General features: G+C 35.4%; 56 protein-coding genes, 9 tRNA genes, 2 rRNA genes and 3 riboswitches (2 of these 70 running past the window's edge). Of the genes, 46 read left to right on the plus strand and 21 right to left on the minus strand.

The features are described from left to right. The 18 genes from M1D73_RS00885 to glmS form a co-directional block, all read left to right on the plus strand. A 23S ribosomal RNA gene (locus M1D73_RS00885) occupies nucleotides 1-200 on the plus strand; it begins 2,722 nt to the left of the window's first position. 91 nt (nucleotides 201-291) lie between these two features. Continuing rightward, a 5S ribosomal RNA gene (rrf, locus tag M1D73_RS00890) occupies nucleotides 292-407 on the plus strand. Nucleotides 408-416: 9 nt separating this feature from the next. Then, nucleotides 417-491 (plus strand) — tRNA-Asn (locus tag M1D73_RS00895). A 4-nt stretch (nucleotides 492-495) separates the two neighbouring features. After that, a tRNA-Thr gene (locus tag M1D73_RS00900) sits at nucleotides 496-568 on the plus strand. Between the two features lie 24 nt (nucleotides 569-592). Further along, a tRNA-Glu gene (locus tag M1D73_RS00905) sits at nucleotides 593-667 on the plus strand. A 5-nt stretch (nucleotides 668-672) separates the two neighbouring features. Further along, nucleotides 673-748 (plus strand) — tRNA-Val (locus M1D73_RS00910). A 17-nt stretch (nucleotides 749-765) separates the two neighbouring features. Beyond that, nucleotides 766-849 (plus strand) — tRNA-Tyr (locus M1D73_RS00915). 65 nt (nucleotides 850-914) lie between these two features. Further along, nucleotides 915-989, plus strand: a tRNA-Gln gene (locus M1D73_RS00920). Nucleotides 990-994: 5 nt separating this feature from the next. After that, a tRNA-Lys gene (locus M1D73_RS00925) sits at nucleotides 995-1,067 on the plus strand. Between the two features lie 8 nt (nucleotides 1,068-1,075). After that, nucleotides 1,076-1,147 (plus strand) — tRNA-Gly (locus M1D73_RS00930). Nucleotides 1,148-1,157: 10 nt separating this feature from the next. Continuing rightward, a tRNA-Ala gene (locus M1D73_RS00935) sits at nucleotides 1,158-1,230 on the plus strand. A gap of 117 nt (nucleotides 1,231-1,347) precedes the next feature. Then, nucleotides 1,348-2,493 carry a glycerate kinase gene (locus tag M1D73_RS00940; protein ID WP_000864411.1) on the plus strand — a complete coding sequence of 382 codons (1,146 nt, stop codon included), beginning with the start codon at nucleotides 1,348-1,350 and terminating at the stop codon, nucleotides 2,491-2,493. Between the two features lie 210 nt (nucleotides 2,494-2,703). After that, entirely contained in the window at nucleotides 2,704-3,597 is an 894-nt protein-coding gene (rocF, locus tag M1D73_RS00945; protein ID WP_000711563.1) for an arginase, read from the plus strand. A gap of 248 nt (nucleotides 3,598-3,845) precedes the next feature. Further along, a complete protein-coding gene (gene cdaA, locus M1D73_RS00950; RefSeq protein ID WP_001115697.1) occupies nucleotides 3,846-4,667 on the plus strand; it encodes a diadenylate cyclase CdaA in 822 nt (273 codons plus the stop codon). After that, on the plus strand, nucleotides 4,660-6,141 hold the full coding sequence (locus tag M1D73_RS00955) for a CdaR family protein (RefSeq protein WP_000359601.1): 1,482 nt from the start codon (nucleotides 4,660-4,662) through the stop codon (nucleotides 6,139-6,141). Before cdaA ends, M1D73_RS00955 begins: the two co-directional genes overlap by 8 nt. Beyond that, entirely contained in the window at nucleotides 6,134-7,480 is a 1,347-nt protein-coding gene (gene glmM, locus M1D73_RS00960) for a phosphoglucosamine mutase (protein ID WP_000521476.1), read from the plus strand. Before M1D73_RS00955 ends, glmM begins: the two co-directional genes overlap by 8 nt. A 288-nt stretch (nucleotides 7,481-7,768) precedes the next feature. Then, complete coding sequence (locus M1D73_RS00965; protein WP_001206405.1) at nucleotides 7,769-7,954, plus strand: hypothetical protein; 186 nt, start codon at nucleotides 7,769-7,771, stop codon at nucleotides 7,952-7,954. Between the two features lie 12 nt (nucleotides 7,955-7,966). Continuing rightward, the gene (gene glmS, locus M1D73_RS00970) at nucleotides 7,967-9,769 is read left to right on the plus strand and encodes a glutamine--fructose-6-phosphate transaminase (isomerizing) (protein WP_000334163.1); all 1,803 of its coding nucleotides are present in this window, start codon (nucleotides 7,967-7,969) and stop codon (nucleotides 9,767-9,769) included. A gap of 97 nt (nucleotides 9,770-9,866) precedes the next feature. Here glmS and M1D73_RS00975 read toward each other — a convergent pair whose 3' ends face one another. Further along, the gene (locus tag M1D73_RS00975; protein WP_079998760.1) at nucleotides 9,867-10,994 is read right to left on the minus strand and encodes a DUF3994 domain-containing protein; all 1,128 of its coding nucleotides are present in this window, start codon (nucleotides 10,992-10,994) and stop codon (nucleotides 9,867-9,869) included. Nucleotides 10,995-11,581: 587 nt separating this feature from the next. Between M1D73_RS00975 and M1D73_RS00980 the strand changes: the two genes are divergently transcribed. Next, a complete protein-coding gene (locus M1D73_RS00980; RefSeq protein WP_121868636.1) occupies nucleotides 11,582-13,546 on the plus strand; it encodes a S9 family peptidase in 1,965 nt (654 codons plus the stop codon). A gap of 107 nt (nucleotides 13,547-13,653) precedes the next feature. Next, a complete protein-coding gene (locus M1D73_RS00985) occupies nucleotides 13,654-14,220 on the plus strand; it encodes a DUF4256 domain-containing protein (RefSeq protein WP_000147392.1) in 567 nt (188 codons plus the stop codon). Nucleotides 14,221-14,292: 72 nt separating this feature from the next. On the opposite strand, the gene M1D73_RS00990 is transcribed toward M1D73_RS00985, so the two are convergent. Continuing rightward, a complete protein-coding gene (locus M1D73_RS00990; RefSeq protein ID WP_000236367.1) occupies nucleotides 14,293-14,799 on the minus strand; it encodes a DoxX family membrane protein in 507 nt (168 codons plus the stop codon). A gap of 392 nt (nucleotides 14,800-15,191) precedes the next feature. Here M1D73_RS00990 and M1D73_RS00995 point away from each other — a divergent pair, with 392 nt between their 5' ends. Then, nucleotides 15,192-15,968: an SDR family oxidoreductase gene (locus tag M1D73_RS00995; RefSeq protein ID WP_033665755.1), complete on the plus strand. Its 777-nt coding sequence runs from the start codon at nucleotides 15,192-15,194 to the stop codon at nucleotides 15,966-15,968. Nucleotides 15,969-16,006: 38 nt separating this feature from the next. Here M1D73_RS00995 and M1D73_RS01000 read toward each other — a convergent pair whose 3' ends face one another. From M1D73_RS01000 to M1D73_RS01015, 4 genes are all read right to left on the minus strand, one after another. Continuing rightward, the gene (locus tag M1D73_RS01000; protein ID WP_000527136.1) at nucleotides 16,007-16,675 is read right to left on the minus strand and encodes a methionine ABC transporter permease; all 669 of its coding nucleotides are present in this window, start codon (nucleotides 16,673-16,675) and stop codon (nucleotides 16,007-16,009) included. Further along, a complete protein-coding gene (locus M1D73_RS01005) occupies nucleotides 16,650-17,690 on the minus strand; it encodes a methionine ABC transporter ATP-binding protein (RefSeq protein ID WP_000571311.1) in 1,041 nt (346 codons plus the stop codon). The genes M1D73_RS01000 and M1D73_RS01005 overlap by 26 nt, the downstream gene beginning before the upstream one ends. Nucleotides 17,691-17,702: 12 nt before the next feature. Beyond that, the gene (locus M1D73_RS01010; protein ID WP_000756994.1) at nucleotides 17,703-18,515 is read right to left on the minus strand and encodes a MetQ/NlpA family ABC transporter substrate-binding protein; all 813 of its coding nucleotides are present in this window, start codon (nucleotides 18,513-18,515) and stop codon (nucleotides 17,703-17,705) included. 86 nt (nucleotides 18,516-18,601) lie between these two features. Continuing rightward, nucleotides 18,602-18,716: riboswitch (SAM riboswitch) on the minus strand. An 80-nt stretch (nucleotides 18,717-18,796) separates the two neighbouring features. Then, the gene (locus M1D73_RS01015; protein ID WP_000643882.1) at nucleotides 18,797-19,705 is read right to left on the minus strand and encodes an NAD(P)-dependent alcohol dehydrogenase; all 909 of its coding nucleotides are present in this window, start codon (nucleotides 19,703-19,705) and stop codon (nucleotides 18,797-18,799) included. 145 nt (nucleotides 19,706-19,850) lie between these two features. On the opposite strand from M1D73_RS01015, the gene M1D73_RS01020 reads away from it, so the two are divergent. The 5 genes from M1D73_RS01020 (at nucleotide 19,851) to M1D73_RS01040 (ending at nucleotide 25,867) form a co-directional block, all read left to right on the plus strand. After that, on the plus strand, nucleotides 19,851-20,615 hold the full coding sequence (locus M1D73_RS01020; protein WP_000720094.1) for a DUF6612 family protein: 765 nt from the start codon (nucleotides 19,851-19,853) through the stop codon (nucleotides 20,613-20,615). 111 nt (nucleotides 20,616-20,726) lie between these two features. Continuing rightward, nucleotides 20,727-22,163: an FAD-binding oxidoreductase gene (locus M1D73_RS01025; RefSeq protein ID WP_000715435.1), complete on the plus strand. Its 1,437-nt coding sequence runs from the start codon at nucleotides 20,727-20,729 to the stop codon at nucleotides 22,161-22,163. Beyond that, entirely contained in the window at nucleotides 22,160-22,693 is a 534-nt protein-coding gene (locus M1D73_RS01030) for an MFS transporter (RefSeq protein WP_000222361.1), read from the plus strand. Before M1D73_RS01025 ends, M1D73_RS01030 begins: the two co-directional genes overlap by 4 nt. A 78-nt stretch (nucleotides 22,694-22,771) precedes the next feature. Beyond that, a complete protein-coding gene (locus M1D73_RS01035; RefSeq protein WP_000674047.1) occupies nucleotides 22,772-24,490 on the plus strand; it encodes a DUF3981 domain-containing protein in 1,719 nt (572 codons plus the stop codon). A gap of 117 nt (nucleotides 24,491-24,607) precedes the next feature. Next, nucleotides 24,608-25,867, plus strand: coding sequence for a multidrug effflux MFS transporter (locus tag M1D73_RS01040; protein WP_224200803.1), 1,260 nt, complete (start codon nucleotides 24,608-24,610; stop codon nucleotides 25,865-25,867). 33 nt (nucleotides 25,868-25,900) lie between these two features. On the opposite strand, the gene M1D73_RS01045 is transcribed toward M1D73_RS01040, so the two are convergent. Continuing rightward, the gene (locus M1D73_RS01045) at nucleotides 25,901-26,347 is read right to left on the minus strand and encodes a hypothetical protein (RefSeq protein WP_000282860.1); all 447 of its coding nucleotides are present in this window, start codon (nucleotides 26,345-26,347) and stop codon (nucleotides 25,901-25,903) included. 273 nt (nucleotides 26,348-26,620) lie between these two features. Between M1D73_RS01045 and M1D73_RS01050 the strand changes: the two genes are divergently transcribed. Beyond that, on the plus strand, nucleotides 26,621-27,124 hold the full coding sequence (locus M1D73_RS01050) for a hypothetical protein (RefSeq protein WP_000756525.1): 504 nt from the start codon (nucleotides 26,621-26,623) through the stop codon (nucleotides 27,122-27,124). A gap of 16 nt (nucleotides 27,125-27,140) precedes the next feature. Here M1D73_RS01050 and M1D73_RS01055 read toward each other — a convergent pair whose 3' ends face one another. Further along, nucleotides 27,141-27,356: a DUF3951 domain-containing protein gene (locus tag M1D73_RS01055; RefSeq protein ID WP_000371388.1), complete on the minus strand. Its 216-nt coding sequence runs from the start codon at nucleotides 27,354-27,356 to the stop codon at nucleotides 27,141-27,143. Nucleotides 27,357-27,523: 167 nt separating this feature from the next. After that, nucleotides 27,524-27,629: riboswitch (SAM riboswitch) on the plus strand. Nucleotides 27,630-27,765: 136 nt separating this feature from the next. Between M1D73_RS01055 and M1D73_RS01060 the strand changes: the two genes are divergently transcribed. The 5 genes from M1D73_RS01060 to M1D73_RS01080 are packed head-to-tail and all read left to right on the plus strand — an operon-like array spanning nucleotide 27,766 to nucleotide 33,065. Then, the gene (locus tag M1D73_RS01060; protein WP_000289336.1) at nucleotides 27,766-28,683 is read left to right on the plus strand and encodes an ABC transporter permease; all 918 of its coding nucleotides are present in this window, start codon (nucleotides 27,766-27,768) and stop codon (nucleotides 28,681-28,683) included. Nucleotides 28,684-28,699: 16 nt separating this feature from the next. Continuing rightward, nucleotides 28,700-29,704 (plus strand): ABC transporter permease, encoded by a 1,005-nt coding sequence (locus M1D73_RS01065; protein WP_121868637.1) that lies wholly within the window; start codon nucleotides 28,700-28,702, stop codon nucleotides 29,702-29,704. After that, nucleotides 29,661-30,671, plus strand: a complete 1,011-nt coding sequence (locus tag M1D73_RS01070; protein ID WP_121868638.1) for an ABC transporter ATP-binding protein — start codon at nucleotides 29,661-29,663, stop codon at nucleotides 30,669-30,671. The genes M1D73_RS01065 and M1D73_RS01070 overlap by 44 nt, the downstream gene beginning before the upstream one ends. Continuing rightward, nucleotides 30,668-31,441 carry an ABC transporter ATP-binding protein gene (locus M1D73_RS01075; RefSeq protein WP_121868639.1) on the plus strand — a complete coding sequence of 258 codons (774 nt, stop codon included), beginning with the start codon at nucleotides 30,668-30,670 and terminating at the stop codon, nucleotides 31,439-31,441. Before M1D73_RS01070 ends, M1D73_RS01075 begins: the two co-directional genes overlap by 4 nt. Nucleotides 31,442-31,454: 13 nt before the next feature. Further along, the gene (locus M1D73_RS01080) at nucleotides 31,455-33,065 is read left to right on the plus strand and encodes a peptide ABC transporter substrate-binding protein (RefSeq protein WP_481157984.1); all 1,611 of its coding nucleotides are present in this window, start codon (nucleotides 31,455-31,457) and stop codon (nucleotides 33,063-33,065) included. A gap of 16 nt (nucleotides 33,066-33,081) precedes the next feature. On the opposite strand, the gene M1D73_RS01085 is transcribed toward M1D73_RS01080, so the two are convergent. Further along, nucleotides 33,082-33,549 carry a YusW family protein gene (locus M1D73_RS01085; protein ID WP_001221552.1) on the minus strand — a complete coding sequence of 156 codons (468 nt, stop codon included), beginning with the start codon at nucleotides 33,547-33,549 and terminating at the stop codon, nucleotides 33,082-33,084. 173 nt (nucleotides 33,550-33,722) lie between these two features. On the opposite strand from M1D73_RS01085, the gene M1D73_RS01090 reads away from it, so the two are divergent. The 3 genes from M1D73_RS01090 to M1D73_RS01100 are packed head-to-tail and all read left to right on the plus strand — an operon-like array spanning nucleotide 33,723 to nucleotide 35,106. After that, the gene (locus M1D73_RS01090) at nucleotides 33,723-34,622 is read left to right on the plus strand and encodes a helix-turn-helix transcriptional regulator (RefSeq protein WP_000544202.1); all 900 of its coding nucleotides are present in this window, start codon (nucleotides 33,723-33,725) and stop codon (nucleotides 34,620-34,622) included. Between the two features lie 17 nt (nucleotides 34,623-34,639). Beyond that, nucleotides 34,640-34,831 (plus strand): hypothetical protein, encoded by a 192-nt coding sequence (locus M1D73_RS01095; RefSeq protein WP_000922547.1) that lies wholly within the window; start codon nucleotides 34,640-34,642, stop codon nucleotides 34,829-34,831. Beyond that, nucleotides 34,828-35,106: a hypothetical protein gene (locus M1D73_RS01100; RefSeq protein ID WP_000156944.1), complete on the plus strand. Its 279-nt coding sequence runs from the start codon at nucleotides 34,828-34,830 to the stop codon at nucleotides 35,104-35,106. The genes M1D73_RS01095 and M1D73_RS01100 overlap by 4 nt, the downstream gene beginning before the upstream one ends. Before the next feature lie 44 nt (nucleotides 35,107-35,150). On the opposite strand, the gene M1D73_RS01105 is transcribed toward M1D73_RS01100, so the two are convergent. The 4 genes from M1D73_RS01105 to proC form a co-directional block, all read right to left on the minus strand. Then, nucleotides 35,151-36,791: a peptide ABC transporter substrate-binding protein gene (locus tag M1D73_RS01105; RefSeq protein ID WP_121868640.1), complete on the minus strand. Its 1,641-nt coding sequence runs from the start codon at nucleotides 36,789-36,791 to the stop codon at nucleotides 35,151-35,153. 405 nt (nucleotides 36,792-37,196) lie between these two features. Further along, nucleotides 37,197-38,837: a peptide ABC transporter substrate-binding protein gene (locus tag M1D73_RS01110; protein ID WP_000726480.1), complete on the minus strand. Its 1,641-nt coding sequence runs from the start codon at nucleotides 38,835-38,837 to the stop codon at nucleotides 37,197-37,199. Nucleotides 38,838-38,969: 132 nt separating this feature from the next. Beyond that, nucleotides 38,970-39,074, minus strand: a riboswitch (SAM riboswitch). A gap of 152 nt (nucleotides 39,075-39,226) precedes the next feature. Then, nucleotides 39,227-40,060, minus strand: a complete 834-nt coding sequence (locus M1D73_RS01115) for an aldo/keto reductase (RefSeq protein ID WP_000604203.1) — start codon at nucleotides 40,058-40,060, stop codon at nucleotides 39,227-39,229. Nucleotide 40,061: 1 nt separating this feature from the next. Continuing rightward, nucleotides 40,062-40,865 (minus strand): pyrroline-5-carboxylate reductase, encoded by an 804-nt coding sequence (gene proC, locus M1D73_RS01120; protein WP_000956253.1) that lies wholly within the window; start codon nucleotides 40,863-40,865, stop codon nucleotides 40,062-40,064. Nucleotides 40,866-41,051: 186 nt separating this feature from the next. Here proC and pnuC point away from each other — a divergent pair, with 186 nt between their 5' ends. Next, nucleotides 41,052-41,702 carry a nicotinamide riboside transporter PnuC gene (gene pnuC, locus M1D73_RS01125; protein WP_033696507.1) on the plus strand — a complete coding sequence of 217 codons (651 nt, stop codon included), beginning with the start codon at nucleotides 41,052-41,054 and terminating at the stop codon, nucleotides 41,700-41,702. A 67-nt stretch (nucleotides 41,703-41,769) separates the two neighbouring features. Here the strand turns inward: pnuC and M1D73_RS01130 are convergent, their stop codons facing one another. From M1D73_RS01130 to modA, 3 genes are all read right to left on the minus strand, one after another. Continuing rightward, nucleotides 41,770-42,621 (minus strand): GRP family sugar transporter, encoded by an 852-nt coding sequence (locus M1D73_RS01130; RefSeq protein WP_000353544.1) that lies wholly within the window; start codon nucleotides 42,619-42,621, stop codon nucleotides 41,770-41,772. 300 nt (nucleotides 42,622-42,921) lie between these two features. Then, complete coding sequence (modB, locus tag M1D73_RS01135) at nucleotides 42,922-43,596, minus strand: molybdate ABC transporter permease subunit (protein WP_000020526.1); 675 nt, start codon at nucleotides 43,594-43,596, stop codon at nucleotides 42,922-42,924. Nucleotides 43,597-43,601: 5 nt separating this feature from the next. Continuing rightward, complete coding sequence (gene modA / locus M1D73_RS01140; protein WP_001031841.1) at nucleotides 43,602-44,408, minus strand: molybdate ABC transporter substrate-binding protein; 807 nt, start codon at nucleotides 44,406-44,408, stop codon at nucleotides 43,602-43,604. 160 nt (nucleotides 44,409-44,568) lie between these two features. On the opposite strand from modA, the gene M1D73_RS01145 reads away from it, so the two are divergent. After that, entirely contained in the window at nucleotides 44,569-45,489 is a 921-nt protein-coding gene (locus M1D73_RS01145; RefSeq protein WP_002180310.1) for a substrate-binding domain-containing protein, read from the plus strand. 218 nt (nucleotides 45,490-45,707) lie between these two features. Here M1D73_RS01145 and M1D73_RS01150 read toward each other — a convergent pair whose 3' ends face one another. Together M1D73_RS01150 and M1D73_RS01155 are read right to left on the minus strand one after the other, a co-directional pair. Next, nucleotides 45,708-45,809, minus strand: coding sequence for a DUF3948 family protein (locus M1D73_RS01150; RefSeq protein WP_001060017.1), 102 nt, complete (start codon nucleotides 45,807-45,809; stop codon nucleotides 45,708-45,710). Nucleotides 45,810-46,063: 254 nt separating this feature from the next. After that, nucleotides 46,064-46,930: a LysR family transcriptional regulator gene (locus tag M1D73_RS01155; RefSeq protein WP_000423031.1), complete on the minus strand. Its 867-nt coding sequence runs from the start codon at nucleotides 46,928-46,930 to the stop codon at nucleotides 46,064-46,066. Nucleotides 46,931-47,057: 127 nt separating this feature from the next. On the opposite strand from M1D73_RS01155, the gene M1D73_RS01160 reads away from it, so the two are divergent. Together M1D73_RS01160 and M1D73_RS01165 are read left to right on the plus strand one after the other, a co-directional pair. Continuing rightward, nucleotides 47,058-48,026 carry a DMT family transporter gene (locus M1D73_RS01160; RefSeq protein WP_002182372.1) on the plus strand — a complete coding sequence of 323 codons (969 nt, stop codon included), beginning with the start codon at nucleotides 47,058-47,060 and terminating at the stop codon, nucleotides 48,024-48,026. Between the two features lie 21 nt (nucleotides 48,027-48,047). Then, nucleotides 48,048-48,188: a YrzO family protein gene (locus tag M1D73_RS01165; protein WP_000894065.1), complete on the plus strand. Its 141-nt coding sequence runs from the start codon at nucleotides 48,048-48,050 to the stop codon at nucleotides 48,186-48,188. A gap of 60 nt (nucleotides 48,189-48,248) precedes the next feature. Here M1D73_RS01165 and M1D73_RS01170 read toward each other — a convergent pair whose 3' ends face one another. Continuing rightward, nucleotides 48,249-48,344 (minus strand): DUF3948 family protein, encoded by a 96-nt coding sequence (locus tag M1D73_RS01170; RefSeq protein ID WP_001060007.1) that lies wholly within the window; start codon nucleotides 48,342-48,344, stop codon nucleotides 48,249-48,251. A 337-nt stretch (nucleotides 48,345-48,681) separates the two neighbouring features. On the opposite strand from M1D73_RS01170, the gene M1D73_RS01175 reads away from it, so the two are divergent. Next, on the plus strand, nucleotides 48,682-49,287 hold the full coding sequence (locus M1D73_RS01175; RefSeq protein ID WP_000277778.1) for a lysophospholipid acyltransferase family protein: 606 nt from the start codon (nucleotides 48,682-48,684) through the stop codon (nucleotides 49,285-49,287). Nucleotides 49,288-49,359: 72 nt separating this feature from the next. Here the strand turns inward: M1D73_RS01175 and M1D73_RS01180 are convergent, their stop codons facing one another. Beyond that, entirely contained in the window at nucleotides 49,360-49,455 is a 96-nt protein-coding gene (locus M1D73_RS01180; protein ID WP_001059999.1) for a DUF3948 family protein, read from the minus strand. A gap of 305 nt (nucleotides 49,456-49,760) precedes the next feature. On the opposite strand from M1D73_RS01180, the gene M1D73_RS01185 reads away from it, so the two are divergent. The 5 genes from M1D73_RS01185 (at nucleotide 49,761) to M1D73_RS01205 (ending at nucleotide 54,181) form a co-directional block, all read left to right on the plus strand. Further along, nucleotides 49,761-50,738, plus strand: coding sequence for a LacI family DNA-binding transcriptional regulator (locus tag M1D73_RS01185; RefSeq protein WP_001273903.1), 978 nt, complete (start codon nucleotides 49,761-49,763; stop codon nucleotides 50,736-50,738). Between the two features lie 161 nt (nucleotides 50,739-50,899). Beyond that, on the plus strand, nucleotides 50,900-51,229 hold the full coding sequence (locus M1D73_RS01190; RefSeq protein ID WP_001004246.1) for a PH domain-containing protein: 330 nt from the start codon (nucleotides 50,900-50,902) through the stop codon (nucleotides 51,227-51,229). Between the two features lie 118 nt (nucleotides 51,230-51,347). Beyond that, nucleotides 51,348-52,184: a YitT family protein gene (locus M1D73_RS01195; protein ID WP_000248045.1), complete on the plus strand. Its 837-nt coding sequence runs from the start codon at nucleotides 51,348-51,350 to the stop codon at nucleotides 52,182-52,184. A gap of 138 nt (nucleotides 52,185-52,322) precedes the next feature. Further along, on the plus strand, nucleotides 52,323-52,679 hold the full coding sequence (locus tag M1D73_RS01200) for a YxeA family protein (RefSeq protein WP_000728416.1): 357 nt from the start codon (nucleotides 52,323-52,325) through the stop codon (nucleotides 52,677-52,679). A 737-nt stretch (nucleotides 52,680-53,416) separates the two neighbouring features. Beyond that, nucleotides 53,417-54,181 (plus strand): TatD family hydrolase, encoded by a 765-nt coding sequence (locus M1D73_RS01205; protein ID WP_000454736.1) that lies wholly within the window; start codon nucleotides 53,417-53,419, stop codon nucleotides 54,179-54,181. A 116-nt stretch (nucleotides 54,182-54,297) separates the two neighbouring features. Here the strand turns inward: M1D73_RS01205 and M1D73_RS01210 are convergent, their stop codons facing one another. Further along, complete coding sequence (locus M1D73_RS01210; protein ID WP_000710598.1) at nucleotides 54,298-55,947, minus strand: DUF2334 domain-containing protein; 1,650 nt, start codon at nucleotides 55,945-55,947, stop codon at nucleotides 54,298-54,300. Nucleotides 55,948-56,186: 239 nt separating this feature from the next. Here M1D73_RS01210 and M1D73_RS01215 point away from each other — a divergent pair, with 239 nt between their 5' ends. Then, on the plus strand, nucleotides 56,187-56,592 hold the 5' portion of the coding sequence (locus M1D73_RS01215; RefSeq protein ID WP_000713249.1) for a transglycosylase SLT domain-containing protein. It continues 128 nt past the right edge of the window; 406 of the gene's 534 nt are visible here — the first part of the coding sequence; its start codon is at nucleotides 56,187-56,189; the stop codon falls past the right edge of the window.

A 56,592-nucleotide genomic window follows, 5' to 3' on the forward strand; every position in this document is an offset into this window, starting at 1 on the left:
CTGCCAAGGGCATAGCTGGGTAGCTATGTGCGGAAGGGATAAGTGCTGAAAGCATCTAAGCATGAAGCCCCCCTCAAGATGAGATTTCCCATAGCGTAAGCTAGTAAGATCCCTGAAAGATGATCAGGTTGATAGGTTCGAGGTGGAAGCATGGTGACATGTGGAGCTGACGAATACTAATAGATTGAGGACTTAACCATATAATATGTAGCAAATGTTATCTAGTTTTGAAGGAATATATATTAAAATTTCTTCTTGACATTTCGAAAGAAATGTTTATAATGATAAAAGTCTGGTAATGATGGCAGAGAGGTCACACCCGTTCCCATACCGAACACGGAAGTTAAGCTCTCTAGCGCCGATGGTAGTTGGGACCTTGTCCCTGTGAGAGTAGGACGTTGCCAGGCTAATATTATTCCGCAGTAGCTCAGTGGTAGAGCTATCGGCTGTTAACCGATCGGTCGTAGGTTCGAGTCCTACCTGCGGAGCCATTATGCTTCCATAGCTCAGCTGGTAGAGCACTTCCATGGTAAGGAAGAGGTCACCGGTTCAAGCCCGGTTGGAAGCTTGGGAATAGGTTTAAAACTTTTTTGGCCCGTTGGTCAAGTGGTTAAGACACCGCCCTTTCACGGCGGTAACACGGGTTCGAATCCCGTACGGGTCACCACTTTTGGAGGATTAGCTCAGCTGGGAGAGCACCTGCCTTACAAGCAGGGGGTCGGCGGTTCGATCCCGTCATCCTCCACCATATATATTTAAAATGTCGGAGGGGTAGCGAAGTGGCTAAACGCGGCGGACTGTAAATCCGCTCCTTCGGGTTCGGCAGTTCGAATCTGCCCCCCTCCACCATTTTCTTTAAAATAACCTGAGAGGGTTTATTTTTTTGAAAAGATAACCATACTAGTAAATATTAATGGGCTATAGCCAAGCGGTAAGGCAACGGACTTTGACTCCGTCATGCGCTGGTTCGAATCCAGCTAGCCCAGCCATTTACGAGCCATTAGCTCAGTTGGTAGAGCATCTGACTTTTAATCAGAGGGTCGAAGGTTCGAGTCCTTCATGGCTCATCATTTTTGCGGAAGTAGTTCAGTGGTAGAATACAACCTTGCCAAGGTTGGGGTCGCGGGTTCGAATCCCGTCTTCCGCTTAATTAATAAGGGGCCTTAGCTCAGCTGGGAGAGCGCCTGCCTTGCACGCAGGAGGTCAGCGGTTCGATCCCGCTAGGCTCCATCTAAATAAAAAAGCTTACATCATACGATGTAAGCTTTTTTTGTGTTTAAAAAGACAACTTTTATACTTGTCGTTTAAAATGAAGAAAACGTAAAAATAAGGGATGGGGAGATAATTGTGAAAGTTATTATTGCATCTGATTCATATAAAGAAAGCCTAAAAGCTATAGAAGTATGTGGAGCTATTGAAAGAGGTTTTAGAGCAATTTTTCCTAATGCAGAGTATGTGAAAATACCAATTGGAGATGGAGGAGAAGGGACGGTTGAATCACTTGTTGATGCTACAGGGGGGAGAATTATATCAATTAGTGTGACAGGACCGCTTAGAGAAGGTATACAAGCTTTTTATGGCATTTCTAAAGATAAAAAGACAGCGTTTATTGAAATGGCAGCAGCATCAGGATTACAGCACGTTCCAGTTGAAAAGCGCAACCCACTTATTACAACGACAAAAGGAACAGGAGAACTTATATTACATGCGCTAGATCAAGGAGTGGAGTACATAATTTTAGGACTTGGAGGAAGTGCTACAAATGATGGCGGGGCAGGTATGTTAGCGGCTTTAGGAGTAAGGTTTATAAATGGTAAGGGTGAAGTAATAGATCCATCTGGAGGCACATTACACTCGATTGTTACTATTGATTTTTCACGAATGGACCCACGCTTAAAGGGGGTAAAGATAGAAGCGGCATGTGATGTGGATAATCCATTAGTCGGAATGCAGGGAGCATCTTTCGTATTTGGGAGACAAAAGGGTGCAAATATAGAGATGATGAAAGAGCTAGATGAGAATTTACAACATTATGCGAATATGCTTAAACGATATGTATCTTTTGATGTATCTGAAATACCTGGTGCAGGGGCAGCGGGAGGAATGGGAGCGGCTGTTATTTCAGTGTTAAAGGGAGACTTGCGTAGGGGCATTGAAATTGTATTAGATTATACAAATTTCGATAAACATATAGAAGATGCACATCTTATTATAACTGGTGAAGGTAGAATAGATAAACAAACTGCATATGGAAAGGCTCCTGTGGGTGTTGCGGGGCGTGCAAAACGTTTTTCTGTGCCTGTAATTGCTATTGGAGGGTCTGTATCATCTGATTATTCAGCTGTGTACGAGAAAGGAATAGATGCGGTATTTAGTATCACAACGAAACCGATGACACTAGAAGAAGCATATAAAGTAGCAGAAGAAAATATTGAAATGACAACGAAGAATATTGCAACAGTATGGAAAATAGCATCAGAAAAACACTTCTAAATATAGGAGTGTTTTATTATTATTATTTAATAATAGTGATTGCGATTGTTTCATTAAGTTAACTTTATACATAGAATAGTCTTAAAATTTGGTTTTCAACGTGAATATAAGTGAATAAATTGTATATCCATACAGAAAAATGTCGAGTTGAGTCAGACTATATAAAAGATTTAAAATATTTAGTGAAGGCATAAAAGGGGGATACTATCTATGAAAAAAGAAATCTCAGTTATTGGAGTTCCAATGGATTTAGGACAGATGCGTCGTGGAGTTGATATGGGACCGAGCGCGATCCGTTATGCAGGGGTAATTGAAAGAATTGAAGAAATTGGATATGACGTTAAAGATATGGGAGATATATGTATAGAGAGAGAAAAAGAGATAGATGAAAATACAAAATTAAGAAACCTTACACAAGTTGCAACTGTATGTAATGAATTAGCAAGTAAGGTGGATCATATTATAGAAGAAGGTCGTTTTCCACTTGTATTAGGTGGTGACCATAGTATTGCTATCGGTACATTAGCTGGTGTAGCAAAACATTATAAAAACTTAGGCGTTATTTGGTATGATGCACACGGTGATTTAAATACAGAGGAAACTTCACCATCTGGAAATATTCATGGTATGTCACTTGCAGCAAGTTTAGGTTATGGACATTCTTCACTTGTAGATTTATACGGAGCATATCCAAAGGTGAAAAAAGAGAATGTCGTAATTATCGGTGCGCGTGCATTGGATGAAGGAGAAAAAGATTTCATTCGCAATGAAGGTATTAAAGTGTTCTCAATGCATGAAATTGATCGTATGGGGATGACGGCTGTGATGGAAGAAACAATCGCATATTTATCTCATACCGATGGTGTACACTTATCATTAGATTTAGATGGTCTTGATCCTCATGATGCACCAGGTGTTGGAACGCCTGTAATTGGCGGTCTATCTTATCGTGAAAGTCATTTGGCGATGGAAATGTTAGCAGAAGCTGATATTATCACATCTGCTGAATTTGTTGAGGTAAATACGATTTTAGATGAGAGAAATAGAACGGCAACAACAGCAGTTGCTTTAATGGGTTCTTTATTCGGTGAAAAACTAAAATAAATGTAAGAAAAGCAACTGAGAAGTTGCTTTTTTTATTTGAAAATAAGCGTATAATAATGATTTATATTATACTGTACAATAAAAATGTTTGACATCTTACCAATTTGAGCTAAAGGGGGTTGTTTGTAATTGTCGTTTGTTTCATGTATGGTATAATTAACTAGTTGTTGGAAATACATACAGATAGAGCATAAAACAATATTTCAATATATGGATAGAATTGCTCGTAAGTAGGAGGAAGGGATAGCATGCCTTTTGAAGATACGACCATTTTGAAATATCTTAGTACGGCATTAGATATTGCCATTGTATGGTTTATTATATATAAGCTAATTCTTATAATCCGAGGGACGAAAGCTGTTCAACTTTTAAAAGGGATTACAGTTATTATCGTAGTTAAGATGATCAGTATTTTCCTTGAATTGCGTACGCTATCTTGGCTAACTGAACAAGTATTAACGTGGGGATTTTTAGCCGTTATTATTATCTTTCAGCCAGAATTGCGAAGAGCACTTGAGCAGCTAGGGCGCGGGAGTTTATTTTCGCGTGTTGGAACGCATGAGGATGATGAACCTGAAATGGTTGCAACAGCGATAGCAAAAGCAACCGAATATATGGGGAAACGTAGAATTGGTGCATTAATTACTTTGTCAAAAGAGACCGGTATGGGTGATTATGTGGAAACGGGTATTCCGCTTAATGCAAACGTATCATCGGAATTACTTATTAATATTTTTATTCCAAATACACCTCTTCATGACGGAGCGGTAATTATGCAAGGAAGTACAATTAAAGCAGCAGCATGCTATCTTCCATTATCAGAAAGTCCGTTTATTTCTAAAGAATTAGGAACTAGACATCGTGCTGCAATGGGAGTTAGTGAAGTTACTGATAGTATTACAGTAGTTGTGTCTGAAGAAACTGGTCAAATTTCTTTAACGAAAAATGGTAAGTTGCATCGTGATTTGAAGACAGAACAGCTGAAAGATATGTTATTAGCTGAATTTAGTGGAAACGAAAAAACGACTTCTTCGTCTTTATGGAATTGGAGGAGAAAGCGTCATGGATAAGTTAATGGAGAATCATTGGTTTTTAAAAGGGATCTCATTACTATTGGCGTGTATGCTTTTTATGTCAGCGACGTTAACTGAAAAAAATACGACATCAGGTATATTACCTTTTGCAAATGATACGAAAGAAACATTAACTAATTATGCTATTAATCTTAAGTATGATGAGGAGAAATATATTGTAAGTGGTATTCCGGCAGAGGGCGTTAAAGTAAAATTAGAAGGCCCAAAAGCATCAGTTGCTACAGCAAAAGCAAAAAAACAATTTGACATACCGGTTGATTTGCGAGATAGTCCAAAAGGAACTTATGAGATTTCTTTAAAAACGAACGGGCTTCCAGATGATGTGAAAGGAACAGTTCAGCCATCAACAATTAAAGTTACTCTTCATGAAAAGGCGAGAAAATATGTTCATGTAGATCTGAAATTATCAAATGAGGATCAGATGCCAGCGGGGGCTACTCTAGAAAAATCAAGCCTTAAACCGGATACTGTTGAGGTAGTTGGGACGAAAGAAGAAATTGAAAGCATTTCCTCTGCCAAAGCGTATGTTGATTTAAAAGGTGTTAATAAAACTGTTACAAAAACGCCCGAAGTTACATTATACAATAAAGAAGGAAAACGTTTAAATGTAAGAACAAGTCCATCTAAGATTAGTGTAACGTTGAATGTGGCAACGCAAACTACAGCCAATAATACTGAAAAAACTGTTCCTGTAACGTATACGAAGAAGGGGAGTTTAGCAGAAGGATTGGCGGTTACAAATATCAGTGTTGAACCGAGAGAAGTAACGATAGCTGGTCCAAAAGATATTTTGGATAATATACAATCGCTAGAGGGGGTCGAAGTAGATCTTAGTCAATTGACAGAGTCTACAACATTCGATGCCTCTGTTTTATTACCCAAGGGTGTAACAAGTGCAAAACCGAATCAAGTGAAGGTTTCGGTGGGAGTGCAAAAAACAAAACAAACGAAAACAAAAACGATTGATGGTATCCCAATCCAGAAAAATGGACTGTCTAAAGATGTTACTGCTCAGCTACTTTCGCCGCAAGATGGAAAGATAAGTGTTGATATTTCAGGAGAAGCAAGTATAGTAGATAAAATAACAGCTGCTCAAATAACAGCGGTAATTAATCTGCAAAATGTATCCTCAGGGACGAAAGATATTTCCATTCAAGTGAGCGGTCCTGGTAATATTTCAATAGAGCCAAAACAAAAAAGTGCTAAAGTTACTATTGTGAAGAAAGAAAAACCAGATAAAGAAGTACAGGGTAATGGTCAACAACCGGATTCAAATACGGATCAAGAAAATCAAAATGAGAAACCAAAAAATCCTGAACCTGATTCAGAAAAAGAACAGGAAAAGAATCAAAACCAAAATCAAAATCAAGATAAAGATAAAGAAACGAGTCAAGAACCAACAGTAGATAATCAAAAAGAGCAAGAAAAAGGAGCGAATCATAATGGGTAAATATTTTGGTACAGATGGAGTACGCGGAGTTGCAAATAAGGAGTTAACACCTGAATTAGCTTTCAAAATTGGACGTTTTGGTGGTTATGTATTAACAAAAGATACAGATCGTCCAAAAGTAATTATCGGTCGTGATACACGTGTATCTGGTCATATGTTAGAAGGAGCTTTAGTAGCAGGTCTATTATCAACTGGAGCAGAAGTAATGCGCCTTGGCGTTATTTCTACACCGGGCGTTGCTTATTTAACAAAAGCACTAGATGCACAAGCGGGTGTTATGATTTCTGCATCTCATAATCCAGTACAAGATAACGGTATTAAATTCTTTGGTTCAGACGGCTTTAAATTAACAGATGAGCAAGAAGCTGAGATTGAAGCTTTATTAGACAAAGAAGTTGATGAACTACCACGTCCGACAGGTACTAATCTTGGACAAGTGAGCGATTACTTTGAAGGTGGACAAAAATATTTACAGTACATTAAACAAACTGTTGAAGAAGATTTCTCTGGCCTACATATCGCTTTAGATTGTGCACATGGTGCAACTTCTTCTCTAGCTCCATACTTATTTGCAGACCTAGAAGCTGATATTTCAACAATGGGAACTTCTCCAAACGGTATGAATATTAATGAGGGTGTAGGATCTACACATCCAGAAGGCTTAGCTGAATTGGTAAAAGAAAAAGGTGCGGATATCGGACTTGCTTTTGATGGCGATGGCGACCGTTTAATTGCTGTAGACGAAAAAGGAAACATCGTTGACGGTGATCAAATTATGTTCATTTGTGCGAAATATATGAAAGAAACTGGTCAATTAAAACATAATACAGTTGTTTCAACTGTTATGAGTAACTTAGGTTTTTACAAGGCACTTGAAGCAAATAATATTACAAGTGATAAAACAGCAGTTGGTGACCGCTACGTAATGGAAGAAATGAAGCGTGGGGGTTACAACCTAGGTGGAGAACAATCAGGCCATATTATCTTACTTGATTACATTACAACTGGTGATGGAATGTTAAGTGCACTTCAACTTGTAAACATCATGAAAATGACGAAAAAGCCATTATCTGAGCTTGCAGGAGAAATGACGAAATTCCCACAATTGTTAGTAAACGTTCGTGTAACAGATAAAAAATTAGCATTAGAAAATGAAAAAATTAAAGAAATTATTCGTGTTGTAGAGGAAGAAATGAACGGTGATGGCCGTATTCTTGTTCGTCCATCTGGAACAGAGCCACTTATTCGTGTAATGGCAGAAGCACCAACACAAGAAGTTTGTGATGCATATGTACATCGCATTGTAGAAGTTGTGAAAGCCGAAGTTGGCGCTGAATAATTAGCTGAATTTATATGAAAAAGGAGCACAAAAAGTGCTCCTTTTTCATATGTTTTATAGACGATGAAAAAAATTTCATTGACGGTTTATCCATGTTTGTTATAAGATGGTCTTGTTCTTTTTCTCAAAGGAAATATTGTAAATTATAAAAGCGCCAGAACTACAAATAGTGTAGTTGACGAGGTGGGGTTTATCGAGATTTCGGCGGATGACTCCCGGTTGTTCATCACAACCGCAAGCTTTTACTTAAATCATTAAGGTGACTTAGTGGACAAAGGTGAAAGTGTGATGAGAGAAGAGGAACGGATGAAAACTAGCTGTATAAGTATATACGGACTTAAACCCAATCGAGAGGAAGGTGAAAGCCGTTACAAGCTTACAGGGCTAGCAATATGTAATCCGTTTTTTAGTATAAATAAAAATGGTATCGGACTATGTCGTTACATGTTCGCAGAGCAGTGTAAGCATTTGTAACGGCGACTAAACATGTGTGGAATCGTAGGATTTATTGGAGAGCAAGATGCAAAGGAAATTTTATTAAAAGGTTTAGAAAAGCTAGAATATCGTGGATATGATTCAGCAGGTATTGCAGTACAAGCAGAGAACGGTGTTGTTGTATACAAAGAAAAAGGCCGTATCGCAAAACTTCGTGAAATCGTAGATGAGAACGTAGCAGCAAGCGTGGGTATCGGACACACACGCTGGGCTACACACGGTGTTCCAAGTAAAGTAAACGCGCATCCGCATCAAAGTACATCAAAACGCTTTACATTAGTTCATAACGGTGTAATTGAAAACTATGAATTAGTGAAAAAGGAATATTTACAAGATGTAACGTTCGTAAGTGAAACAGATACAGAGGTTATCGTACAGCTTATGGAACAACAAGTGAGCACAGGATTAAGTGTAGAAGAAGCGTTCCGTAATACGCTATCTCTTTTACATGGCTCTTATGCAATCGGATTACTTGATGCTGAAAATCCAAACATGATTTATGTTGCTAAAAACAAAAGCCCGCTATTAGTAGGTGTTGGTGACAACTTTAATGTTGTGGCAAGCGACGCTATGGCGATGTTACAAGTTACAGATCAATTTATTGAGCTAATGGATAAAGAAATCGTAATCGTAACGAAAGAAAGTATTACAATTAAAAACTTACAAGGTGAAACGATTGAACGTGCACCGTTTACAGCGGAATTAGACGCAAGTGATATTGAAAAGGGAACATATCCTCATTTCATGCTTAAAGAAATCGATGAGCAACCACTTGTAATCCGTAATATAATTCAAAAGTATCAAGATGAAAATGGCGAAATTGAATTAAATCAAGACATCCGCAATGCGATTTTAGATAGCGATCGTATTTACATCATTGCATGTGGAACGAGTTATCATGCAGGTCTTGTTGGAAAACAATTTATCGAGAAGTTTGCAAAAATGCCAGTTGAAGTACACGTGGCAAGTGAATTCTCTTACAACATGCCATTATTAACAGAAAGACCATTCTTCATTTATATTTCACAAAGTGGTGAAACAGCTGATAGCCGTGCAGTACTTGTGCAAACAAATGAAATGGGTCATAAAGCATTAACAATTACAAACGTGCCTGGTTCTACGCTTTCTCGTGAAGCTGATTATACACTTCCGTTATACGCTGGACCAGAAATTGCAGTTGCATCAACGAAAGCTTACACAGCACAGCTTGCAGTACTTTCAATTTTAGCAGCTGATATTGCTAAAGCAAAAGGTGAAGTTCTTGATTTCGATTTAACACACGAACTAGGACTTGTAGCAAATGCAATGATAGAACTTTGTGATCAAAAAGAAGAAATGGACGCATTAGCAAAACAATTTTTAGCGACAACGCGTAACTGTTTCTTCATCGGACGTAGCGTAGACTTCTACGTAGGATTAGAAGGTGCGTTAAAACTAAAAGAAATCTCTTACATCCAAGCAGAAGGATTCGCTGGAGGAGAGTTAAAACACGGTACAATCGCTTTAATCGAAAATGGTACACCAGTTATCGCACTTGCTACACAAGAGCACGTAAACCTTGGAATTCGCGGCAACGTGAAAGAGGTAGTAGCACGCGGAGCTAACCCATGTATCATCTCAATGAAAGGCTTAGAAATGGAAGGAGACAGCTTCGTATTACCAGCTGTACACGAAGCGCTAGCACCGCTAGTAGCAGTTATTCCATTACAACTTATCTCATACTACGCAGCACTTCACCGCGAGTGTGACGTTGATAAGCCACGTAACTTAGCTAAGTCTGTTACTGTTGAGTAGGAGATTGGTAGGTTAATAAGTATAGTTATACGTTTGAAATAAATTAAAACTAAGAAAAAACTCTGTAAAAATTATTTTACAGAGTTTTTTTAGTTATTTATTGTTTTACATAACAAATTGTTACTTGTTCGTCTATGTGGAAAATCTGTAACGCTTTACCATCTAAATTTTTAACCTCATATGATGAATAAATAGGTCTTTCCAATTTCACTTCTTGACCATTTTGAGTTCCTTTTTCCACCATTAGCGTTAACTGATGGGAAGAAACGTCTGCTTGGTATGTTCCTGTTAAGTAATTATCTTTATTTGGATAAGAACCATTTGCATATGTTTCAAATGTCTTATCTGCTTTTAGGACTAACGTAGTTTTGACTCCGTCTCCGTAATCAATACCCCAATTACCTACAAGCTCTGTACCGTCTTTATAGTTGTTCTGTACATTCTTAAACTTAGCGGAATCCTCGTCTGGTGTATCAATTTTTCCTTTGAATATACCAGTTTTATCTTGGGTACTGTATGTTTTAACTGTATTACCACTAGATAAACTCGGTGAGTTAGAAGAACTAGTACCACTTGTTGGAGAAGTAGTTGTTGAACCACCCTTAGCTTCCGCTTTTAACTTATTAAATACAGGTTTCCAAATGCGTTTTGCTTCATCTAATTTATTGTTTGCTTTATCTATGATTGCATCATCCGTATCTTTAAGTGTTTTAGAGTAATCAAATAACTTCGATACTTCTTTGAAAGATTCTTTTAACTTTTGAACAGCTTTTACAATTTCCTTATGATCTTCCTTGTATTTTCCTGGTGCATCTATACGCTCTATTTTATTAAATACTTTATCTAAGTCTTTAATACTATCTCGTACCTCTTCATTTGACTTACTTCCCTTTTTATTATCCCTCACAGAAGCATCATAGTAATCTAGACGTCTTAATAAGTCTTCTTCAATGTCTACCATAAGTTGTGGGTAATCCTCAGGCAAAACCATAATCATCTTAACATCTTTACTTTCTTCTTTTGAGTTAGTTGATTTTTCCTTTGTTTCAGATGATTTACCTTCTGTCTTAGTTTCTTTACTTTCTTGTTTACCAGATTCAGCATTTGTTTTTTCTTTTTCTCCAAATAAATTTGTTACACTACAAGCTGACATAGAAACTACTAATCCAGATGCTAGTAAAATTTTACCTGTACTCTTTTTGAAATTCTTCATATGATTTTTCAATTCTCCCTTTCAAAACATAAAATAGATGTGCTTTAGCCCCTTTAAAACTAAAAAACATACCCCTTCTATATTTATTTTATAATACCTTTCTATGTATAATATTTTACAATTAATTACAGATACGGTCAAAATTTATCTTAGTTTAACGATGTTCACAAAAAAGATGCGAAGCTTTATTCCTTCAAGTAAAGATTCTAAGTGAGTTTTGATTAAAATTTTTTTATAAAAATCTCATACTTAGTTAAAAAGAGTGATTCTATTTTGATCAATCGTTTTTTCAAAATGAATTTTTTTGTTGTTAAATAAAGATTTGTGACTTCATTTTTATCAAATTTTATTCCAAACCAATATATAGTTATAGCTTTAAAATAAATTTACAAATTTGTATCTAAAAGGGGTGTTTTTGTGTCGAAAAAGAACATCTAGAATTGGTAAGTGGATAGAACTCCATAAATTAAAGTTTTACTTTATCGACTTCACTTTTATTTATCTGAATTTTCCGTTATCATTTTAAGTATTCGTGAACAATTTCCTTTATTACGGCAAAAAGAGACGAGAGATTTATGGACATTTCAAGGGGGATATTGATGAAAGTGAATGAAAAAACATATCTAAGTATAGAAGAGATTATTTCATTGCCAACCGTATCAAGTACAAACATAAGTGATGATGGTAAAAACGTAGCATTTGTTAAGAAGACGGCTGATTGGAAAGACAATACATATAGGAATCATGTATGGATATATGAAAAAGATAAGAAGCAGAGTTACCCATTATCAAATGGTGATATAGATAGTACACACCCATTATGGTCTCCAGATGCTAGGTGTATCGCATATCTTAGTCCAGTTGGTGATGGGAAAAATCAGATATTTGTTAAGTCACTAGATGGTTATAGAGAGGTTCAAATTACCGATGAGAAAGAAGGAGTCAGTACATTCAAATGGGGTCCTACTGGCAAGGGTCTTTATTATGTTACGCAGTCAAAAGAATGTGAGGAGATAAAGAAACGTAAGGATCTATATGGAGATTTTCAACATATAGGTAAGGAACACCAGAATAATTGTTTATATTACATTGAAATAGAGAAGGTGATACAAAGTGATACAGATGAACACAAGAACAGAGTTGTTTATCAATTAACGGATGGTAAGGATTTTCATATCCATGAATTTGATATTTCAAATGATGGTAAAAAGGTTGTATTTATGGCGACACCAAGCTCAAATATGGCAGATTATATAAATGGAGATCTATACATACTCCATATTAAAGCTGGAGAGCTACAAAAGCTGAATGTGGATAAGTTGTTGGGAGGGAGTGTTTGCTTTTCTCCTGACGGCAGTGAAATATGTTACACAGCAAGCATAAGAGAGAAGGGTTACTATAGAAACCATATACAAGATAGTACGTTAGAGATATATGATATAAATACCGGAGAGCTAATTCAACCTTTAACAGATTTTGATAGTACGGTTATGCCATTACAGTGGACAGCTAAAGGGGTTTTAATTAGGTGGCAGAATAAAACGAATTATCTTATTGGATTGCTAGCCGAAGATGGCACTGTGGAAATATTAAGCGAAAAAGTAGATGGCTTTATAATGGATGCTTCTATAACAAAGGATGGCAAACATATATCCTACAATAAGGCTATAACAAATGAAACCTTTGAAATCTATTTAGACGATAAAAAAATAACGGATGAAAATAGCTTTTTCAAAGGGAAACTTAGAAGTAACAGGGAAATCATCTCATGGAAAAGTAGCGATGGTCTTGAAATAGAAGGTGTTTTATCAACGCCAGTAGAGTTGGACAATAATAAAAAATATCCTTTATTAGTAGTAATTCACGGCGGTCCGGCTTGGGCATCTTTTCCGATATTTTCAGACTGCTTCAATGAGAAATATCCGATTGAACAGTTTGTTGAAAAGGGCTTTATCGTTTTAGAACCAAATTACAGAGGAAGTTCAGGTTATGGTAATGAATTTTTAAAAGCTAACTATAGAAAACAGGGGATTGCTGACTACGATGATGTTATATCTGGAGTGGATGAACTAGTAGAAAAAGGGATGGTAGACAAGGATAGAGTAGGAGTTATGGGATGGAGCAACGGTGGATATGTATCAGCTTTCTGTTCTACGTTTAGTAGTCGGTTTAAAGCTATTTCAGTTGGCGGTGGAATAACTAACTGGAGTACCCATTATGTAAATACAGATATACCTTACTTTATTAGAAGGTATTTAGGAAATACTCCATGGAATGATCCAGAGATATATACGAAGACATCACCTATGACGTATATTAAATCAGCTTGTACGCCTACCTTAATTCAACATGGGGAAAAGGATGCAAGAATTCCAATTACAAATGCATATGATCTATATCAAGGATTAATGGATATGGAAGTTGATACAGAATTAATTATATTTAAAGGAATGGCATATAGTTCTGACCAACCAGGAGTTCATGTGGCTATTATGAAGCAGAACTTGATGTGGTTTTCACACTATATTCTTGGAGAGAGTATGGAGGGTTTTAGGACTTTGTAAGGGATGTTTGTACAAGACATAAGGTTGAAACGGTCTTCATATTGAGATGATTTATTATAAAATATATACTTAAACTACTATCAGTACATAAATCAGGGAGGACTAATATGACAGGAAATAAAAATGACTTACTAGTAGAAAAACGTGAAGAGTTATTGAAAGTATTGCAAGCTCGTTTTGAGAAAAACATGAACCGCCATGAAGGTCTTGAATGGGCTAAAGTTGAAGCGAAGCTGACTACTAATAATGAAAAAATGTGGTCACTTAACGAAATGGAAGTAACTGGTGGTGAACCGGATGTTATTGGTTATGATGAAGAAAAGGACGAATATACTTTCTATGATTGTTCAAAGGAGAGTCCTAAAGGCCGCAGAAGTCTTTGTTATGATCTTGAAGCGTTAGAATCAAGAAAAAAACATAAACCAGAAAATAACGTTATTGATGTTGCCAATGCTATGGGCATTGAATTATTAACGGAAGAACAGTATCGGGAATTGCAACAACTTGGCGATTTTGACATGAAATCATCAAGTTGGGTACAAACACCTTCAGATATTCGAGAACTTGGTGGTGCTTTATTTTGCGATTATCGCTTTGGACATGTTTTCGTGTACCATAATGGAGCAGACTCTTACTATGCTGCCAGAGGTTTTCGTGGCTCGTTAAAAGTTTAAATTAGGAGAAATAAGAAAAAGAGCCTATATTCAGGCTCTTTTTCTTATTTATATTTTAAAAGTAAACTGTTACTATGCAGTTTTACTTAATTTATATGTTCCGTGGTTGTTTTTACGGAAAAGTTTAGGGAAAACATAGCCATCTAATCCAATACGTCCAGCGTTCTGCCCTGCAACTAAAATGAACATAGTCAAAATAAGCAGGTTTGGGTTTACACTAACGGTTCCACTTAATAAAAATGAAAGATTCATTATGATTCCGAAAAATGCAGCTGTTTTTGTTAATCCGCCTAAAATTAAACCTAGACCTACTAAAATTTCTCCCCATTGAACTAAAAAGCTAAATAGGTCTGCGTTTGGAAGGACAAAATGTTGAAGAAAATCTGCCCACCAACTTTGTACTGCAGGGTGGTCACCTGATGCTTGAGCAATAGCACCCTTTAGAAAGCCACTTGCGTCAAAAGATTGTCCGAAGACTTTGCCTATCCCAGCAGCGAGCCATGTATACCCTATGTAAAGCCGTAAAAGTAATAATATGAAAGTAGCACGTTTATCAGTTCTTAAAAAATTGATAACCATTGAAATCCCTCCAATATTGTATTTACATGTTTATTATATATATATTGTGAATAAATTCACAATAGAGGAAATGTGAACGAATATATGTTTTGAGTAATTGTTTTATTTTTTGTAACATTTCATCTTTTTTGATAGACTAATAATAGAGATATATCAAAAGGAGACGAAGACTCAATATGTGGATGAACTTGTAATGATTAGAAACTAGATAGATGAATTTTGCTCTCATAAGCGAGGGTTTATTTAGTCATCTGTAAATCATTCAAGGAATGCATATTTGGATTGTACATCCCTTTTATAAGGATAGGTGCCTATTTTATGTATCTGTCTTTTTTGTGGGAAAGTTTATATCTCTTATATAAAATATGCGTCCTTTAAACTTGGAGGAGTATATGATGAACCAATTAAAAAATAAAGTAGCAGTTATTACAGGGGTAAGTCGTCTAGATGGTATAGGCGCAGCGGTTTGTAAAGAATTAGCTGAATCAGGATACGATATATTTTTTACGTATTGGACAGCTTACGATAAAGAGATGCCTTGGGGCGTTGATAAAAATGAACAAATACAATTAAAAGAAGAGTTACTAAAAAACGGTGTTAAAGTCTCAAGTATGGAGTTAGATTTAACTCAGAATGATGCACCGAAAGAGCTTATAAATAAAGTTACTGAACAATTAGGGTACCCTCATATATTAATTAATAATGCAGCATATTCTACGAATAATGATTTCTCTACGTTGACTGCTGAAGAATTAGATAAGCATTATATGGTGAATATTCGTGCGACTACATTGCTCAGTAGTCAATTTGCCCGAGGATTTGATAAAAAATCTGGTGGTAGAATTGTGAATATGACTTCGGGGCAATTTCAAGGTCCTATGGTAGAAGAACTAGCGTATGCAACAACGGAGGGAGCTATTGATGCTCTTACTAGTACGTTGTCAGCAGAGGTAGCTCATTTAGGAATAACAGTGAATGCAATTAATCCAGGACCAACTGATACAGGATGGATGACTGAAGAGATAAAACAAGGGTTAAAGCCGATGTTTCCTTTTGGCAGAATTGGTGAGCCAAAGGATGCAGCTAGACTCATTAAATTTTTAGTAAGTGAAGAAGCTGAGTGGATTACTGGGCAAGTTATTCATTCAGAAGGTGGATTTAAAAGATAAAAAAGAAGGTATCTCACCTTAGTGAGATACCTTCTTTTTTAATCTTTCTTCAACCTTCGTGCAATACCATTCCCTAAAGACTGTAATCCTTGAACGAGGATAATTAAAATAAAGACAGTTGCATACATTACTTCAGGTTCATAGCGTAAATGTCCGAAGCGATATGCTAAGTCCCCTAGCCCACCAGCGCCTACAAGACCAGCCATTGCTGTTGCGCCGATTAAGCCAATCGTTGCAATTGTTAATCCAAGTACAAGGGAGGGACGAGCTTCTTTCACCATAACGTGCCAAATAATTTTTATAGTAGAAACGCCCATCGCTTGATAGGCTTCAATAACGCCGCGATCTACTTCTAATAAAGCAGTTTCCATTAATCGTGCAATATAAGGGGCCGTGAATACGACAAGCGGTACGATTACGCCTTGTACACCAATGGAGGTTCCCATTAGAAACTTTGTAAAAGGTAAAATGAAGAATAATAGAATGATAAATGGAAGAGAGCGAATGATATTAATAATTGTATTAAGAATTGGGTAAATGATTTTATTTTCGTGCTGCCCACCAGGTCTTGTTAAAACAAGTGTGACACCAAGTGGTAGTGCAATAAGGATAGAGATGAATAGTGAAATAGATGTCATTTGAAATGTTTGAATGGTTGCTTCCCATATGACTTTACCCCATTCATCCAAAAAGGACTTGTTTCCCATAATCTGTTCTACCCCCTTCTACGATGATTCCTTGCTCTTGTAAAAATGATAAAGCGTGGTTGATTTCATTTTGTTCCCCTTGCATATGAATGACAAGTTTCCCGTATGCCTCATGTTTTAACTGTGTAATATTACCGGATAAAATATTTGGATACACTTGGAAACGTTTTGTAGCGATAGCTAACGCTGGTTCACCAGAAGAATTTCCTATAAATGAAAGTGTTACGATTTCTCCGGTTCTTTGTAGTTCTTTTTGTACTTCAGCTGGGATTTTTGCTGCAAATGCACTATTTACAAATTTCTTCGTTGTTACATGTTGTGGGTTTGTGAAGATCTCCTTCACAGTCCCGCTTTCAATTACTGCTCCATGTTCCATAACAGCAACTCGGTCGCATATACGTTGGATGACATTCATTTCATGTGTAATTAATAAAATTGTAATCCCGATTTCCTCATTAATCTTTAATAATAGGTCAAGAATAGAATCAGTTGTTTCTGGATCTAAAGCACTCGTTGCTTCGTCGCTTAATAACACTTCCGGTTCATGTGATAGTGCACGTGCAATGGCAACACGTTGTTTCTGGCCACCAGAAAGTTCACTCGGATAGGCATCTTTTCGATTAAAAAGATCGACAATACGTAAATACTTTTCTACCCTTTTTTCAATTTCTGCTTTTGGAATGCCAGCAAGCCGTAACGGTAATGCGATATTTTCATAAACGGTAACAGTTTTAAGTAAATTGAATCCTTGAAAGATCATTCCGATTTTTTGTCTCGCTTTTGCTAGTTCTTTTGTCGATAACGTTGTTAAGTCTTGTTCGTTTACAATGATATTTCCTGTCGTTGGTTTTTCTAATAAATTTACACATCGAATCAATGTACTTTTACCAGCGCCACTATACCCAATGATTCCAAATACCTCGCCTTTTTCTACTTTAAGGGAAGTAGACTTAAGAGCCTCAACATTCCCTTTTTTTGTTGTAAATACTTTGGATATGTTTTTTAATTCAATCATTATCGTCAGCTCCTACCAAGATGGTAAAACTGAACCATCAAATTTTTTCTCGATAAACTCTTTTACTTCTTTAGATTGATAAGCTTTCTTTAATTTATTTACAACGGCATCATCTTTATTTTCAGTACGAACAACAACCCAGTTCACATAGGGTGAATCTTTTCCTTCGCGGAAAATAGAATCTTTCGCTGGACTTAATTTTGCACCTAATGCAAAGTTTGTGTTAATTGCAGCTGCTTTCACTTCACTTAGTTGCGTTGGTAATTGAGATGCCTCTAATTCGACAATCTTTAATTTTTTTGGATTTTCAATTACATCTTTTGCAGTCGCTTTTTCTGTAGCCTTTGGATCAACTTTTAAAACCCCTGCTTTTTCAAATAATTTTAAAGCTCGAAGTTCATTCGTTGGGTCATTTGGTACAGCAATTGCATCGCCCTCTTTTAAGTCTTTTACATCTTTTATATCTTTAGAATATACACCCATAGGGAATGTTACTGTTGAAAATACTTCAGCTAATTTCATATTGCGTTCAGCTTTAAATACATCTAAATACGATTTCGTTTGGTAGCTATTTACATCAAGGCTTTTTTCATCTAATGATACGTTTGGCGCTACATAATCATTAAATACTTTTATATCAATTTCGAGGCCATCTTTTGCTGCAACTTCTTTTACCTTTTCAAAAATTTGTTCATGTGGTCCACCTGTTACACCGACAGTAATCTTTTTCTCGTCTAATTCTTTTACCTCTTTATCTGAACTCACACTACATGCGCCTAATAATAATACTGCTCCGCTTACAATGCTTAATAATACCTTTTTCATCTATAAATCCCCCTTCATATACGTTCCAAAATAAAAAGCACCTCCCAAAAAATAAGAGAGGTGCCGAATAGACGAAATAGATTCCTCTCTTATCTTCCAAAACGAAAACTCGTTTTGCAGGAATTAGCACCTTAGCTTATACGTCATAAGCTCGGTTGCCGGGCATCATCGGGCCAGTCCCTCCGCCACTCTTGATAAGAGTATGTGTATGTAGTTTTTTAGTATGGTACTAATAGTAAATCTTACAAAAAGAATTGTCAATATTGTTTTCTGAATATATTTTATTTTAAGGTAATCGAAACGTTTCCTTTTTTATGCCCTTTTTCCACATACATATGAGCTTCAGCAATTTCTTCTAATCGGTAAGTTCTATCAATAACAGGTTTTAAATGTTCTGTTTCAGTTAGTCTTTTTAGTAGAATCATATCCTCTTTACTTACTTTTGCCATCATTCCATTCACAGATACATATTTTCCATTAGGCGCTAATACTTGTTTACAAAGGGATTTTTTATGCTTCCCAACTGCATCAAATATAATATCGTAACGCTCGCGCCGCTTAGTAAAATCTTCTTTCGTATAATCAATCACTTTATCCGCTCCTAAAGATTGCACTAGTTCAAAATTTGAATTACTACAAACAGCTGTAACGATCGCACCAAAATATTTAGCGAGTTGTATGGCAGCTGTTCCTACTGATCCAGAGGCACCATATATGAGAACTTGTTGCCCCTTTTTTATTCGGCCTTTTCTCAGAAAATGCAACGCTGAAGTTCCACCAAAAGGAATAACTGCCGCTTCTTCATACGTTACATTGGTAGGTTTTAATGTTATTAATCCACTTTCATGCACGCATGTGTATTCGGCATAACCACCAAGATTTAGTTCTGTTAATGCAAAAATTTGATCTCCTTTTTTAAATTGAGTTACATCTGTCCCGATCTCCTCTATCTCTCCTGCTAATTCTACGCCAAGTATAGGGTTTCTCGGTTTTCTAAGTCCTAATATAAGTCGCATAGGAATCCAAAATAATAGAGGGCTATTAAATCCGCGTATTCTACAATCTCCAGTCGATACACTTGTTGCGTGAATTTTAACTAATACTTCGTTCTTTTTAGGTATAGGTTTCTCTATATTTTGAAGCTGAAGAACGTTAGGTGGTCCATACTGTGTGCAAATGATCGCCTTCATAATGTCCTCCTGAAATGAGTTGTCTTTATTTACATCATATTTAAGATCTTTATTAAACATGTCGCTATATAGTGAGTATAGATTAAAAATTATATAGATTTCATAGGAAAAGAGGTGATATTATTTTGGGAAAGGGGGCAACAATATGAAAAAAATTATTTTTGTTTCAAGTTTAGTACTTGCAATCAGTCTAGGGGTAGGGTGTAGTAATGAGAAAACAGCAAAGACGGATGAGCCGAAAAAAGAATCCGTTCAAAAAGAAAAGGAATTAACGGCGAAAGATGTTTTCAAGAAAACGAATGAAGCTTTTAAAAATGAAGAACATGTAACGATGACATATGGTGTAGGGGTAAAAGCTGAGGGAACTGAGATGGATATATTAAAGGCTAAGATGCAATTAGAGCCAAAGACAAAGAATTCTCGTTCTGAAATGAATATTTCCGGTACAGATGTTGTAGTGTATACTGTGGATGGTAAAGTTGCTGGTGAGGTAAAAAACCCTAATACAGGAGAAGTTGTAACCGTACCAGAGGAGCAATTAAACGCTGGTGGAATGAAAGCGACTCAAGATATTATAGATAAATTAGAAGTACCGGAAGTAGTTTTAGATAAAATGAAGCTGGAGAAAAGCGGAGATAAATATAAACTGAAATTTACATTAAAAGGGCAAGAAACAGAAAGTATGTTAACTAGCATGGATGAAACGCAGAAGAAAATGTTACAAGCACAAAATGCGAAGATAGAAGAAGTGGATGCAGAATATATCATTACAAAAGATTTTAAATATGAATCAGCAAAGATAGACATGATTATGAGTAGCAATGGCAAGGATAAAGCACACATTATTACGAACGCAAAATATACGTCGTATGAAAAGTTTGACCCAATACAATTGCCAGCAGCAAAGTAACAGTTTTGATAAGGAGGGACCTAAAATAAGGTCCCTCTTTTTTGTATTCTTTCTTCATAGGAAAATAGGTACAATATAAAGAGGAAAAGATGTAGAAGAGGAGAGTGTCATTTGAAAAAAGGAAAGATAGCGGCGGTCATTGTTGCATATACGGTTTTGCTTGCAACGTCTGTACATACGTATAAAAAACAAATTGATCATCCTATTATGAGTGATGTAGGTAAATTGCTTCCGACAAAAATAAAACGTGTTGAAAGTGCTACGGAAGAGCGCTCGTTAATAAAATTAGTGCGAGATGCAAAAGTTTCAGGAGAGAAAATTTCCATTGCAGGCATGCAACATAGCCAAGGAGGACAGACATATTATCCAAATGGCACGATGCTCGATATGAAAGGATATAATAAAATACTAGAATTTGATCCAGAGAAGAAGCAGATTACAGTTCAAAGTGGTGTCACGTGGAATGATATTCAGAAGAAAATAAATCCATATGGCCTTGCGGTACAGGTCATGCAGTCTCAAAATATTTTTACTGTTGGTGGTTCATTAAGTGTAAATGTACACGGGCGTGATATTCGTCATGAGGCACTAATTGATACAGTAGATTCATTTAGATTGTTAATGGCAGATGGCACGGTACGTAATGTAAGTAGAGAAGAAAATGCAGAGTTATTTCCATATGTCATTGGGGGTTACGGTTTATTTGGAGTTATTTTAGATGTGACGCTGAAGTTAACAGATGATGAATTATATGAAATGCACACGAGAATGATAGATTATAAAGAATACGTATCTTATTTCAAAGAGAAAGTGAAAAGAGATGAAAATGTTCGTATGCACTTAGCGCGTATTTCTGTTGCTCCAAATTCATTTTTAAAAGAGATGTATGTGACAGATTATACTTTGGCACAAAATCAAAATATGAGAGAAGAGTACAGTGAATTAAAGGAAGAAAATATTATAGCGGTACCGAAATTTTTACTTGGATTATCACGTTATAGTGATTGGGGAAAGGATACATTTTGGGATATACAAAGAGGTTATTTTGAACGTACAGATGGAAAGTATGAGACGCGTAATAATGTTATGAGATCAGATAGTGCTTTTATGGAATATGAAAATCCAAATAGGACCGAAGTGTTACAAGAATACTTTGTGCCTATAGATGCTTTCACGGAGTATATAGATGATTTACGTAACGTATTAAATGAAGAAGAGTTTAATTTACTCAACATTACGATTCGTTACGTGGAAAAGAATGAAAATGCAGTTTTGTCCTATGCGAAAGATGATATGTTTGCGCTGGTTCTTTTAATTAACCAGGGACGCTCAGAGAGTGAGATAAAGAAAACAGAGGATGTCATTCGGAAGATGATTGATGTTACTTTAAAGCATAACGGTAGTTACTATTTGCCGTACTATTCTTATCCAACGAAAGAGCAGTTAAAGAGGGCATATCCTCGTATTGAAGAATTTCTCAAGAAAAAGAAGGAAGTAGATTCAGAAGAGAGATTTGTGAATTTATTTTATAGGGAGTATACGAAATGACATATAGAAGATTTGTGGCTTCGCAAAGTATCATCATGATGGCAGGAAGTATGGTATTTCCTTTTTATATATTATTGCTTCGAAACGTTGGAAATAGCTTCTCGCAATTTGGCTGGGCGTATGGCTTATTTGCTTTAACATCAGCACTTGTATATCCACTAGTGGGAAAGATATCTGATCAAGTAGGTGATAAAAAATTATTAATCATATACGCTTGGTCCATGGCAATCTTAATGCTTTGCTTTCCGATTGCCACGGAAGTATGGCATGTATATATTCTTCAAATTGTAATGGGCATTTTAGGTGCTGTGCAGCGTAATACTGAGAAGACTTCGTTAGCACGAAAGGTTGCGCAGGAAAAGGCTGGTTATGAGATTGGAAAATACCATGTGTGGACATCCATTGGCGGAGCAGTAGCGGTTATTGCCACGGGATATTTAGTAGATTTCTTTACGATTGGTACAATTTTTTATATTGCATCTATTCTATATGTAGTGAGCGGGATTGTATTAAGTAGTAAAAAAATATAACTATTCCTATTTTCACCTTAATACCCTTTATTTGTTATACTAAAAGGGAATACAAAAGAAAAGGGGACAGTGCCTTTGATGAAATTTGTAGTTTTAGCTATTCTTACTTTGTTTTTGATTCCATGGACAAGAAGTAGTAGTAAGCTTCGAGCAGTGGATAAGAAGGGAGATAAGAAGGTTGTAAAGGGTAAGAAATCATCTATTTTAGTTATTCCTGTTTTATTTTGGATAGGTATTGCAATCTATGAATACTTTTGGCTAATTGATGATCGGGTAGACTCGATTCTTACTCATTATTCTGTTGCAGTAGCAATTTTAATTGGGCTTGTTTTATTTTCACAAGATCAAATAGGGAAATTAGAAGGCACATTAAAAGGACTTCTAATGTTTATTTTACTCGCAAGTTACGGCTACTTTGGTTATTTGCATGATATAGTAATCTCGCAAAAGAAATATGATTCTGTTGTTAAGGTAGAGAAAGATATTTCAGAGCCATTTACTGAAAATGACCAGCCGTTTACAGTGCCGCCAAAGACAGCGGAGAATAAGATGAAAAAAGTATTTGGTGATATTCCAAAAGTAGCTTATTTTGAGCTAGGAGAATTAACGCCACAAATGGTAAACGGCGAGGCTTTATATGTAGCGCCGATTGAAGTTTCAGGATTTTTTAAAGCGCGTAAAGCTGAGACAATTCCAGGGTACGTAACGATGTCAGGTACGAATCCTGATGCGGAAGCGAAACTGCACCTCGGTTATAAAATGAAATATGTGCCAAGCATGTTTTTTGGTAATAATTTAGAGCGTGTGGTAAGGCAAGCAGAACCAAATTTAATCTTTAAAGGAAAACCTAAATTTGAGGTTGATGATAAAGGAAAACCATATTATACAATGACGTATGGTGAATTTATTTCAGGAAGATCTGGATTTGAGGTAGAAGGTGTTGTCGTAGTAGATGCACAAACAGGTGAAGTGAAAAGATATGATAAAGGAAAGGCACCTAAATTTGTTGATGGTGTATTAAATCATGAGACTGCATCTACGTTAAATACGTACTTTGGTAAATATATTCACGGATTTTGGAATACGAAATTCTCACAAACAGATATGAAAATTCCGACTGAGTGGGGAACGAAAGAAGGCGTGACCCCGATCTTTGGTAAAGATGGAACACTGTATTATTTTACAGACTTTACTTCTCCAAAAGAAGGAGTAGATTCAGCCCTAGGCTATTCATTAGTAGATGCACGCACAGGCAAGCTATATTACTATAATGGAAAAGAAGTAAAGGGGATTATGGATGGTTCAGCAGCTACAGAAGTAGTAGATAATTCCTTTAAGAGAGAGAAATGGCATGGGACAATGCCTGTCATTTATAACGTATACGGTAAACCAGCTTGGATTATTCCGGTTGTCGATGACGGAGGCCTAGTACGTGCACATACAGTTGTATATGCTGCTAATGCAAAAATATTTGCGACAGGTTCTTCGCAGAAAGAAGCGCTTGAGAATTATAAAAACGTAATGAGCGGTAATGGTGATACATTTAGACCAACCTCAACAGGAAAAGAAGCGCAAAAAGAAGGTATTGTACAACGTGTATATAAAGAAAAATCAGGTGAAAATACAATCGTGTACGTACTTTTAGAGAATGAACAAAAGGTATTTATGATACCGGTGAAGAAATTCCCATATGCTATGTTTACAGAAGTAGGAGACCCAATTCAAATTACATATTTAGATACGGGAGAGATGATGTCCTCAGTATCTAAATTTACGAATAGCAATGTGAAAAAGTAAAGCGATAGAATTTCTATCGCTTTTTTTACATTATGAAAGAGGAAAATGCGCTGTACTTGACGTATGTTTATGATGTAACTATAATTGTTACGATTCAGTTTGTATAGGAAAGGGTGAATTGAAAAAGTGAATGAAGTTAATCACGAAATATATAAACCTGTAAAGGCAAACAGGTTATGGATGATTCTTGTATTAGGAACACTTACGGCGATTGGACCATTATCTATTGATATGTATTTGCCTTCATTACCGAAGTTAACGGATGATTTGCAAACAGGTGCATCCCTCGCGCAGCTTACATTAACAGCTTGTTTGCTTGGGCTGTCAGTAGGACAATTATTTGTTGGCTCAATTAGTGATATTTACGGAAGACGCAAACCTCTTATTATTGCTCTTATTATTTATGTTGCTTCTTCTTTACTTTGTGCTGTTGCGCCATCTATTTGGACATTAGTGTTATTGCGCTTCCTACAAGGAGCTTCAGGATCAGCCGGGATTGTTATATCACGTGCGATGGTACGTGATATGTATTCAGGTTCTGAAATGACGAAGTTTTTCTCACTGCTTATGTTAGTAAACGGAGCAGCACCTATTTTGGCACCGATTATTGGGGGGCAATTATTACAGTTTACAACGTGGCGCGGTGTTTTCATCGTTCTTGGAGCAATAAGTGTATTCATGTTAATCTCAGCTACTTTTGTATTGCGTGAAACATTACCTCCTGAAGAAAGAGAAACGGGTGGTTTGTCAGGGACTTTGGCGACGTACGGAAAATTGTTAAAGGACCGTCTATTTATGGGATATGCATTGTCACAAGGATTAGTAACAGCGGCAATGTTTGCATACATTTCGGGCTCACCATTTGTGTTGCAGAACATATACGGAGCATCACCACAGCAATTTAGTTTATTCTTTGCGATTAACGGCATCGGTATTATTATTGCTAGTCAGGTAACGGGTCGTTTAGCGGGGAAAGTGAATGAGAAGACATTATTTGTTGCTGGTATTATTATCGCAGCTGTTGGTGGCCTATCTTTACTACTGACAATCGTACTAGGAATAGGTTTAATCGGTGTTTTATGTTCGTTATTCCTTGTCGTATCAAGTGTCGGGGTTGTATCAACAACTGGGTTTTCATTAGCGATGAGAAATCAGAAACAAGCTGCAGGAACAGCATCAGCTTTATTAGGCTTATTACAGTTCATTTCAGGAGCTCTTGTTGCGCCGCTAGTAGGTATCGGTGGAAGTAATACAGCATTACCGATGGGGGTTGTTATTGCGCTTTGTGAAGTAGGAGCAGTGTTATGTTATCTATTTATGGCCAGAAGAAGTGAGAAGCAGTTTGAACTGCAGCAAAAACAAAATTTAGAGGCTTAACAAAAAAGAACTGATTCAAAGGGAATGTTTGAATCAGTTCTTTTTTTCATTTCTTTGAAATACCTCATACATATTATTCATGATCGTATCATATAAAACAGCAAGTTTATCCCACACCCAGCGATTACTATCGACTTCTTTTTCCCCACAGTCGATAATATCGGTATGGTCAGTAATTTTATACGCTTTTTTAACGATAATAGGAGCAATCTTCGGTATACGTGGGATTTCCTTTAAGGTATCTGCAAAGTTTCCAATGTAGACATGACCGATGATTTCGATTGTTAATGATTTATCCGATATATTGAGCACGGTATGAAATTGATTTGTATGTTGTTGTTTTAAATATTGAGCTAACTTAAATGGAGCATGCTTCTTCTTTAATACGCGGCGAAGGCTCTCTGTATTTTCGATATGAAGTGATTTTTCGCGAATAAGGACACGAATATCTTCTCCCATAAAAGGTATTGTGTTGTACATAGATGATTCTCCTTAAAACCTTACATATGTTTGCGTTATGCATATGTAAGTCTAGCATGGTTTGTTCTTTATGTGTGCTTACAGTTTTGTAAGGTGAGTAGTAAAGCAGTGCAAAAGTTATTTGTATAAAGTGACGATACTGTGACAAACATGTTGGTATACATGTTACGATGTCGTCTTAAGTGTAAAAAGTAGGATGTTCTCGGTATAATAACAAGTGGAGATAAAAGAAACTATAATGAGTAGTAGCTGTAGATAAAAGGAGAAGAAGAGATGAAGAAGGTTTTGGGTATTGCTGTAATGGGAAGTATGATCCTTCTAGCAGGATGTAATGGAAATAAGGATACGAAAGAACCGAAAGAAAAGGTAGAGCAATCTACAGAACAAACAGAAGAAATGAAAGAATACCTTGCAGTACATGAAAAATACGATTTGAAAATGAATAAAGAAATTAATAATGCACTGCAGTTATTTGAAGTGGCAAAAGAAAAGGGCGGTAAGGAAATAACGACTGCTACATATAAAGAAGATGTGCAAAAGGTAACAACGAGCATGTTAGAAGATATTGATCATATACGAAAAGAAATTCGTGTTCCGAAGTCGAAAGAGCAAGAACATGAGGTATATGTCGGTTTCTTGAATGAATCGGAACAAGCAATGAAAAAATTACAGAAGTTAGCTAAAGAAGAAGATTCATCGTTGATTCGTGATATAGAAATTAATTTTGCAACAGCATCGACATACTATAAACGTTTTCAAGCAGAAACGAAAAAATAACCTTGCCTATGCAAGGTTATTTTTTCTTCTTGCCATCTCCATCTTCATCCTCGGATACTAATATCTTCTGTTCTTCGTGAAATTCGGAAATAGTTTGCCCGGTAATATTATCGAAAGGGGTATAAAAAGAAGTGATACTTTTCTTTTTGATGAAGAGTTTGTAGAAGCCGATGATGACAAGTATAACGATTGTTAAGGGTAATCCTATAGTAGCTAGAAGTAAGGGGTCCATCTTATAACTCCTTTCATATCTTTTTTTATTATAAGCGAAATACGATATAGATAAATAAAAGTATTGAAAACTGATTTTTCTAAATATATCCAATTTGATTGACTTTTCATTTTTTCAGAATTATAATTCGAAATATACAATTTGAACCAAATAATAATATAGCAATTTACTTATCCAGAGAGGTAGAGGGACTGGCCCTATGACACCTCAGCAGCGGGTTCTGTAATAGGAACACCGTGCTAATTCCAGCAAGCAAGTCTTGAAAGATAAGTGATGGGCCTTTGTTTATTAAGCCTTGATCTTATTTTTTAAGATCAAGGCTTTTTGTATTCTAAAAAGAGAAAAGGGAGTAATGGAAAGAGTACGTTTATAAAACTAAGTAAATATATGTGTTTAGGGGGTTATTAGGGTGTATGTAATTAAAAAATTATCAGTTATGGTGTTCACGCTATGGGTTATTACGACGGTGACATTTCTAATTATGCATATTATTCCGGGGGATCCATTTTCATCAGATGCAAAAGTCTTTCCTGAAGAAGTGATCCAAAACATGAGAGCGAAGTATCACCTTGATGAACCGTTATGGAATCAATATGTTGCTTATTTAGACGGCGTAGTTCATTTTGATTTTGGTGAATCTGTTCAATCAACCGGGCAAGGTGTATCAGAAATTATAACAACTGGTTTTGGTCCATCAGCAATTATTGGTTTACAAGCACTTATTATTTCATTGCTAGTCGGAATTGCTGCAGGTACATTTGCTGCTCTCTATCATGGGAAGGTAATTGATTACGGTGTAAGTTTACTTGCCATCCTCGGTATTTCTATTCCGAGCTTTATTTTAGCACCACTATTTATACAAGTATTCGCTATTCAATTCGAGCTCTTACCAGTAGCTTCTTGGGGTACATTTGAACATACGGTATTGCCATCCTTTGCATTAGCGTTAGGACCAATCGCAGTGATTACAAGATTTGTTCGCTCTAATATGATCGAAGTACTGCAGAGTGATTATATTAAGTTAGCGAGAGCGAAAGGTATACCGATTAAGAAGATTATTATAAGACATGCTCTTCGAAATGCAATTGTTCCGGTACTTACATTTGTTGGACCATTAATGGCGGGACTTTTAACAGGTACTTTCGTTATTGAAAAGATTTTTTCAATTCCTGGTCTCGGAAAATATTTTGTAGATAGTATTTTTAATCGAGATTATCCAGTGATTATGGGAACAACCATTTTTTATAGTGCACTTTTAATTGTATGTATTTTTATTACAGATATTATTCATCGTATTGTTGATCCACGTATTCGTTCTATTACGTAAGGAGGGGGATGTTTAGATGGGAGCTTATGAAATTAATGACCAGTTATTAACAAATGAAGAGAAGAAAGAATTAACGATAAATAAAGATCAGCAAAAGATTAGCCGAAAGAAAGAAGTGTTTCGTAAGTTTGTATCGAATCCAATCGCAGTTTTAGGATCAGTGACATTATTACTCATTATTGTTTTCTCACTTGTTGGTGAAAGTTTAACGCCATTTACTGCGAGTGAACAAGTAAAAGAGGCAACAAACTTACCACCTAGTAGTGAGCATTGGTTCGGAACAGATGATTTGGGAAGAGATATATGGGCACGTACTTGGGCTGGCGGGAAAATTTCATTAACAGTTGGATTAGTGGCAGCTGCTCTTGATATAGGACTTGGTGTGCTAATCGGAGGATTTAGTGGATATGTGAGAGGGCGCAATCCCCTTGGGACATTAATTGATGAGTGGATTATACGAGGAATCGAAGTGTTATACGGTATCCCGTATTTATTAATTGTTATTTTACTATTAATTGTTATGAAACCAGGTCTTTTTACCATTATTATCGCCCTTGCATTAACAGGATGGATTGGTATGGCACGTCTCGTTAGGGCGCAAGTCTTATCTTTAAAACAAAGAGAGTTTGTTATTGCAGCGGAGCGATTAGGTACATCCCATATGAAAATTATATACGGGCATTTAATTCCGAACTTAACGGGCATTATTATCGTAAATTTATCATTTACAATTCCCGCAGCTATTTTCTCAGAATCATTTTTAAGCTTTATCGGACTAGGAGTGCAATCACCGGCAGCAAGCTGGGGGACGATGACGAATGATGCACTTGGGACATTATTGAGTGGAGAATGGTGGCAGCTATTCTTCCCAGCAATCATGATTGCGCTCATTATGTTCGCATTTAATGCGATTGGTGATGGTTTACAAGATGCAATTGATCCAAAAATCGTAAAACGGAATCGAAAGGAGAAAAAACATGGGACAGCTCTTATCTTTAGAAAACGTAACGTTAGCCGTTGAAAAAGAGAATAGTAACCAAGCAATTGTGAAGCATGTTTCCTTTTCTATTAGCGAAGGTGAAATAGTTGCACTTGTAGGAGAAAGTGGTTCAGGGAAAAGTGTTACAGCACAATCTATTATCGGCTTAAATCAAGAATCAATTCATATTGATGATGGAAATATATCTTTTGAATCAAAGGAATTAACGAATCTACAAGAATCAGAATGGAATCAAATTCGAGGGAAAGATATTTCGTTTATCTTTCAAGACCCACTTTCATCTTTAAATCCGACGATGAAGGTGGGAAGGCAAATTACAGAGGTGATTTTGCAACACGAAAAGAAATCGAAAAAAGAAGCAAAAGAAATTACGATTAACTTATTAAATGATTTAGGGATACATGAAGCAGAGAAACGCTTTGAACAGTACCCACATCAATTAAGCGGAGGCATGAGGCAACGTATTTGTTTAGCAATCGCATTTGCCTGCCACCCCAAACTCGTTATTGCGGATGAACCTACGACAGCATTAGATGTAACAATTCAAAAGCAAATTATGGAGTTATTAAAGGAAAGAAAGGAAAAGCAAAATACGAGTATTTTACTAATTACGCACGATTTAGCACTTGTACGTGAAGTAGCGGATCGAGTAGTTGTGATGTATGGAGGACGTGTTGTTGAAAAAGGAACGATAGAGGAAGTGATAGGTTCCCCTAAACATCCATACACAAAAAGCTTATTACAAGCAATTCCGAATATGGATGATTCTGAAAAAGTATTACGTGCAATAGAAGGGACGACACCTTCCATTGAGACGTTAAATAGCTTTGGTTGTCCTTTTGTAAATCGTTGTCCAGTAGCGATAAAAGAATGTATTCATCGTTTCCCAGAGAGAACAACATATTCCAAGGAGCATAGTTCACATTGCTGGCAACATGTTCTGGAGCATAATAAAGCGAAATCAAAAGAGAAGGTGAATGCCTCATGACGACAGATTTAATTACTGTAAAGCAAGTAACGAAAACGTATGGAAGTAAAAATAAAGAAATCGCAGCGTTAAAAGATATATCACTTTCTATCCCGAAAGGAACAACGCTTGGCATTATTGGAGAAAGTGGTTCAGGAAAAACAACACTTGGTAAGCTCATAGCTGGGATTGAGAGCCCAACGTCTGGTGAAATTGATTATAACGGTCAAGTCGTTCACAAGTTGAAGGCAACTCATAAACGCGATTTCTTACAGAAAGTACAGTTTATTTTTCAAGATTCCACAGCAGCATTAAATTCGCGCTGGAAAGTACGCGATAGCGTAACGGAAGGCTATATTTCATTTGGTTTAGGTGATAAAGGATTGAAAGATAAAGTAGCAGGTGATGCGCTAGAGCGTGTTGGGTTAGATAGACGATATATTGATCGCTATCCGCACGAATTTAGCGGAGGACAACGTCAACGAATTGCTATTGCAAGAGCGTTATTGTGTGAGCCGGAAGTATTAATTCTTGATGAACCAATTTCGGCATTAGATGTTTCGCTTCAAATCCAAATTGTGCACTTGCTGCAAAAAATTCAAAAGGAACAAGGTTATACATATTTATTTATCGCGCACGATTTACCGATGGTTCACTATTTATGTGAAAAAGTAGCTGTCTTATACAAAGGAGAACTTGTTGAATTTGGAAATACGGACGAAGTATTCCGTAATCCACAACATTCTTATACAAAAACACTATTGGCATCAACACCAAAAATTTCAGGTTAAAGGAGAATGTAGGATGAAGAAGTTTTTACTGTTTGTCATTATGACTGTTTTAGCAATTACTTCTGTCGCTTGCGGTAAGAAAGAGACGCAAAAGGCGAGTGCTGGTAAGGGAGAAGGAGATCGATTAGTAACGAATATTGGTAGCGATCCATATACACTTGATTCCGCTATTGCGACAGATAGTACTTCAGGTTATGTAATTGGACATTTATTCTCAAGCTTATATACGCAAGATAGTGATGGAAAATATCAAAATGAATTAGCAGAGAAAGAAGAAGTAAATGCTGATGGAACTGAGTATACAATTCATTTAAAGAAAGATATTAAATGGTCAGATGGTTCTCCTATTACAGCAAATGATTTTGAATTTGCATGGAAGCGATTATTAAATCCGAAAACGGGTTCTATGAATGCGACAGAAATGTATTTTATTAAAGGGGCAGAGGCATACAATACTGGAAAAGGTGAAGAAGGACAAGTTGGTATTCAAGTTGTTGATCCTCAAACATTAAAGGTAACACTTGAGCACCCAGTGTCTTCCATTAAACAAAAATTAGCAAGCTCATTATTCATTCCATTATCAAAAAAATCAATTGATGATAATAATAAATTAAAAACAGATCCAAAAGAGTTAATTACGAACGGACCATTCACATTAAAAGAATGGAAGCATAATCAGGCTATTACGGTACAAAAAAATAAAGAATACTATGATAAAAAGGTAACATTAAAAGAAATTGAGTTTCGTATTATTCCAGATTCTAAAACAGCGTACCAATTATACAAATCAAAAGAATTAGATTTACTAAGTAGTTTACCGCAAGAAATGATTGAGAAAGAAAAAGGAAATAAAGAATATAAACGTGTTGCAGGATTTTCATCTTATATTTATTCGTTTAACGTAGAAAAAGAGCCGTTCACAAATGCGAAAGTACGTAAAGCATTCTCATTAGCAGTTGATCGTAAGTTTATTGTTGAAAAACTGTATAAAAACAATGCACAAGAAGCAAATGCATTCGTTCCAGAAGGAGCAAAAACACAAAGTGGGCGTGATTTCCGTAAAGAAAAAGGTGGTTACGTTAAATTTGATCCAGCAGAAGCGAAAAAATTATTAGAAGAAGGTATGAAAGAACAAGGCTGGTCTACATTACCTGAAGTAACATTAAAATTCACTACAGATACACATCATAAAAAAGTAGCAGAAGCGATGCAAGAAATGTTTAAGAAAAATCTTGGCGTAGATATTAAATTAGAAAATAAAGAGTGGAAGAGTTACATCGACACATATAAGCAAAGTGATTTCCAATTAGCTTATATGGGATGGGGCGGTTCTCTATTAGACCCAATTACTAAATTAGATTTATATGCAGGTGATGGTCCAAACAATTATGCAAAATGGCATAATAAAGAATTTGATGCTTTAGTGAAGGAAGCAGAAGTAGAACAAAATGAAGATAAGCGTTTTGATTTATTGCATAAAGCGGAAGATATTATGTTTACAGATTCACCATTAATTCCAATTATATTCCCGTCGGATTCCTATTTACAAAAACAAACGGTATCTGGACTTCAATATTATGTTGGATCTAAACCAGATTTAAGATATGCAAAAATAAAGAAGTAGGCAACCGCCTACTTCTTTATTTTATTTCTCTTTTATATTCTTTTTTCGTTCCATCAGAGAAGACAACTTCTAAATCGAATTTTTGATAGTCTTTATCAAGTTTGAACACGTTCACTACTTGATCGATTACTTCTTGGTCAGGAGTATCTTTATCAAATTTTAATTCTTGTAGAAGTGGGCTTAATTTTGTGATAGCCTCGTCTCCTGTTAATTTTACATCTGCTTTATGATCTTCAATTTTTGCTTCCATTTTCTTGTCAGCTGCTACATTTTTATAGTCTGCTTCGTAGTCTTTCTTTGTATCTTGGTAGTCTGCCTTTAAATCGAATTCATTGAAGTTTAGTTTTAAATCTGCAGGAGCCTCATTTTTTGCTTCTTCAGTCGTCTTTTTATTAGAAGTTGTGTCTTCTTTGGCAGGAGCTTTACATCCTGTTAATGCAGGTACTAGCATAAGAGCTAATAAAACTGATAGTAGAATTCTCATTATAAATTCCTCCTTATGTAAATTCGTTCTATACAAGTTTTTCCCAAAAACATGTAATTATGTATGTGTTGAAAATAAATTATTATCCTGCAGTCACAAGGACTAATCCGCAATTTAAATCAAAAACGATTTGTATGTATATGGTAAATTGAAGTTGTGAGGGAGGGGCTAAAATGCATGAAGAATATAAAGAGATAATAAAAAAATCAATTGAATATATAGAGAATCACTTACATGAGGAGCTTACAACAGAAAGAGTGGCATCCCACAGTGCAGTATCGATGTACCATTTTCATCGCATCTTTCAAAGATATGTTGGGATGAGTGTAACAGATTATATTCGAAAGAGAAGGTTAACTCATGCTGCGCAAGTTTTAGTGTCAACGGAGAGAGCTGTTATTGATATTGCAGTGCAATACGGTTTTTCCTCACAAGAGGCATTTACGAGAGCTTTTAAAAGAATGTTTCAATTGCCACCAAAGAAATATCGAAAGTACTTTCAGTCATTTTATATAGAAAGAGAGGGTGTTTCAATGCAAAAAGGTATACCGAAAGGATGGATCTTAAGTGGAAGTCATCCTGCTGAATATGAGATGGGTTTAGATTATGAAGTTGTCCATCAAGGAAAAGTATCTGCATACATAAAAGCAAAAGAGAATGTTACGCATGGAGGATTTTCAACATTAATGCAAATGTTCCGAGCGGATAAATATGTAGGGAAGAGATTACGTTTTACAGCATTTATTAAGAGTGAAAATGTAAGAGATTGGGCAGGATTGTGGATGCGAGTAGATGGAAAAGATACAGAACCGCTCGCTATGGATAATATGCAAAATCGCCCCATTAAAAATACGAATAACTGGCAATCGTACTCGGTTGTATTAGATATAAAAGAAGAAGCACTTGGTATTGCATTTGGTGTTTTATTATCAGGAGAAGGTTGTGTGTGGCTAGATAGTATTCGATTTGATGAAGTAGATGAAAAAATCCCTTCAACAGATTTGGCAGAGAACTTTTATGAAACACTTTTAGAAGATCCGGTGAATCTACAGTTTGAAGAAGTAGAAAAATAAAAACAAGGAGAAAAGATATGCTCAAATATGTAAAACTAATAAGTATTAGTTTAGTAATATCGTCGTGTATTATGGGAATTAATTATTTAGTTAGCTATCTTTGGTCAGGGCATATACCTTCTTTGACGTGGAGAACATATTTGATGTTTGTGTTTATATTTATGATGAGTTTTGGTTCAATGCAAAAAGAAGGAAAAGAGGATTATTGACAATAGTCTTTTTCGCCTTTCTTTCATTAACACAAATGGTTGTAACTGTGCCACATGAAATGCTTTCTAAAACATATCAAACAATCAGTGAATTATTTCCTGCAACATATGCAGCGAATGGCTATTATACAATAATATTTGGAGGAGTTAGTTTAGAGAGAAATATTATTTCATTATTAGTTATTGTATTGGTTACACAATCAGTAGCAGTGATGACTTTAGCTATAAAAGGAATGGTAAAGGGAAGAAGAAGCTCTGTAGTTAAAGAAGTATAAAATAAAAAGGTATCCTCGGTGGGATACCTTTTTATTAGCACTTATTATTTTGTAACTTCTGTCCACTTGTAGTTAAACTCACCACCGAAGTCAGTTGTTACAAGTCCTTTAATGAAAGAGCGTTGTAAGTAAGAACGGCCTTGTTGGTATAAAGGAGCGACAGCGCCGTCTTGTAATAGAATTTTTTCAGCTTGCTTCATTGCTTCAAAGCGTGCTTTTTCATCGCCAGCTAAATCTGTTTTCGCTTTATGAATTAGCTCATCGTACTCTTTGTTAGAGTATTTATCGAAGTTATAAGCACTATCTGTTGTAAATAAATCTAAGAATGTAATTGGATCAGCGAAGTCAGGGCCCCAGCCGTCAATACCAATTTCATAGTCACCACTTAATAGTAGTTTTAGCTGTTGTTTACGTGGTTGTGGTTTTAAATTCACTGTTAATCCATCTAGGTTCTTTTCTAATTCACCTTTTAAATATTCACCAGTCTTTTTAGCTAAAGCATTGTCACTTGTTAATAGTTCGATTGTTACTTTGTCAGTACCAAGTTCTTGTTTTGCTTTTTTCCAGTTTTCTTTCGCTGTTTTCACATCATCCTTGACTAGATTTCCATTTTCTTTACGGAAGTCATTGCCTTCTGGGCTCTTTGCAAATTTCGCAGGAACCATTCCTTCAGCTGGAACAGCGCCGTTATTTAAGATTGTTTCTACGTAAGCTTTTTTATTCATTGCGCCGTTAATAGCAAGGCGTGCATGTTGATTTTTTAATGTTTCATTTTTCTGATTTAATCGTAAGAATTGAATACCGACTTCAGCGCGTTCTTTGAAGTTTGGATCGCTCTTATATTTATCAACAAACTCTGCAGTTAAAGCAACACGATCAATTTGTCCTGAATCATATAAGTTCACTTCTGTAGACTTATCTTTAACGACATTGAAGTTGATTTCTTCTAATTTTACAGTTTTAGCATCCCAATAGTTAGGATTTTTCTTCAATTGGAAGCTTTGTTCATGTTTCCAGTTATCTAATGTGAAAGCACCGTTATAAATTAAATGATTTGTTTCTAAACCATATTTATCGCCTTGAGACTTTAAGTACTCTTCATTAATTGGTAAGAATGTTGAGAATGTAGTTAAGCTTAAGAAGTAGGGAACAGGACGGTCTAGTTGTACTTCTAACGTTTTATCATCAACAGCTTTGACCCCTAGTTGATCAATTGGCAATTGTTTTTGGTTTATTTGTTTCGCATTCTTTATATCGAAGAATAAGAATGCGTATTCAGCTGCTGTATCAGGATTTACGGCACGTTGCCAAGCGAAGGCAAAGTCCTTTGCTGTAACAGGAGTACCGTTTGACCATTTTGAATCACGGAGATGGAATGTATATTTTGTTTTATCGGGACTAATGTCAACCGACTCAGCGACACCAGGAACCGGTTTATTATCTTCTCCCATTGCATATAGCCCTTCAAAAACATTACGCATTACGTTCATGGATTCCCCATCCGTTGCTTTTGCAACATCCATTGTTGGAATTTCTGAAGCGAATGATAAGTTAATTGCCTGTTTATCAGGTGCTTTATCGTTTGCTTTCGCTCCGCTTGCATTATCTTTATTTCCCCCGCAAGCAGTTAGTAATAGACTTGCCCCTAAAACAGATGCAACAACAGGTACAACTTTTTTCTTCATTGTTCGTTCCTCCCTAAATGTGTTGTTCGTAACGTCATAATGTCCGTGTCTTGAAGTAGCTATAGAAGGAGATAAAACCTATTATAAATATTTGTTTATAGGTAATCAGGTGTTCTATATGTATATACATGTCGAACTATAATCTATCGTTATATGTTTCAACGTAGTAGACATTATATTTTGATGGTGAAATATTTTGTTTCTTTGATTATTTAGAATATTAACACTGAAAAGAACTATATGTCAATAATAAAAATAGATTGTTAATTTCTCAGAATAATATATTAAAAAAGCAGATTCTCATGTGTGAGAGAACCTATTTTTAATATATTTTGCTAAAAAAACAATTGGTGTGGGCTAATAATAAGTGGGGATGAAGAAACCCCCACTTATTAAAGTTTCACTTTATTTTTCAATTTTTGCCCACTTGAAGTTTAATTGACCTGCAAAGTCTACTTGCACAATTCCTTTCACATAAGAACGTTCTAAATAAGATTCGCCTTTTTGGTAAAGAGGAGCGATAACAGAGTCTTTAAATAATATTTTCTCGGATGCTAGTAATGCTTCCCAGCGAGCTTTTTCATCACCAGCTAAAGTTGTTTTCACTTTTGCTATTGTTTCATCGAATTCCTTATTAGAGTAATGATCTAAGTTATAAGGGTTATTCGTTGTAAATAGCTCAAGGAATGTAATTGGATCCGCAAAGTCAGGGCTCCAGCCATCAATTCCGATTTCGTAGTCACCTTTTAATAAAAGCGAAACTTGTTGCTTACGCGGCTGAGGTTTTATATTTACTGTTAATCCATCTAGATTCTTTTCTAGTTGTCCTTTTAAGAATTCACCAGTTTTCTTATCAAGGTCAGCATCACTCGTTAATAATTCTAATGTTATCTTTTCAGAACCAAGCTCTTGTTTAGCTTTTTTCCATAACTCTTGTGCAGATTTTGTATCAACTTTTGTTAAATCGCCGTTTGCAGTACGGAAGTCTTTTCCTTCAGGTCCTTTTGCAAAGTTTTTTGGAACGAGACCAAATGTTGGTGTAGAGCCATCATTTAATAACGTATTTACAAAGGATTTTCTATCAATTGTTTGATCAATTGCTTGGCGTGCAGAAACGTTTTGAAGTATTTTGTTTTGTTGATTCATACGTAAAAATTGTACGCCTACGTTTGGACGTTCTTTAAAGTTAGCATCCTTTTTATATTTATCGACGAAGTCAGATGTTAGTTTTATACGATCTAATTGTTTTGACTCGAATAAATTTACTTCTGTTGATTTTTCTTTTACGACATTAAAATTGATTTCTTCTAGTTTGACAGTATCTTTATCCCAATAGGTAGGGTTCTTCTTAAATTTAAAGCTTTGTTCGTGCTTCCAATCGCTTAGTGTAAAAGCTCCATTGTACAAAATTGTATTATCTTCTAAAGCGTACTTATCACCTTGTACTTTAAAGAATTCCTCATTAATTGGTAGAAATGTTGGGAACGCTGTTAAGCTAATAAAATAAGGAACAGGACGCTCTAATTCTACCTCAAACGTATGGTCATCAACTGCTTTTACACCAAGTTGGTCGGCTGGAAGTTCTTTGTTGTTAATTTTTGTTGCGTTTTTAATATCAAAGAATAAAAATGCATATTCAGAGGCTGTTGCTGGATCTACGGCACGTTGCCAAGCGAACACAAAATCTTTAGCTGTAACAGGAGTGCCATTTGACCATTTTGAATCTCGCAAATGGAATGTGTATTTCGTTTTATCGCCACTTACTTCATGAGATTTTGCAACACCAGGAACAGGTTTGTTACCTTCACCAAGATTATACAAACCTTCAAATACGTTTCTCATTACTTGACCAGAATCAGTATCTGTAGCACGAGCCGTATCCATTGTTCGTATTTCAGTAGGTGAAGATAAGTTTAAAACCTGTTTACTAGGTGCCTCGTCTTTTGCATTTGCTCCGCTTGCTTCGTTTTTATAACTACCGCAACCAGTTAATAAAATACTTACTCCTACAACTGATGCAATACCGGGTACAAACTTCTTTTTCATTTGATTTTCCTCCTAAATAATTAAGTTTGGATGATGATGAGGGAAATGAAAAATAAAAAATCCCTCTTTTCATATTGAGAAAGAGGGATTTTTACGTACAAGTTATGCACCCGTATATAAACGAAGTCCCTCATTCTATCTTTCAAGCATAAAGCTTGCAGGAAGTGGCACAGTATTCAAAATGAACCTGTTGCCGAGGTTTCAAAGGGCCAGTCCCTCCACCTCTCTTGATACAATGAGTAAACGAATAAATTTTATTAATTTTTTTGTTTCTTTGATAATTCAAAATCTTACACCTTGAATAATGAAGTGTCAACTAAATGAAATATAGTTTAAATTTTCAGTTTTCTTAAATGAAAAAACCACTGCATATGGCAGTGGTTTTTCTACTAGAAGTTAAAGTTATCTGGATCTGGACCAACGCGACGATCTTCATTTAAAGCTTGAATTGCTTTCATATCATCAGCACTTAATTCAAAGTCGAAGATGTTTGCATTTTCAATAATGCGATGTTCTTTAATTGATTTAGGAATTGTTACAACTTCGTTTTGTAAATCCCAACGTAAAATAATTTGCGCAGTTGATTTATTATATTTTGTCGCAATTTCTTGTAACGTTGGATTATCTAGTAGTTGTCCTTGCATTAATGGTGACCAAGCTTCAAGCTGGATATTATGTTCTTTACAGAATGCATGTAACTCTTCTTGTGCTAAACGTGGGTGGTATTCCACTTGGTTGACCATTGGCTTAATTTCAGCAATTTCAAATACGTCTTGTAAGTGGTGAATGTGGAAATTACTCACACCGATAGCGCGAACACGGCCATCTTTATAAAGTGTTTCTAATGCTTTCCATGATTCAGTATATTTCCCTTTTACAGGCCAATGTACTAAATATAAATCTAAATATTCTAGACCTAATTTCTCTAATGTAGTTTCAAATGCTTGAAGCGTTGTTTCATATCCTTGATCGCTATTCCATACTTTTGAGGTAATAAATAATTCTTCACGTGAAACACCGGATTCACGAATCGCTTGCCCAACGCCTTCTTCATTTTGATAGATTGCTGCAGTATCGATGCTGCGGTAGCCATTTTTAATTGCTGCTTTTACAGAATCAATTACTTCTGAACCATCTTCTACTTTAAAAACACCTAAACCAAACCAAGGCATTTTTACACCGTTATGTAATGTTGTATAGTCTTTTAAACTTGTTAAAATCATATTATTTCCCCCTAGCTTTTTTGTTTGTTGCTTCTACTGCTTTTTGAATTGCCTCTGAAAAATTATATTCGTATAAAGTTTTGAGACCCTCAGCTGTGGAACCACCTGGCGTTGTTACTTGTTCGCGAAGGTTAGCTGGATTTTGCGTTTGTTCAAGCATAGAAGCAGAGCCAGAAATCATTTGAATGACAAGATGTTTTGCGGTTTCTTCATCAACTCCATAACTTTTTGTTGCTTCAATTAAGCTTTCAGCAAAGTAATAAAGGAAGGCTGGTGCACTTCCAGTAACTGCAGTAAGCTGATGAACTTCTTCCTCAGTACAAAGTTGCGAAGTACCAATACCTTTTAAAAGTAGTTGCAGGGTTTCTTGATGTATCTCGTTTACTGATTGTCCCATTGTATATAAGGAGATAGACTTTCCAATTTCAGCAGCTGTATTAGGCATAATCCAAGCAACAGGCGTGCCTTTTGGGAGTCTAGCTTCTAAATAAGATGGTCCAATGCCAGCTGCTACTGTTACGACTAGTTGATTTGATATTAACGGAGATAGCTCAGCTAATAACTCTTCATGAGCCGAAGGTGGCATTGCTAAAACAACCGTATCAACAGATGTAACATGCTGTTTCCAATCTGTTGTAGTAGACACATTATATCGATGTTGTAACTGTTTTAGCTTTTCTATGTTGCTTCGGTTAGAGACGATAATTTCTTCGATGTACTCTTTGCTTGTTTTAAGTAATCCGGAAAATATAGCTTCTGCCATACGACCGGCACCAATAAATAAAATTCGATGTTTAGTTAGCATATCCTTTATTCCTTTCTAGTAGAGATATGTTATAAAAACGATATCATCTTTAAGAGAATTTTGTAAAAAGAAAAGACTTACCGTAGATGGAATGGATAATGAGAAGGAGGAGATTCATGGTAAAGGAAAGGGCTATTCCTTATACTGGTGATAGGGAATTTATTACACATCTGGGGAGAGATAAATATGGTTAGAAGTCCACTTTTTTTACTTGTTTCTAGTATTATTTGTGTATTAGTTGGATTGTATATTCAATCGAGTTATATTGAAATTTTCGCATCAATTATGGGGATCATTAATGTTTGGTTATTAGCGAGAGAAAAAGTATCCAACTTTTTATTTGGCATGATTACTGTTGCGGTATTTCTATACATTTTTATTACACAAGGTTTATATGCAATGGCAGTATTAGCCGCTTTTCAATTTATATTTAATGTATATGGTTGGTATTATTGGATTGCACGAAGTGGGGAGGGAGAGGTAAAAGCAACAGTTCGTTTAGATTTGAAAGGATGGACTTTTTATATAAGTTTTATTTTAGTTGCTTGGATTGGTTGGGGTTATTATCAAGTCCGTTATTTAGAGTCAACAAGTCCATATTTAGACGCTTTAAATGCCGTATTGGGACTAGTGGCTCAATTTATGTTAAGTCGAAAAATATTAGAAAACTGGCATTTATGGATTTTATATAACATAGTTAGCATTGTAATTTATATTTCTACTGGTTTATACGTCATGCTAATATTAGCTATTATTAATCTCTTTATATGTGTAGCTGGTTTGCTAGAGTGGAAGAGCAATTATAAGGGGCAAGAACATACAAATAATTATATCTAGAAAATAATTAGAATTAAAAAACCCCTGAAGTACATATGCTTCAGGGGTTTACTAATAGAATATAAGATTATGCTTTTGTCATACCAAGTAATACAGCGCCGCCGATAATTAAAACACTACCTAGTGCAATAAAGATCAATTGACGTTTTGTTTTCTTTTCACCTAAGAATACAATCGCACCGAATGTTGAGATAACGATTCCAGTTTGAGATAATGGGAAGCTTGTTGCTACTCCAACACGTGGTAATGAAAGAAGTAAGAATAAGTTTCCAGTTCCCCATAGTAAACCAGACAAAGCATTACGGATTGCATATTTGTTAAATGGTTTATGTTTAGACGTCAGTACAACCGCACCAACAAACATACCAACTGCTTGTGGTAAAATAGCAGACCAACCATCGATATTATACCAACGAATAATAATTACATATACAAGATAGCCGAAAGTAGAAACAATTAAAGTAAGAAGTCCTTTTTTCAATTGTCCAGGTGGCTGAGCATTTTCTTTATCATCTAATGATGTGAATACAACACCAACTACGATTAATAGGATTGCAATCGTTCCCAGAATGATCGTTGTAGTAGTAGTCCACTCACGGAAAGCGATAACCCCAAAGATAGAAGTTGCAACAAGTTGCATACCAGTAGAAATCGTTACAGTAGTTGAAACACCTAGTTTTTCAACTGTTTTTAATTGGTTTACTTGTCCTAAAGCCCAGAATAAACCTGAAATAAAACCAACAATTAAGATTGTCATTGTTAAAGCTGGTTGAGTAAATACATACATAATTGTTGCGAAGAATAGAGCACCGATTGTCATACCTACCGTTTGGCTATATGCACCACCGCCCATTTTTACGCTTACTAATAAGATGTTTCCCCATGCAATTGCAGGAAGAAGCGCTAATAAAATGTCCATTACAAGACTCCCTTCGGTTTGCTATACCAATATAGTTACATATCGTTCTAACGATCGGTAATGCCCCACTAATAGAGTAGAAGATTACCGATCGCTAAAACAGGATGAAGAATTCACGATATAAATGCGTTTTCATTTCTTCATTTTTTGAAACACCTCCATATAATAACAGGAAATTGCCTATTTTAGAAAGTGAATTCAAATAAAATGTATATTTTAATAAGAGGTAAAATTCAGTTATTTCCCGGTGGTATATTTTATTTCCTAAGAAATAAAGAAGCAGCTTCGAAAAAAGCTGCTTTAAGAGTTAGTAATTCTTTTATTAATAAGTTGAATACATAGTAGAAATACGAGTGACATACCGATAGTAATAACTACAAGTGTCCATGCGAGTTGCATATTACTTGCATCAATAGCCATGTAAATTGCAGTTGGGATTGTCTGTGTTTTACCAGGAATGTTCCCGGCAAACATAAGTGTAGCGCCAAATTCACCGAGCGCGCGGACAAAGCTCAAAATCATCCCGCTTAGTAAGGCAGGAAATGCGAGCGGAAGTGTAACGTGCAGAAAAACTTGATATTCACTTGCGCCAAGGTCACGAGCACTTTCTTCAATTTGTACATTTGCGATAGAAAATCCCGTTTTCGCTGATTGGTACATAAGCGGAAATGCAACAACTGTAGAAGCAATGATCGCAGCAGTAGATGTGAACATAATAGACTGCTGAAATAATGATTCAACCCACTTTCCGATCGGGCTGTTGTTTCCAAAGATGATAATGAGAAAGAAGCCGATAACAGTTGGTGGAAGTACCATTGGTAATAAAAATATGGTTTCTAATAGTACTTTATATCGCCATGAGGAGCGAGCTAGTGCTCGCCCGACAATTGTCCCTAAAATTGTAACGAGAATAGTGGCGCATGCAGCTACTCTTAAAGATAGAAAGACAGGCGATAAAATAGCATCAATGCTCATAGTAATTAAGACAGGACTGTAAATCCATATTTTTTAAAGATAGATTGTGCATCTTTTGACTGCAAATACTCATAAAATGAAGTCGCCTCTTTCTTATGTTTAGATTCCTTTATAACACCTAAAGGATAGTGGATTGGCTCATGAGAAGTAGCTGCTGCTGTCTCACCAATCTTTACTTTATCCGAAATGAGAGCATCTGTTTTGTATACGATACCAGCATCGACATTCCCTGTTTCTACATATGTTAACACTTGGCGAACATCTTTTGTAAATACGACTTTATTTTGAACATCATTCCAAAGGTTTTCGTGTGTTAGAGAAGCCTTTGCATATTTGCCAGCAGGTACAGATTCAGGTGTACCAAGTGCAATTTTTTTTATTTTTTCATCTTTTAAATCTTGAATTTTTGTAAGAGAACTATCTTTTGGGACGACTAGAACGAGTTCGTTTCCAAGGAGATTTTTCCCCTCTTTTTCATTAATGAATCCTTTTTTTACAAGGGTTTGGAATTTATCTTCTGCTGCTGAGAAGAATAAATCAGCAGGTGCACCTTGTTCAATTTGTTGTTGAAGTGCTCCAGAAGCACCGAAGTTAAAAGAAAGTTTGATATTTGGCTCTTTTTCTTTATATTGTTTTTCGATTTCTTTTAATGCATCTTGTAAGCTTGCAGCAGCTGAGATAGTCAGTTCAACTGTTTTATCCTCTTTAGCAGCTGACTTTGTATGCTTTTCCCCACTTGTACAAGCAGCGCTAAATATAAGAAGGAAAGAAAGTATAAGTGCCCCGATGGAACGTAATATAAATTTATTCATAAAAAAATCCCCTTTCATTTTGACACATCTAATTATAACTAAATATAACTAAATATAACTAGTTTTAATTGAATATAATTTGAACATATGTCTATTTTTAAAAAATAGGAGAAATATTCTTTTCTTTGTTACAATGAAAGGAGAAAGTGAGGAATCGTCTATGGATCATCATTCCTACACAACGGAAGAAGTAGCAAAGCGATTAAAAGTATCAAAATTAACTGTATACGACTTAATTAAAAAAGGAGAACTTCCTTCTTATAGAGTTGGTAGACAGATGCGCATTGATGCAGCAGATTTAGATCAATATATAAAGCAAATGAAAACAGGGAAAGTACAAGTTAATCCTGTGAAAAACGATGGTAGTAGTATCTTGAACACGTGTATTATTAGTGGTCAAGAACTAACGTTAGATATGTTAGCTAAACGTATAGAAAATCGTTTGCCAAGTTCTAATGTTTTAAGAGCGTATCAAGGTAGCTTAACGAGTTTAGTGAAAATGTATCAAGGAGAAGGAAGTATCGTTAGTTTGCATTTGTTTGATGGTGAAACGGGTACATATAATATTCCTTACGTAAAACGTATTTTAGTAGGACAGCCATGTCTTATGATTAATTTATTGTCCAGAAATGTAGGGTTTTATGTTCAAAAAGGAAATCCGAAGAAAATAAAGACATGGGCTGACATATCCGGTTCCACTATAAAGTTTGTGAATCGAGAAAAGGGTTCTGGTATTAGAGTGTTAGTGGATGAACAATTACGAATCCGAAAATTAAATAAAGCTGATATTAGTGGATATGAATGGGAAGAATCGAATCATCTTGGTGTTGCCACGCAAGTTGCAAATGGAAAAGCTGATGTAGGAGTAGGTTCAGAAAAGTTTTCGCAAATTGTAAATGTGGACTTTATTCCAATCATGAAAGAACAGTATGATTTAGTAATTTTGAAGAATAAAGAAAATGAAGAGCTGATTGAAGTTGTGAAAGACATTCTGCAATCGGAAGAATTTCATAATGAATTAAATGCGATTGGCGGATATGATATTACGAAAACAGGTCAAATTGTATATGAAATAAAGTGAAACTTTAATCAGTGTGGGGGTTCTTCATCCCCCACTGATTATTAGCCTTCACCAATCGGACTTTTATGGGCAGCCCGACCCCCACCTAACTTCTTTGCTTTCGCAGAATTTTGAGGAGGGGGTCTTACTGCCCATTAAAGCGGGACAAACTAAAAAGCTGCTTGTCTATAAGACGAGCAGCTTTTTCTATATATAAAGGGGTTTGGGGAAACAAAGTGTTAAATAAGACCTTGAGCAAGTGTATAAATGAAAGCCGTAAGAAGAGTAGCTCCACTTGCAAGTCCGATAAAGTCTGATTTGTTGAAAGTAATGTTGTTCATTATAATCTCTCCTTATTTGTTTAATGTAGTTGCAACAGCTTTTGCATCGACAAGTGCGGATAGCACCATGCCCATTGTATTTAAAAATTTATTTGATTTCATATTGTTCATCATGCGTATCCGCTCCTTTTCGAATAGTTGTTGCCCTGCTTATGTCTTAATTATAGGGAATATGGATACTTCCAACTATCGAATTAGCTTACGAAAGACTTACACTTTTGTAAGAAAAAAAGACATTCATGTAAGAATGTCTTTCACAGCATATTGATATGATGATGGTCTTCAATTGTTTTTAAAAAACTACGCATTGAATTCGTCATATAGCTATCTTTACGGCGTATGAAAACCGTTGAAATACTGCCGTATTTTTCAGGGATTGCATGACAATGTACCTTACCTGCTTTAGAAAGATGATGGACAGCAGACTGTGGTACGAGTGTAATTCCGAGACCGAGTGCAACACTGTTTAATATTGTCTCTAATATATTGAATTCCATAATTCTTTTTGGTAGCAAACCTTCGTCTTTAAGCCAACGTTCTAGTTTGGAGCGGTATCCACATCCTTGGTTAAAAACGAGTAGAGGCGTTGTTGTAAATTCTTCTATATGAAAGGCTTTATTTTGTGTTATAAGCATTAATTTCTCTGTACTAACATCGTATTGTTCGATTAGTGGATGTTTAATAGGACCTGATATAAAGGCGCCATCTAATTGATGATCAAGTACTTCTCTAATTAATTCTTCTGTTAGACCCGCTTGTAATGATAAATCGACATTCGGATAGCTTTTATAGTAAGAAGATAAAATGGTAGGCAGTGTACTTACTGTTTCGACTGTACCGATTTTTAATATACCAGAAGGTGTTTCGCTATCTAAAAATACTTGTTTTAGTTCGTCGACATCTTGCAAAATTTTACTAACATAAACGAGCATTTTTCTTCCTTCAGCTGTTAAAGTCATTCCTCGTTTATGGCGGTAAAAGAGTGGGGTTTTTAATTCGTTTTCTAGTTGTTTAATACGTGCAGTTACATTTGATTGTACATAATTTAATTCCTTTGCTGCGCTACTTACACTACCCTGATCGGCAACGCTTTTAAAGATTTGTAAGTCTCTTAATTCCATTTTGTAATCCCCCTTGATGTTAACTATCATTATAAATGATAGTTAACATCATTTTGAATCATTTTACGTGATATATTTTTTCTTTTACAATTCTCTTTGTGCAAATAGAAAGAAACGGGGGATTGCGGTGAGAAGAGGTCAAATGATAATAGGGGCTTTGGCGTGTTTAATTGCGAGTATGTCATGGGGAGCGATGTTTCCAGTTGCTGATCATGCGCTAGAATACATAGATCCATTTTATTTTTCGCTTATTCGCTATGGAGCAGTGGCGATAATGCTGATTGTATTGTTGTTAGTGAAAGAAGGAAAACAGGCATTTTGTTTAGAGGGAAGAGGAAAGTTACTCGTCTTTTTTGGAACGATGGCATTTACAGTATATAATGTCCTCATATTTTTAGGGCAAATGTTAATGGGTAAGTCGGGTGTAATGGTAGCTTCCATTATGGAAGCACTTATGCCGATGATTTCTATTTGTATTTTATGGGGATATAAGCATATAAAACCGAAGAAGTATATGATAACGAGTATGGTTATTGCTTTTGTAGGAGCTGTGTTTGTTATTACAAAAGGTGACATGAGTTTCTTTGTAACATTGAAAGATAATATGTTCCCATTAGCATTTATATTTATTGGTGTTGTAGGGTGGGTTATTTATACGATGGGTGGTCAAACTTGTAGTGATTGGTCAACGTTACGTTATTCTACGTTGACGTGTGTATTCGGTACGACTGTTACAGGAATTATAACGGTAATTATTACGTCGCTTGGATATATTTCAGTTCCGAGTATGGGAACGATTTCTATTGTGAAATATGATTTGTTATTCATGATGACATTGCCAGGTATTGTAGCGCTACTTGCTTGGAACTATGGTGTGAAAATTTTATCATCCATTAATGGGATTTTATTTATTAATTTTGTACCAATTACGACTTTAGCTATTATGATGATGCAAGGGTATCAAATCACAATGTTTGATATTATAGGGACTGTACTTGTTATTGCAGCGCTTATTCGCAATAACGTTTGTCAGAGAAAAGAAGAAAATATAAATAAGAGAGTTTTACAAGAAGAACAATTACGTCAAGCTGTTTAATAGGCAAATGGAGGATTTCACATGTTAGAAAGTTTATTGTTTTTCTTCGCCGTCGGAGTTGCCTGTGAGCTTGCAGCAATTAATCGAAATGGTCGTAAAAAGATAAAACAACAAGCTGAGCTAATACAGCTTTTAAAAGAATTGAAAGAAAGAAAAAATTAAAAAGACGACCGGGCATAGACGGTCGTCTTTTTCTATATAAAGGGGAAAGGGGACACAAAGTTATACAAGCGTAGCAGCGTAAATGAAAGCAGTAAGAAGAAGAGAGCCGCTAGCTAATCCTAAAAAATCTAATTTGTTAAAAGTAATGTTATTCATAATACATTCTCCTTACTTGTTTAATGCAGAAGCAACAGCTTTTGCATCGAAAAGAGCCGATAATACCATGCCCATTGTATTTAAGAAATTGTTCGTTTTCATTTTGTTCATCATATTGATCCACTCCTTTTCGAATAATTGTTGCCCTGTTTCTGACTTAATTGTATGAAATATAGTAAGAAGTAACTATCGAATTAGCTTACAAGAAAATTACACTTTTGTAAGAATTGAAATTTAACAATTCATCCTTAATTTTATTACCAACTCCTAAAACTTAGTGTTATAATTGTTATAAGAATATGATTATACTTCGGATGTTTAGAAAGGAACGAAATAAATGTATAAACCAATTACATTTTTGTTGAAATATATATTTAAAACAGCTGGGAAAGTAGAAGTACAAGGAAGAGAAAAGCTACCAGAAGGTGGACCCTATGTTGTTGCATGTACACATACAAGTTTTATGGATGTATTAATGTTAGCTACAGGGATGTATCCAACTCAAATTCATTACATGGCCAAAAAAGAATTATTTGAAGGGAAATTCAAAAATTGGTTCTTTAAAAATGTAAATGCATTCCCTGTAGATCGTGCGAATCCAGGACCAAGTACACTTAAAATTCCATCACGTTTATTAAAAGAAGGAAAGGTAGTAGGGATTTTTCCGAGTGGAACAAGATCAGCGGAAGATGTTTCATTAAAAGCGGGTGCTGTGACAATTGCGATGCGTTCCAATGTTCCGTTAGTACCAGCAGCTTATGTTGGTCCATCAAGTGTAAAAGAATTAATAAAGGGGAAAAAGGCACAATTGATTTTTGGAGATCCAATTCAAATTGAGGCTGGAGAACAAATAGATCGAAAAACCGCTATGAAAATGATGACAGATCAATTAAATGAGAAGTTTGAGGAGTTAAAAGAAGCTTTGCAATCAAATCAAAAATAAGAAAAGACGACCGGGCATAGACGGTCGTCTTTTCTATTACTATTTATAATAAAGGGGAAAGGGGACACAAAGTTATACAAGCGTAGCGGCGTAAATAAAAGCAGTAAGAAGAATCGAGCCACTAGCTAGTCCTAAAAAATCTAATTTGTTAAAAGTGATGTTATTCATAATACATTCTCCTTACTTGTTTAATGTAGAAGCAACAGCTTTTGCGTCGATAAGAGCGAAAAATACCATGCCCATTGTATGTAAGAAATTGTTCGTTTTCATTTTGTTCATCATATTAATCCGCTCCTTTTCGAATAGTTGTTACCTTGTTTCTGACTTAATTGTATGAAATGTTGCGGAAAGTCACTATCGAATTAGCTTACAGAAAAATTACACTTTTGTAAGAGAAACGAATGAAGGTGTAATGATAAGAAGATTTGACATATGTTCATGAGATTCATTAAGTTAAAGGTAGAGGTGAGTGTATGGCTAATATTAAAGATATTGCAAAGATGGCGGGAGTTTCAGTTACGACTGTTTCGAGAGTGTTGAATGATCACCCATATGTAAGTGAAGAAAAAAGAAAAGCGGTTATAGAGATAGTTGAGAAATTGAATTACTCGCAAAACGCAAATGCTGTTCATTTATCAAAAGGAAAAACGAATATTGTTGGTGTGATTTTACCGTATATTAATCATCCGTGTTTTGATGCGATGGTGAGCGGAATGATGGAGACTGCGTTAGCGCATAATTACAGGGTGCTACTTTGCCAAACGAATTATAATAAAAAAGAAGAAATGAAAAGTTTACATATGTTAAAAACAAAACAATTGGATGGTCTTATTATTTGTTCACGTGCAAATGATTGGGAAACGATAGAACCGTATGCTTCTTACGGCGCAATAATTGCTTGTGAAGACAATGATATTTCAAACATCTCAAGTGTATATACGAATCATTCAGCGGCCTTTCAATTAGGAATGGATTATTTGATTGAGAAAGGTTATAAAAAAATTGGTTATTGTACGGGAAGAAAATTAGGGCCGAGTAGTCAAAAGCGTTTTGATGTTTATAAACAGCAATTGCAATCTATAGACGAAGAGGTTAATGAAGAATGGATTTTTACAGAATGTTTTACACTAGAAGATGGTGTAAAAGTGGCTCATAAGTTAAAAGAGATGCAGGATCTTCCTGAAGCATTAATAGTAGCAGGTGATGAAGTTGCGATTGGGGTTATGACAGAGGTTGAAAAATTAGGGATTCAAGTTCCTGAGGATTTAGCGATTATTGGCTTTGATAATCAACCTATCTCGCAAGTGTTACAATTGACAACTATTGATCAAAATTTAAAGGAGATAGGGAAAACTGCTTTTGAAATGTTGCATAGAAAAGTGAATGACGAGAGTTCTGAACAAGAAAAGCTGGAAATTCCATACGAACTTGTGGAACGCTCTACAGTTTAATCGTAATCCGTTATGTGTATAATCGCATAACGGATTATTTTTTTGAAATATCTTTGACAGGAAACGCGTTTCATACTTTATAAAGGAGTTAAACCGGTCTGTAATAATCCATGGATTCTTTTCAAGTGTTAATGCAGTGAATAGAATTTGGAGGAATATGCATGAATGAACTTTTATCGAGTATGAAAAAGTATGTAGATGATGATGAAAAGATTCTGGCTTTTGTGGTAGGGATATTTGAGAAGGATAATTTTATATTATCGTATCAACATGGGGTTTTTGTTGCCACTACTAGACGTCTCCTTTTTTACGGGAAATTTCCGTACTATTCTTCAACATTTAAAGAGTATTCATATTTGTATATAGATAGCATAGATTTTCATCCGTATTTTGAATTTACTTGTAGTCATGAAACCATTCGCGCTAAGTATATTCAGAAAGGGAATGTGGAGCGATTTGTCCGTGCAGTTAGAGCAAATATGAATAATTAATCAACCCTCTGTTTAAACATAATATTTCAATTTTTAAGAGGGAAAATGCGGAATAAAAACCACTTCTAAACCTCTAGGAGATAGTGATACAATGTCAAATGGGGGGAGGGTATGAACTATGGTTAATCAACGTATAAAGGAAATAACACTAATTACAATTGGTTCATTATTATTCGCAATTGGTATTAATTACTTTGCAATTCCAAACCGTTTATCGGAAGGTGGAATTATTGGTTTAACGGTTGTTACGTACTACTTATTTGATTGGTCACCAGGAATTGTGAACTTTGCTATAAATGCAATTTTACTAGCTGTTGGTTATAAATTTTTTGATAAGAAAACAATGATTTATACAATTTTAGGGATTGTAGAAACATCTTTGTTTTTATACGTTACAGAACATATTGAGTATCATGTAAATAGTGATACATTATTAGCAGCTTTATTTGCTGGTTTATTTGTGGGAATTGGATTAGGTTGTATGTTCAAAGCCGGAGGTACATCGGGAGGATCAGCAATCTTAGCTCAGTTAGCAAATCAATATTTAGGTTGGAGTGTAGGTAAAGGCGTACTAATTATTGATATTGTTGTAATTGCTGGTTCTGTATTTATAATAGGGCAAGAAAAGGCGATGTATACACTTGTGGCTGTGTTCATTGGAGCGAAGGTGATTGATTTCATTGTAGAAGGAATGGACACAAAAACGGCTGTTACGATTATTTCGAATCAACCAGATTTAATTCGTGAAGCTATTACGAAAAATATGACACGCGGTGTTACTGTATTAGAAGGGCGCGGCGGATATACTGGTAAAAATAAAGAAGTTTTATATGTTGTTATTAATAAACAAGAGCTTGTTAAGTTAAAACAAGTTATTAGCCGGGTAGATGAAGATGCTTTCGTTGTTATACATGATGTACGTGATGTACTTGGCGGTGGCTTTAAAGCAAGCTAAAAGGTGAACGAGCAAATTCGTTCACCTTTTTTAATTCTTACAAAAATGTAAGTGTAATGTAATGAGATTCAATAGTAGATTTTATTCCCCCTTTTTAAAATGGATGTATATATATCCTGCAGAGGAGGAATGTTTATTATGAAGAAAAAAATGATCACTACTATAATAGCGATGATAGTGATAATAGTAATGTTACTGCCTACGAAACTTGGACCAGTTATCGATAAATATAATCCATTTTATAAGACGAAAGAATACTATACGGTTGTGAATACAATTGGTCAGCATATTGGTGATGAGTGGTATGAATATGAATTTATTGCATTCGATGAACGTGGTAGAGAGCAGAAAATAAAGAAAACGGTTAAGCATATGTTAAAGAGAGATGAAGCATTAAAGGTTTTTGCAAAAGGACGTTACGGTGAATCGATTGAAGAGATTGAGGTTGCAAATATTCCTATAAATGCGAAGAGCAAACTTTTAACGATGAGATAGTGAAATATACCCCCGGCTATTTTTTGTCGAAAATAAAAATACTGGGTAAGGGTATTTTTGAGATTAACAAAAAAGCCTTAGTCCATATAGACTAAGGCTTTTTTATTATATAAAGGGGAAGGGGGTACATTGTAGTAGCATGGGTGAAAGGTATAAGAAGAGTAGCTACTAGCAATGTAATTTGGTTATGTGAGTGTTCTTCTTATTTGGCTTACTTTCTAACTTTATTGTACGAAATATAAGTAAGGGGAACTATCGAATTACATTACACATAACTTACAAACATGTAAGCCTTCTGTAATGTAATTCGATAGTTAAAAGATAGTAATTTTCATATAGTGTAACTAGAAAGTCTCAATGTATTACTTTCTGTTTGTAATGAAGAATGAAAAACCAACTAATTTTTAATAATCCTCATCTGAATAAAGATGGGGATCCTTTTTTAAACCTTACAACATTGTAAGGTTTACGTAAGTTAATTCGATAGTAAATTTGTCATATTTTTTGCATAATAGATACAGATAGAAAAATAATTAGGGATCTAGTAAGAAGGGAGAAGAATGGGATGCGTAAAGAAGAAGTAGTGAAGTTACCAATTAAAGATTTCTGTAGCTACTTTACTGTTGCCGTAGTGTGTATTGGATTATTTGATATCATAACAAACTTAATTGTTAAATAATATAGATGCTAAAACAAGAAAGGAAGTCCTTTCTTGTTTTTTTTATGGGGGCATAAAGATGGAATGGATTGATAGTCATATACATGTTGATCAATATAAGGATGAAGAGAAGAGCAGATTGCTGAAAGAGGTGGAAAATAGTAAGGAAATAAAGGGGCTTATTGCAGTATCTATGAATTATCAATCTTGTAAGGAAACGTTATCTTTAGCGAAGAAGTATCCCTTTATATATCCAGCGATAGGGTTTCATCCAGAGCAACAGATTCATAAAGAAGAGTGTGAACAGATTTATCAACTTATTGAACAGAACGCAGAGGAAATTGTTGCGATTGGTGAAGTAGGTTTGCCCTATTATTTGAGAAAAGAAGATGAAAGAATTGCTGCAGATCCATACATAGCTGTATTGAAAAAATTTATAGAACTAGCTAGTAAGTATAATTTGCCGATTGTATTACACGCAGTTTATGAAGATGCTGACATTGTATGTGATTTGCTAGAGAAATATAAAGTTTCACGTGCACACTTTCATTGGTTTAAAGGAAGCGATGAAACAATGAAACGGATGATGAGAAATGGTTATTATATTTCGATTACACCGGATGTTTTACATAAGGAGAAGATTAGAAAAATCGTTTCGTATTATCCGCTTGAATATATGATGGTAGAAACAGATGGTCCGTGGGAATTTCAAGAAGATGTTATAACGCACCCAAGAATGATTCGAGAGGTATTAAAGGAAATTAGTTCTATAAAAAACATATCCATTGATAAGGTCGCAGAAACAATATATGAAAATACAAGTCGATTTTATTTGAAAGGATAGGAGAATTATAGTTTTAATCATGTAACGGAAAAAGTAAAAGTTGAATTTATTTAATAAAATGCCACGGTTTGATATAGGACAAAAAACCACCAAGCGTTCCGCTCGGTGGTTTTGTATTAGGATTCTAATTTTTTCGCACGTTTTAATAATAAAAGAAAGACAATGATAACGAACCCCAGTATAAGGAAGAAGCCATATTGCTTTATATAATCAATTATGTCATTCGCACTGGTTGGTTTTTCAACGTGAATGCCGTCTTTATTCGTCGTAATATGAATATCTTTCATTTTTACTTCATTCTTTTCCTTTTGTAAATCAATCCATTCTATATTTGGAATACTTTCTAGATCCTTTAACACTTCTTTTAATGGTTTCGCACCTAAGTAAGGATGATAGAATGCACCAATAACTCCATCGGATAATTTAGAAACAGATAGAGCACGCTCTTTCATTTTAGCAGTAGTTTGTGGCGTATCTTCTTCAATAAATCCGACTGTTTCAGGCAATAGTTTCATTCCATGTAAAAATGATGGAGTACTTGTATAATATGGTGAGTGCATGGATTTCCAAGTTGTATCATTTAACTGTAGTTGTCCTACATAAGTTGAAAAGTACCTTGATAATATTTCATATCCTTTTTGAGACATCGTGTAATGAGGTGCTTCAAAGGCAACAGGATATAGTTTAGCATCTACAAGTTCTTGAATTCCTTTTTCGATATGATCTTTCGTATATTTTTCCTCGAATTCTTCCCCTTTTTTTACATATTGGTTATATGACTCTATATTTGGAAAGTCATCTTTTGTCTTCGGTTTTTCATGCTTCGGTTGGCGAATTGGCTGATCTGTTTTTACATCCCAAAATTCAAAGCCTTCACCTGTTTCACTGTCATAAAATTGGTGAGTATAACCATGCATAATAATTGCTGCACCATCATCTTGCATAGAGCGTAAAAGATCAACTAGTTCTGGTTTATCTTTTAAATGTATTATCTTTCCTGTATCTGGATCTTTATATACCGGAATAACAGTAATCATGTAAGGCATCTTTTTCTCTTTTAGTAATTCAGCAATTTCTTTCAATTGATTTATATCTGCTGCGGGGTGAACATCCTCAAGGCGTAAATAAGCTTCAACTTTATTTTTCGTTGGTTTTTGGCTGAAATAAGAAAATAACATTTCACCGACGTAATGAGACATCCAGTCAAAGAGGTTAGGTGTTGCAACATAATAAGATGTTTCATGCTGAACGATTAGTGGGTTAGTGTTATTTGAGCTTAAGGCGTTAGCAAGCACAGTTCCATTCGTATCAAATGATTGAATTAATCGTTCCTCCTCTAAGGTATTTTTTAGCTTCTTGTCTGGATATTCAATTTTATTAACTCGTATATCATCACTATTCAAAGTAATGAAAGAAAAACGCTTAGATAATTGTTCAACATTTTGTCCTAATACTAATACAGGGCCGGAGAAGTTTTCTAGAAATTGTTTCGTTTCATCAGAAAACGCTTCTTTTGTTTCACCGATATAAACAATATGTGTATAGGAGGATACGTTATTAATTGAAGTTGCTTCTTTTAAGTTTTTTACGGTTATATCATTTGTAAAATGTCCTAATTGAGTATTAAGGATTTGGACATTATTTGAAAATTTATCGTCTTGTGTACTATACAAAACAAGTACTTTTGGTTTTGATGATGTTTGTGCAGAGGTGTAGGTAGGGATGAGTAGTAAAATGCTGAACAAGAGTGTTAGGCATTTTTTCATTTTGTATGCTCCTATTCTATATATAGAGTTCAGTTTACAATTATATACAATAAATGCGTTATAGTCTATGAAAGTTACATTTTTGTACGTATTTACCAGCTGTTTTTTCACAAAATCGGTCTAAAGCATGATGATAATATGTATAGTTATTTGCTATGATAAAAGAGTAATAGAATGTAGGTAATTGTAAAGGGAAGGCTGAAAGGGGACAAATTTCAGCGGAGAAAGAGGTAGAGGTAGTGAAGAAATTCTTTGTAGGATTTTTAGTTGTTCTTGGAGTATATTTATATTTCCAAGGAAAGTCTGAAGGAATGGATAAGCTAGTGAATGGAACAAGCTATGTTGATTCAGAAGAAGCAAAACAGATGAAACAAATCATTATAGAGGAAGCGAAGAAAGTAAATCTTCCAGAATGGATACCTCTTGCAATTGCCGAGCATGAAAGTCGATTAAATCCAAGAAGTGTTGGAGATAATGGAACTTCATTTGGATTGTTTCAACTACACCGCGGCGGCGGGCTTGCACCAGAGCATTTAACTGATGATGAGCTGAAAGATCCACGTACAAATGCGCAAATTGCAATGCCGCATTTAATGAAAGGATATAAGCGTGGGGTGCAAAAAGGTTTGACTGATTTTGCATTAC

The organism is Bacillus sp. PK3-067 (genome assembly GCF_056738645.1).

What these genes read in the sequence shown, in the direction of transcription:
- rocF (WP_000711563.1), top strand. Translation starts at nt 2,704, where the DNA reads ATGAAAAAAGAAATCTCAGTTATTGGAGTTCCAATGGATTTAGGACAG.
- cdaA (WP_001115697.1), top strand. Translation starts at nt 3,846, where the DNA reads ATGCCTTTTGAAGATACGACCATTTTGAAATATCTTAGTACGGCATTA.
- M1D73_RS00955 (WP_000359601.1), top strand. Translation starts at nt 4,660, where the DNA reads ATGGATAAGTTAATGGAGAATCATTGGTTTTTAAAAGGGATCTCATTA.
- glmM (WP_000521476.1), top strand. Translation starts at nt 6,134, where the DNA reads ATGGGTAAATATTTTGGTACAGATGGAGTACGCGGAGTTGCAAATAAG.
- M1D73_RS00965 (WP_001206405.1), top strand. Translation starts at nt 7,769, where the DNA reads ATGAGAGAAGAGGAACGGATGAAAACTAGCTGTATAAGTATATACGGA.
- glmS (WP_000334163.1), top strand. Translation starts at nt 7,967, where the DNA reads ATGTGTGGAATCGTAGGATTTATTGGAGAGCAAGATGCAAAGGAAATT.
- M1D73_RS00980 (WP_121868636.1), top strand. Translation starts at nt 11,582, where the DNA reads ATGAAAGTGAATGAAAAAACATATCTAAGTATAGAAGAGATTATTTCA.
- M1D73_RS00985 (WP_000147392.1), top strand. Translation starts at nt 13,654, where the DNA reads ATGACAGGAAATAAAAATGACTTACTAGTAGAAAAACGTGAAGAGTTA.
- M1D73_RS00990 (WP_000236367.1), bottom strand. Translation starts at nt 14,799, where the DNA reads ATGGTTATCAATTTTTTAAGAACTGATAAACGTGCTACTTTCATATTA.
- M1D73_RS00995 (WP_033665755.1), top strand. Translation starts at nt 15,192, where the DNA reads ATGATGAACCAATTAAAAAATAAAGTAGCAGTTATTACAGGGGTAAGT.
- M1D73_RS01000 (WP_000527136.1), bottom strand. Translation starts at nt 16,675, where the DNA reads ATGGGAAACAAGTCCTTTTTGGATGAATGGGGTAAAGTCATATGGGAA.
- M1D73_RS01005 (WP_000571311.1), bottom strand. Translation starts at nt 17,690, where the DNA reads ATGATTGAATTAAAAAACATATCCAAAGTATTTACAACAAAAAAAGGG.
- M1D73_RS01010 (WP_000756994.1), bottom strand. Translation starts at nt 18,515, where the DNA reads ATGAAAAAGGTATTATTAAGCATTGTAAGCGGAGCAGTATTATTATTA.
- M1D73_RS01015 (WP_000643882.1), bottom strand. Translation starts at nt 19,705, where the DNA reads ATGAAGGCGATCATTTGCACACAGTATGGACCACCTAACGTTCTTCAG.
- M1D73_RS01020 (WP_000720094.1), top strand. Translation starts at nt 19,851, where the DNA reads ATGAAAAAAATTATTTTTGTTTCAAGTTTAGTACTTGCAATCAGTCTA.
- M1D73_RS01030 (WP_000222361.1), top strand. Translation starts at nt 22,160, where the DNA reads ATGACATATAGAAGATTTGTGGCTTCGCAAAGTATCATCATGATGGCA.
- M1D73_RS01035 (WP_000674047.1), top strand. Translation starts at nt 22,772, where the DNA reads ATGAAATTTGTAGTTTTAGCTATTCTTACTTTGTTTTTGATTCCATGG.
- M1D73_RS01045 (WP_000282860.1), bottom strand. Translation starts at nt 26,347, where the DNA reads ATGTACAACACAATACCTTTTATGGGAGAAGATATTCGTGTCCTTATT.
- M1D73_RS01050 (WP_000756525.1), top strand. Translation starts at nt 26,621, where the DNA reads ATGAAGAAGGTTTTGGGTATTGCTGTAATGGGAAGTATGATCCTTCTA.
- M1D73_RS01055 (WP_000371388.1), bottom strand. Translation starts at nt 27,356, where the DNA reads ATGGACCCCTTACTTCTAGCTACTATAGGATTACCCTTAACAATCGTT.
- M1D73_RS01065 (WP_121868637.1), top strand. Translation starts at nt 28,700, where the DNA reads ATGGGAGCTTATGAAATTAATGACCAGTTATTAACAAATGAAGAGAAG.
- M1D73_RS01070 (WP_121868638.1), top strand. Translation starts at nt 29,661, where the DNA reads ATGGGACAGCTCTTATCTTTAGAAAACGTAACGTTAGCCGTTGAAAAA.
- M1D73_RS01075 (WP_121868639.1), top strand. Translation starts at nt 30,668, where the DNA reads ATGACGACAGATTTAATTACTGTAAAGCAAGTAACGAAAACGTATGGA.
- M1D73_RS01080 (WP_481157984.1), top strand. Translation starts at nt 31,455, where the DNA reads ATGAAGAAGTTTTTACTGTTTGTCATTATGACTGTTTTAGCAATTACT.
- M1D73_RS01085 (WP_001221552.1), bottom strand. Translation starts at nt 33,549, where the DNA reads ATGAGAATTCTACTATCAGTTTTATTAGCTCTTATGCTAGTACCTGCA.
- M1D73_RS01090 (WP_000544202.1), top strand. Translation starts at nt 33,723, where the DNA reads ATGCATGAAGAATATAAAGAGATAATAAAAAAATCAATTGAATATATA.
- M1D73_RS01095 (WP_000922547.1), top strand. Translation starts at nt 34,640, where the DNA reads ATGCTCAAATATGTAAAACTAATAAGTATTAGTTTAGTAATATCGTCG.
- M1D73_RS01105 (WP_121868640.1), bottom strand. Translation starts at nt 36,791, where the DNA reads ATGAAGAAAAAAGTTGTACCTGTTGTTGCATCTGTTTTAGGGGCAAGT.
- M1D73_RS01110 (WP_000726480.1), bottom strand. Translation starts at nt 38,837, where the DNA reads ATGAAAAAGAAGTTTGTACCCGGTATTGCATCAGTTGTAGGAGTAAGT.
- M1D73_RS01115 (WP_000604203.1), bottom strand. Translation starts at nt 40,060, where the DNA reads ATGATTTTAACAAGTTTAAAAGACTATACAACATTACATAACGGTGTA.
- proC (WP_000956253.1), bottom strand. Translation starts at nt 40,865, where the DNA reads ATGCTAACTAAACATCGAATTTTATTTATTGGTGCCGGTCGTATGGCA.
- pnuC (WP_033696507.1), top strand. Translation starts at nt 41,052, where the DNA reads ATGGTTAGAAGTCCACTTTTTTTACTTGTTTCTAGTATTATTTGTGTA.
- M1D73_RS01130 (WP_000353544.1), bottom strand. Translation starts at nt 42,621, where the DNA reads ATGGACATTTTATTAGCGCTTCTTCCTGCAATTGCATGGGGAAACATC.
- modB (WP_000020526.1), bottom strand. Translation starts at nt 43,596, where the DNA reads ATGAGCATTGATGCTATTTTATCGCCTGTCTTTCTATCTTTAAGAGTA.
- modA (WP_001031841.1), bottom strand. Translation starts at nt 44,408, where the DNA reads ATGAATAAATTTATATTACGTTCCATCGGGGCACTTATACTTTCTTTC.
- M1D73_RS01145 (WP_002180310.1), top strand. Translation starts at nt 44,569, where the DNA reads ATGGATCATCATTCCTACACAACGGAAGAAGTAGCAAAGCGATTAAAA.
- M1D73_RS01150 (WP_001060017.1), bottom strand. Translation starts at nt 45,809, where the DNA reads ATGAACAACATTACTTTCAACAAATCAGACTTTATCGGACTTGCAAGT.
- M1D73_RS01155 (WP_000423031.1), bottom strand. Translation starts at nt 46,930, where the DNA reads ATGGAATTAAGAGACTTACAAATCTTTAAAAGCGTTGCCGATCAGGGT.
- M1D73_RS01165 (WP_000894065.1), top strand. Translation starts at nt 48,048, where the DNA reads ATGTTAGAAAGTTTATTGTTTTTCTTCGCCGTCGGAGTTGCCTGTGAG.
- M1D73_RS01170 (WP_001060007.1), bottom strand. Translation starts at nt 48,344, where the DNA reads ATGAATAACATTACTTTTAACAAATTAGATTTTTTAGGATTAGCTAGC.
- M1D73_RS01175 (WP_000277778.1), top strand. Translation starts at nt 48,682, where the DNA reads ATGTATAAACCAATTACATTTTTGTTGAAATATATATTTAAAACAGCT.
- M1D73_RS01180 (WP_001059999.1), bottom strand. Translation starts at nt 49,455, where the DNA reads ATGAATAACATCACTTTTAACAAATTAGATTTTTTAGGACTAGCTAGT.
- M1D73_RS01185 (WP_001273903.1), top strand. Translation starts at nt 49,761, where the DNA reads ATGGCTAATATTAAAGATATTGCAAAGATGGCGGGAGTTTCAGTTACG.
- M1D73_RS01190 (WP_001004246.1), top strand. Translation starts at nt 50,900, where the DNA reads ATGAATGAACTTTTATCGAGTATGAAAAAGTATGTAGATGATGATGAA.
- M1D73_RS01195 (WP_000248045.1), top strand. Translation starts at nt 51,348, where the DNA reads ATGGTTAATCAACGTATAAAGGAAATAACACTAATTACAATTGGTTCA.
- M1D73_RS01200 (WP_000728416.1), top strand. Translation starts at nt 52,323, where the DNA reads ATGAAGAAAAAAATGATCACTACTATAATAGCGATGATAGTGATAATA.
- M1D73_RS01205 (WP_000454736.1), top strand. Translation starts at nt 53,417, where the DNA reads ATGGAATGGATTGATAGTCATATACATGTTGATCAATATAAGGATGAA.
- M1D73_RS01210 (WP_000710598.1), bottom strand. Translation starts at nt 55,947, where the DNA reads ATGAAAAAATGCCTAACACTCTTGTTCAGCATTTTACTACTCATCCCT.